47 protein-coding genes and 1 pseudogene (1 of these 48 running past the window's edge) are annotated in these 57,671 nt (G+C 52.4%); 15 read left to right on the top strand and 33 right to left on the bottom strand.

Annotated features, from left to right (window positions below; genetic code table 11):
* Window positions 1-835, bottom strand: the 5' portion of a protein-coding gene (guaA, locus tag ACX93W_RS24555) for a glutamine-hydrolyzing GMP synthase (protein ID WP_459395009.1). Its footprint begins 704 nt before the window's first position; the window shows 835 of its 1,539 coding nt (coding positions 1-835); its start codon is at window positions 833-835; its stop codon lies off the left edge, out of view.
* A 104-nt stretch (window positions 836-939) separates the two neighbouring features.
* Window positions 940-3,024, bottom strand: coding sequence for a methyl-accepting chemotaxis protein (locus ACX93W_RS24550; protein WP_459395008.1), 2,085 nt, complete (start codon window positions 3,022-3,024; stop codon window positions 940-942).
* Between the two features lie 152 nt (window positions 3,025-3,176).
* Between ACX93W_RS24550 and ACX93W_RS24545 the strand changes: the two genes are divergently transcribed.
* Both ACX93W_RS24545 and ACX93W_RS24540 read left to right on the top strand, forming a co-directional pair.
* On the top strand, window positions 3,177-3,308 hold the full coding sequence (locus ACX93W_RS24545) for a hypothetical protein (RefSeq protein WP_459395007.1): 132 nt from the start codon (window positions 3,177-3,179) through the stop codon (window positions 3,306-3,308).
* A gap of 64 nt (window positions 3,309-3,372) precedes the next feature.
* Complete coding sequence (locus ACX93W_RS24540; protein WP_459395006.1) at window positions 3,373-4,005, top strand: NAD(P)-dependent alcohol dehydrogenase; 633 nt, start codon at window positions 3,373-3,375, stop codon at window positions 4,003-4,005.
* Window positions 4,006-4,047: 42 nt separating this feature from the next.
* On the opposite strand, the gene ACX93W_RS24535 is transcribed toward ACX93W_RS24540, so the two are convergent.
* The 4 genes from ACX93W_RS24535 to ACX93W_RS24520 all read right to left on the bottom strand — a co-directional run bounded on the left by ACX93W_RS24535 (window position 4,048) and on the right by ACX93W_RS24520 (window position 11,177).
* On the bottom strand, window positions 4,048-7,233 hold the full coding sequence (locus tag ACX93W_RS24535) for a transglutaminase-like domain-containing protein (RefSeq protein ID WP_459395005.1): 3,186 nt from the start codon (window positions 7,231-7,233) through the stop codon (window positions 4,048-4,050).
* Window positions 7,220-8,623 (bottom strand): DUF58 domain-containing protein, encoded by a 1,404-nt coding sequence (locus ACX93W_RS24530; RefSeq protein ID WP_459395004.1) that lies wholly within the window; start codon window positions 8,621-8,623, stop codon window positions 7,220-7,222. The genes ACX93W_RS24535 and ACX93W_RS24530 overlap by 14 nt, the downstream gene beginning before the upstream one ends.
* Window positions 8,620-9,726: an AAA family ATPase gene (locus ACX93W_RS24525; RefSeq protein WP_459395003.1), complete on the bottom strand. Its 1,107-nt coding sequence runs from the start codon at window positions 9,724-9,726 to the stop codon at window positions 8,620-8,622. Before ACX93W_RS24525 ends, ACX93W_RS24530 begins: the two co-directional genes overlap by 4 nt.
* Before the next feature lie 89 nt (window positions 9,727-9,815).
* Entirely contained in the window at window positions 9,816-11,177 is a 1,362-nt protein-coding gene (locus ACX93W_RS24520) for a polysaccharide deacetylase family protein (RefSeq protein ID WP_459395002.1), read from the bottom strand.
* 197 nt (window positions 11,178-11,374) lie between these two features.
* On the opposite strand from ACX93W_RS24520, the gene ACX93W_RS24515 reads away from it, so the two are divergent.
* Entirely contained in the window at window positions 11,375-11,965 is a 591-nt protein-coding gene (locus ACX93W_RS24515) for a hypothetical protein (protein ID WP_459395001.1), read from the top strand.
* Between the two features lie 195 nt (window positions 11,966-12,160).
* Here ACX93W_RS24515 and bcp read toward each other — a convergent pair whose 3' ends face one another.
* The 4 genes from bcp to ACX93W_RS24495 form a co-directional block, all read right to left on the bottom strand.
* A complete protein-coding gene (gene bcp, locus ACX93W_RS24510) occupies window positions 12,161-12,625 on the bottom strand; it encodes a thioredoxin-dependent thiol peroxidase (protein ID WP_459395000.1) in 465 nt (154 codons plus the stop codon).
* Between the two features lie 96 nt (window positions 12,626-12,721).
* Window positions 12,722-13,513: an ABC transporter permease gene (locus tag ACX93W_RS24505; protein ID WP_459394999.1), complete on the bottom strand. Its 792-nt coding sequence runs from the start codon at window positions 13,511-13,513 to the stop codon at window positions 12,722-12,724.
* Between the two features lie 5 nt (window positions 13,514-13,518).
* Entirely contained in the window at window positions 13,519-14,313 is a 795-nt protein-coding gene (locus ACX93W_RS24500) for an ABC transporter permease (protein ID WP_459394998.1), read from the bottom strand.
* A complete protein-coding gene (locus ACX93W_RS24495) occupies window positions 14,310-15,344 on the bottom strand; it encodes an ABC transporter ATP-binding protein (protein ID WP_459394997.1) in 1,035 nt (344 codons plus the stop codon). The genes ACX93W_RS24500 and ACX93W_RS24495 overlap by 4 nt, the downstream gene beginning before the upstream one ends.
* An 819-nt stretch (window positions 15,345-16,163) precedes the next feature.
* Between ACX93W_RS24495 and ACX93W_RS24490 the strand changes: the two genes are divergently transcribed.
* The 3 genes from ACX93W_RS24490 to ACX93W_RS24480 all read left to right on the top strand — a co-directional run bounded on the left by ACX93W_RS24490 (window position 16,164) and on the right by ACX93W_RS24480 (window position 19,375).
* Window positions 16,164-17,306: an LCP family protein gene (locus ACX93W_RS24490; RefSeq protein WP_459394996.1), complete on the top strand. Its 1,143-nt coding sequence runs from the start codon at window positions 16,164-16,166 to the stop codon at window positions 17,304-17,306.
* Window positions 17,307-17,465: 159 nt separating this feature from the next.
* Window positions 17,466-18,776, top strand: coding sequence for a glutamate-1-semialdehyde 2,1-aminomutase (locus ACX93W_RS24485; RefSeq protein WP_459395037.1), 1,311 nt, complete (start codon window positions 17,466-17,468; stop codon window positions 18,774-18,776).
* Between the two features lie 113 nt (window positions 18,777-18,889).
* Complete coding sequence (locus ACX93W_RS24480; RefSeq protein ID WP_459394995.1) at window positions 18,890-19,375, top strand: GNAT family N-acetyltransferase; 486 nt, start codon at window positions 18,890-18,892, stop codon at window positions 19,373-19,375.
* A 240-nt stretch (window positions 19,376-19,615) separates the two neighbouring features.
* Here the strand turns inward: ACX93W_RS24480 and ACX93W_RS24475 are convergent, their stop codons facing one another.
* From ACX93W_RS24475 to ACX93W_RS24445, 7 genes are all read right to left on the bottom strand, one after another.
* Window positions 19,616-20,851 (bottom strand): PQQ-dependent sugar dehydrogenase, encoded by a 1,236-nt coding sequence (locus ACX93W_RS24475; RefSeq protein ID WP_459394994.1) that lies wholly within the window; start codon window positions 20,849-20,851, stop codon window positions 19,616-19,618.
* A gap of 94 nt (window positions 20,852-20,945) precedes the next feature.
* On the bottom strand, window positions 20,946-21,800 hold the full coding sequence (locus tag ACX93W_RS24470) for an inositol monophosphatase family protein (RefSeq protein WP_459394993.1): 855 nt from the start codon (window positions 21,798-21,800) through the stop codon (window positions 20,946-20,948).
* 191 nt (window positions 21,801-21,991) lie between these two features.
* The gene (locus tag ACX93W_RS24465) at window positions 21,992-22,810 is read right to left on the bottom strand and encodes a sulfite exporter TauE/SafE family protein (protein WP_459394992.1); all 819 of its coding nucleotides are present in this window, start codon (window positions 22,808-22,810) and stop codon (window positions 21,992-21,994) included.
* Between the two features lie 16 nt (window positions 22,811-22,826).
* A complete protein-coding gene (gene uvsE / locus ACX93W_RS24460; RefSeq protein WP_459394991.1) occupies window positions 22,827-23,849 on the bottom strand; it encodes a UV DNA damage repair endonuclease UvsE in 1,023 nt (340 codons plus the stop codon).
* A gap of 3 nt (window positions 23,850-23,852) precedes the next feature.
* Window positions 23,853-24,170, bottom strand: a complete 318-nt coding sequence (locus tag ACX93W_RS24455; protein WP_459394990.1) for a hypothetical protein — start codon at window positions 24,168-24,170, stop codon at window positions 23,853-23,855.
* Between the two features lie 329 nt (window positions 24,171-24,499).
* Window positions 24,500-25,696 (bottom strand): D-alanine--D-alanine ligase family protein, encoded by a 1,197-nt coding sequence (locus tag ACX93W_RS24450; RefSeq protein WP_459394989.1) that lies wholly within the window; start codon window positions 25,694-25,696, stop codon window positions 24,500-24,502.
* Between the two features lie 36 nt (window positions 25,697-25,732).
* Window positions 25,733-27,139 carry an amidase domain-containing protein gene (locus ACX93W_RS24445; protein WP_459394988.1) on the bottom strand — a complete coding sequence of 469 codons (1,407 nt, stop codon included), beginning with the start codon at window positions 27,137-27,139 and terminating at the stop codon, window positions 25,733-25,735.
* A gap of 415 nt (window positions 27,140-27,554) precedes the next feature.
* Between ACX93W_RS24445 and acnA the strand changes: the two genes are divergently transcribed.
* A complete protein-coding gene (acnA, locus tag ACX93W_RS24440) occupies window positions 27,555-30,266 on the top strand; it encodes an aconitate hydratase AcnA (RefSeq protein WP_459394987.1) in 2,712 nt (903 codons plus the stop codon).
* 86 nt (window positions 30,267-30,352) lie between these two features.
* Here the strand turns inward: acnA and ACX93W_RS24435 are convergent, their stop codons facing one another.
* Window positions 30,353-31,096 (bottom strand): IclR family transcriptional regulator, encoded by a 744-nt coding sequence (locus tag ACX93W_RS24435; RefSeq protein ID WP_459394986.1) that lies wholly within the window; start codon window positions 31,094-31,096, stop codon window positions 30,353-30,355.
* A 348-nt stretch (window positions 31,097-31,444) separates the two neighbouring features.
* Here ACX93W_RS24435 and ACX93W_RS24430 point away from each other — a divergent pair, with 348 nt between their 5' ends.
* Window positions 31,445-32,506 carry an alpha/beta hydrolase gene (locus tag ACX93W_RS24430; protein ID WP_459394985.1) on the top strand — a complete coding sequence of 354 codons (1,062 nt, stop codon included), beginning with the start codon at window positions 31,445-31,447 and terminating at the stop codon, window positions 32,504-32,506.
* A gap of 86 nt (window positions 32,507-32,592) precedes the next feature.
* Here ACX93W_RS24430 and ACX93W_RS24425 read toward each other — a convergent pair whose 3' ends face one another.
* The 8 genes from ACX93W_RS24425 to ACX93W_RS24390 all read right to left on the bottom strand — a co-directional run bounded on the left by ACX93W_RS24425 (window position 32,593) and on the right by ACX93W_RS24390 (window position 37,777).
* Window positions 32,593-33,291, bottom strand: coding sequence for a metal-dependent hydrolase (locus ACX93W_RS24425; protein ID WP_459394984.1), 699 nt, complete (start codon window positions 33,289-33,291; stop codon window positions 32,593-32,595).
* A gap of 49 nt (window positions 33,292-33,340) precedes the next feature.
* Complete coding sequence (gene folE / locus ACX93W_RS24420) at window positions 33,341-33,934, bottom strand: GTP cyclohydrolase I FolE (protein ID WP_459394983.1); 594 nt, start codon at window positions 33,932-33,934, stop codon at window positions 33,341-33,343.
* 34 nt (window positions 33,935-33,968) lie between these two features.
* On the bottom strand, window positions 33,969-34,190 hold the full coding sequence (locus tag ACX93W_RS24415) for a YneF family protein (protein WP_459394982.1): 222 nt from the start codon (window positions 34,188-34,190) through the stop codon (window positions 33,969-33,971).
* A 165-nt stretch (window positions 34,191-34,355) separates the two neighbouring features.
* Window positions 34,356-35,522 carry a tRNA epoxyqueuosine(34) reductase QueG gene (queG, locus tag ACX93W_RS24410; protein ID WP_459394981.1) on the bottom strand — a complete coding sequence of 389 codons (1,167 nt, stop codon included), beginning with the start codon at window positions 35,520-35,522 and terminating at the stop codon, window positions 34,356-34,358.
* A gap of 2 nt (window positions 35,523-35,524) precedes the next feature.
* Window positions 35,525-35,959 carry a ribonuclease HI gene (gene rnhA / locus ACX93W_RS24405; protein ID WP_459394980.1) on the bottom strand — a complete coding sequence of 145 codons (435 nt, stop codon included), beginning with the start codon at window positions 35,957-35,959 and terminating at the stop codon, window positions 35,525-35,527.
* A 190-nt stretch (window positions 35,960-36,149) separates the two neighbouring features.
* Window positions 36,150-36,677, bottom strand: a complete 528-nt coding sequence (gene lepB / locus ACX93W_RS24400; RefSeq protein WP_459394979.1) for a signal peptidase I — start codon at window positions 36,675-36,677, stop codon at window positions 36,150-36,152.
* Window positions 36,674-37,237 carry a DUF402 domain-containing protein gene (locus tag ACX93W_RS24395; protein WP_459394978.1) on the bottom strand — a complete coding sequence of 188 codons (564 nt, stop codon included), beginning with the start codon at window positions 37,235-37,237 and terminating at the stop codon, window positions 36,674-36,676. The genes lepB and ACX93W_RS24395 overlap by 4 nt, the downstream gene beginning before the upstream one ends.
* A gap of 117 nt (window positions 37,238-37,354) precedes the next feature.
* Window positions 37,355-37,777, bottom strand: coding sequence for a GNAT family N-acetyltransferase (locus ACX93W_RS24390; RefSeq protein WP_459394977.1), 423 nt, complete (start codon window positions 37,775-37,777; stop codon window positions 37,355-37,357).
* Between the two features lie 352 nt (window positions 37,778-38,129).
* Here ACX93W_RS24390 and ACX93W_RS24385 point away from each other — a divergent pair, with 352 nt between their 5' ends.
* Window positions 38,130-38,741 carry a superoxide dismutase gene (locus ACX93W_RS24385; protein ID WP_459394976.1) on the top strand — a complete coding sequence of 204 codons (612 nt, stop codon included), beginning with the start codon at window positions 38,130-38,132 and terminating at the stop codon, window positions 38,739-38,741.
* 578 nt (window positions 38,742-39,319) lie between these two features.
* A complete protein-coding gene (locus tag ACX93W_RS24380; RefSeq protein ID WP_459394975.1) occupies window positions 39,320-40,519 on the top strand; it encodes a hypothetical protein in 1,200 nt (399 codons plus the stop codon).
* Window positions 40,520-40,626: 107 nt separating this feature from the next.
* On the opposite strand, the gene ACX93W_RS24375 is transcribed toward ACX93W_RS24380, so the two are convergent.
* From ACX93W_RS24375 to galU, 3 genes are all read right to left on the bottom strand, one after another.
* On the bottom strand, window positions 40,627-41,739 hold the full coding sequence (locus ACX93W_RS24375; protein WP_459394974.1) for a S1C family serine protease: 1,113 nt from the start codon (window positions 41,737-41,739) through the stop codon (window positions 40,627-40,629).
* Window positions 41,740-41,751: 12 nt separating this feature from the next.
* Entirely contained in the window at window positions 41,752-43,044 is a 1,293-nt protein-coding gene (locus ACX93W_RS24370) for an FxLYD domain-containing protein (RefSeq protein WP_459394973.1), read from the bottom strand.
* A gap of 256 nt (window positions 43,045-43,300) precedes the next feature.
* On the bottom strand, window positions 43,301-44,188 hold the full coding sequence (galU, locus tag ACX93W_RS24365; RefSeq protein WP_459394972.1) for a UTP--glucose-1-phosphate uridylyltransferase GalU: 888 nt from the start codon (window positions 44,186-44,188) through the stop codon (window positions 43,301-43,303).
* 192 nt (window positions 44,189-44,380) lie between these two features.
* Between galU and trxB the strand changes: the two genes are divergently transcribed.
* Entirely contained in the window at window positions 44,381-45,322 is a 942-nt protein-coding gene (gene trxB, locus ACX93W_RS24360; RefSeq protein ID WP_459394971.1) for a thioredoxin-disulfide reductase, read from the top strand.
* A 262-nt stretch (window positions 45,323-45,584) separates the two neighbouring features.
* Window positions 45,585-47,219 (top strand): annotated as a pseudogene (locus tag ACX93W_RS24355) (glycoside hydrolase family 13 protein); the annotation flags it as partial.
* A gap of 618 nt (window positions 47,220-47,837) precedes the next feature.
* Here the strand turns inward: ACX93W_RS24355 and ACX93W_RS24350 are convergent.
* The 4 genes from ACX93W_RS24350 to ACX93W_RS24335 all read right to left on the bottom strand — a co-directional run bounded on the left by ACX93W_RS24350 (window position 47,838) and on the right by ACX93W_RS24335 (window position 53,194).
* Entirely contained in the window at window positions 47,838-49,613 is a 1,776-nt protein-coding gene (locus ACX93W_RS24350; RefSeq protein ID WP_459394970.1) for an alpha-amylase family glycosyl hydrolase, read from the bottom strand.
* Window positions 49,610-50,446 (bottom strand): sugar ABC transporter permease, encoded by an 837-nt coding sequence (locus ACX93W_RS24345; RefSeq protein WP_459394969.1) that lies wholly within the window; start codon window positions 50,444-50,446, stop codon window positions 49,610-49,612. The genes ACX93W_RS24350 and ACX93W_RS24345 overlap by 4 nt, the downstream gene beginning before the upstream one ends.
* Window positions 50,443-51,756 (bottom strand): carbohydrate ABC transporter permease, encoded by a 1,314-nt coding sequence (locus ACX93W_RS24340; protein ID WP_459394968.1) that lies wholly within the window; start codon window positions 51,754-51,756, stop codon window positions 50,443-50,445. The genes ACX93W_RS24345 and ACX93W_RS24340 overlap by 4 nt, the downstream gene beginning before the upstream one ends.
* Before the next feature lie 124 nt (window positions 51,757-51,880).
* Window positions 51,881-53,194, bottom strand: a complete 1,314-nt coding sequence (locus tag ACX93W_RS24335; RefSeq protein WP_459394967.1) for a sugar ABC transporter substrate-binding protein — start codon at window positions 53,192-53,194, stop codon at window positions 51,881-51,883.
* Between the two features lie 444 nt (window positions 53,195-53,638).
* Here ACX93W_RS24335 and ACX93W_RS24330 point away from each other — a divergent pair, with 444 nt between their 5' ends.
* From ACX93W_RS24330 to ACX93W_RS24320, 3 genes are all read left to right on the top strand, one after another.
* Window positions 53,639-54,661 (top strand): LacI family DNA-binding transcriptional regulator, encoded by a 1,023-nt coding sequence (locus tag ACX93W_RS24330; protein WP_459394966.1) that lies wholly within the window; start codon window positions 53,639-53,641, stop codon window positions 54,659-54,661.
* 11 nt (window positions 54,662-54,672) lie between these two features.
* Window positions 54,673-56,649 (top strand): glycoside hydrolase family 15 protein, encoded by a 1,977-nt coding sequence (locus ACX93W_RS24325; RefSeq protein ID WP_459394965.1) that lies wholly within the window; start codon window positions 54,673-54,675, stop codon window positions 56,647-56,649.
* A 252-nt stretch (window positions 56,650-56,901) separates the two neighbouring features.
* Window positions 56,902-57,336 carry a Dps family protein gene (locus ACX93W_RS24320; RefSeq protein ID WP_459394964.1) on the top strand — a complete coding sequence of 145 codons (435 nt, stop codon included), beginning with the start codon at window positions 56,902-56,904 and terminating at the stop codon, window positions 57,334-57,336.
* Window positions 57,337-57,671: the final 335 nt, after the last annotated feature.

Below are 57,671 nucleotides of genomic sequence, written 5' to 3'. Positions count from 1 at the left end.
CGATTTTGAGCACCTTCATATCGAATTTGCCCACAAACGTGTCCATAACGCTTTCGGCTTCGCCTTTGCGCAGCAAGCCGTGGTCAATAAACATACAAGTCAATTGATCGCCGATCGCTTTATGGAGCAAAATCGCAACCACGGAAGAATCCACGCCGCCGGACAAGGCGCAAAGCACCTTTTTGTCACCAACTTGCGCGCGGATATCCGCAATCGTATCGTCGATAAAAGTTTCCATGGACCAGTTGCCGTCGCAATCGCAAATTTGGTACAGGAAGTTCCGAATCATTTCATTGCCGAATTGGGAGTGACGAACCTCCGGGTGGAACTGAACAGCATAGAAGTTGCGCTCAGGATCGCTCATGCCCGCGATAGGCGCGTGCTCGGTTTTGGCATCGATTTGGAAGCCGGCCGGCGGCTCGATAACCAAATCGCTGTGGCTCATCCATACCGTTTGAACGCGGTCGAGACCATGCGCGATGTGGCTGCCTTCCTGGAATTCCACTTCTGCTTTTCCGTATTCCCGTTTGCCCGCACGCTCAACCTTGCCTTTAAGCTGATGGGACATCATTTGCATGCCGTAGCAAATGCCAAAGATAGGAATACCCAGATCGTAAATGGCCGGGTCGACCAAAGGAGAATTCTCCTCGTACACGCTGGCAGGACCGCCCGAAAACACGATGCCTTTAGGCTGCAGTTCGCGGATGCGCTCTACCGAAGTGTTATATGGCAGCAGCTCGCTGTAAACGCCTAAATCACGAATCCGGCGCGCGATCAGCTGGTTGTATTGCCCTCCAAAATCGAGAACAACGATAATTTCATTTTGCTTCGTCATGACCGAGCCTCCCTCAATTGATGTAGTAATTATATATAAGGCTCTTAAAGGGAGTCAAGGCAAAGAAACAGGGAACCAAACAGGGCCTTATCTCGCACAATGGTTTATTCCACTTTAAAACGCGATGTAAGCTGTTGAAGTCCTTCCGCAAGGCTCGTCAAGTCTGCGGACGAGGATGCAACCTGCTGCATGGAAGCTAGCTGTTCCTCGGAAGCGCCTGCAACGGTTCCGGCATGACCTGTCGTGCTTTTGGCGATGCCGGCAAGCTGATCCACGGCGGCGTTGATTTGCTCCGTCCCCGCCATCAACGCTTGGGAGGAAGCGTATATTTCGTTATTTTGAGCGCTAATGCCCGACAATCCCTGCGTGATCTCTGCAAAAATGGACTCGGCTTCCGCTGCCAGAGATGCGCCTTCGGCCACCTTCCTGCTGCTTGCAGCCATTGCACCGGATGCGTCGGCACTGCCTGCTTGTACTTCTCCTATAAGCACGCCGATGCTTTGAGCGGCTTCTTTGGCGCGTTCGGCCAGCTTTTTCACTTCGTTCGCCACTACGGCAAACCCTTTGCCATGTTGTCCTGCGCGAGCCGCTTCGATGGATGCATTCAAGGATAGTAAGTTGGTCTGGCTGCTGATCTCGGCAATAAAATGAACGATTCCATCAATTTCGCCGGAGCGCTGCTCTAATTGGGCGATTACTTTTAAAGTAGCGGCATTGTCCCGCTCCAGCTCCTTCAGGAATAAGGCCGCTTCCTTCATCTGCGTTCCGCCGTAATTGGCGCGTTCCGTCATTTTGGCCGCTGCCTGCGACGAGTTCAAGGCATGATCTACAATCTCTTCCACCCCGGCGGACATGGCCTCCATGGAGATCGCCGTCTCTTCCGTCGATTGCATCTGCGATTCGGAGCCGGAGGCAACCTCCTGAATGGCATTTACGACGCTTTCCGTCACTTTGCTGCATTCGTCGGAGCTGGCGCTAAGCTGTTGCGAAGCAGAGGCTACTTGAAGAGAGCTTTCCCCGATTTTGGACAATAATTCCCTCAATTTTGAAATCATGATGTTTAGGTTGCCTGCCATCGAGGCAAATTCGTCCCTGCCCGGAATGACCAATTCCATGGTCAAATCGCCGTTCGCCAAGCCTTGGGACAATGCGTTCACTTTTTGCAGATTGCGCGTAATCATGACACTGTACAGCAGAACGGAAAAAATCATTACCGCCAACCCCGCAACGGAGATTACGGAAATCCAAAGAAGCAACGTCTGTAATGGACGAAACAGCTCGCTTTCGGGAACCGTCATCGTTAGCAGCCACCCAAGCTCATCCAGCTTTTGATAAAAAACGCGATAGGTTTCTCCTCCTTCTTTATAGATCGCCATCCCTCTGCTTCTGTCTGTCGCCTCTTGAGCCAAGCCCGCAAGCTCGGGATTGGGCTCGTCCGCCAGCTTCATTTTCATCACTTTGCCGACATCCGGTCCTGCCAGGTAGTTCCCTTGCGCGTCATAAAGAGTCGCCCATCCTTCAGCGCCAACTTCGGTATTTTCTATGTAATGCTGAATCGTAGCCAGGTTCATGTCCCCGGTCACCAAACCCATCAAAACCTGGTTTTCATCAAAAAAAGGAACCGAATAGGTGACCAGCGTCATGTCCATAATGGCATCATAATAAGGAGAAGTGACGCCTGCTTGCGTCTTGTAGTCGCTGTACCAGTTCTGCGAATGGTAATCGTAGGCGTGGTCGTTATATTGTTCGGAGGCAACAAGCTCTCCCCCTTTGCGGTAAACGTAGGCCGAATAATATTTTCTCATCGGATCGTAACGCTGTGATTCAAAAAACACGCCCATGCCCGTAATTTCAGAGTTGCCGGAAATCGTGCGGTGCAGCATAGCTTCGTATTGTTTCTGGGTAAACGATGTGGACTGACCCTCAATCGTGCGGGCCATCACTTCGGGAAGCTTGCCGCTATCATTTAAACGGGCAGCTATTTGGCCCGTGACATCGCTTAGCTGGGAATCCATCCGCTGCTGGATTTGGTCCTGAATGCTGTTTTCAGCGTACAAATAGGAAAAGCCCGTAATGGCAATCAACGTCAGAACCACTGCCGGAAGCAAGGTGGCCAGCGTTTTGGCCCGCACCGTGCGAAATGGAAAAAATGTGAGTTTGCCTGTTTTTTTCAACGATGGTTGCGCCATAAGAAACTCCCCCCATTAGATCTGTGATATGCAATTTGAATGGCCCAACCTCATATTCGTTGGAACACTTGCATCAGAGGAGCCAAACATGTCGCCAGCATACCATCATTTTGTTTTCGTAAATCGTTTATCTTTTATGCGCAGTATTAAAAATGCGTGCAGTCATCGCTGGGCATTCGCTAATGGAGAGTCATCAACGTTCTTTTTCGCTGGAGCTTGCGTTCCGTATCGCGCTCGCCCTTGGCGTTCCGCTTGAGGACGTTTTTTATTTCGAGGAGGAATGAAGATGAAGGCAATCATTTGCATCTAATACGGCTCCCGAATGTTCTGCGGTTGGAGGATGTCGCGATGCCGGAGCCCGGGAATGTCGAAGTTCGCATTCGGTTGGAGGCCTCTACCTCAGGTTCGGCGCATTGCGCCTTCCGTAAGGGAGACTCCTTCATCGTGAAGCTTATCTACGGGTTGAAGAAACCCAAGCAGCCTATTCTGGGCACGGAGCTTGCGGAAGTCATCGACGCCGTCGGCCGCGACGTAAAGCAGTTTCGCGTTGGGGACCGCGTATTCGGTATTAGAGCGGCTACTTCCGGCGCCCACGCCGAATACAAATGCCTGCCGAAATCCAAGCCGCTTGCGGTCATGCCGGACGGCATGTCGTTTGCGGTCATGCCGGACGGCATGTCGTTTGCGGAAGCCGCCGCGATTTGTGACGGCACCGCTACCGCGCTTACCTTTCTGCGCGAAAAAGCCGGGCTGAAGCCCGGCCAAAAGATACTTGTCAATGGCGCCTCGGGAGCTGTTGGACTGTCGGCTGTACAGCTCGCGAAAGCATTCGGAGCCGAAGTAGTAGGCGTATGCAGGGGAGCAAACGCCGGGAAGCTCCGCGCAAATATCGATCGCGAATACGGGCTGGAGCAAGTTCCGGAAGCGCACGCCTACTTGGATACGGAACGCAAGAGAGGGAATGTGGTGATTACGTTTTAATCCTTCCGTTAAACGCATTAAAATACATGAACTCCAATTCCCCTAGTGATCCGCTGCTCTTGCGCTAATTGAAGCAGGACCGGACTTCCTTAGCAGCATCCGGCATGTCCGCTTCAATTCTTGGGGAGATGGCGCGTCGAAAGTATAACCCGGCCTGCCAAAAGCAGCCGTTTCGCTCCACGCACTCAGCCGTCGAAGCTCAATTCGCCGCTCCTGCTCTACAATTGTGGCTTCCAGCGCATGAATCCGCTGCCTGAAGGTCTTGTCATTGCCGCCGTTTTCCAGAAGCGCCATAACAGCGGCTGTTACTTCCGCCATGCAAACGGTCACCCGTTCTGCCGCCGAGGCCGCTTTAACGGCTTTGGCGGCTTTTGCAGCGCGGGTAGTTCTGCGGGCCTTGACGGACAGAATCAAACGGCTTTGCCGTTTGCGGAGGCGACGGCTCGGGACGCCAGCTTCGGCGGCGTATATGTCCGCGACCGAGCGGTACACGTCTTCCGTGAGAGCATGGGACATGCCAGCCCCTACCAAACGAGGCAGACCGTTCTCAAGTGATTGGGACACGCCATCTGCGTCGGTTACGCTGTCGTTAAAGACAAGCTTGCTGCCTGCTCCGGACTCGCTGGCCACTGTGCTTGACAGGCCAGCCGCGCCGGAGCCGCTGGCGCTAAGGCCAGGCTTGCCGCCCGCGTTAGCGTCGCGCTGCGCCGCATAGGCCGCCCCATAGCGGCGCAGCGCCAGCGCCAACCGCAGGCGCAAGCGCACCTGCTTGCGCTGCGCGGCCAACGCGCCTGCGGCGCCAAGCGCCAGCGCGGCAACGCCCGCGGCGACAGCGGTTGCCGCAGGCGCGGCGGCTGCGGCCGCAACGGCGCTGCGCGCCTCTTGCGCGAGCGCGGCTGCCGCTCGCGCCGTAGCATCGGCGACGAGCTTCGCCGTCGCGCCGAACCAATTCGCGAGATGCGCCATGCTCATCTCGCCCCATCCCGCGGCGCCGGGCCCCGCCGCGAGAGCCGCCCCGCCGCCGGGCAAAGCGGCGGCGGCAGCGGTGGCCCCCACGCCGCTCATACCCGGCGTGGGATCAAACGGCACCCAGCCGGCGCCGTGGAAATAAACCTCGACCCACGCATGCGCATCGGAGCTGCGAACCTGGTACGCTTTTCCGCTAGCGGTGGATGCCGTCTCCAGGCCGGCTTGCTGCGGCGAGTAACCTTCCAGCTCTTCGCCCGGCGTAAACCCCTTCACCCAGCGGGCGGGTATTCCCTGCGAGCGCAGCATCACAACCATGGCGCTGGAGAAATGTACGCAATATCCGCTCTTTTGCTGAAAGAGAAAATGATCCACAAAATCGCTCCCTTGCGGAGGGAGCTCACTGTCCGTTTTCGTATAGGCATACGATGTCTCCAGAAAACGCTCCACGGCTTTCACCCGCTCATATTGCGAAGTCAGACCGCCCCCGGCAACCTCCGCCGCCAATGCCTCCACACGCTTCGGCAAGGATTCCGGCAGCTGCAGGTACCTCTCCAGCTCATCCGCATCCATTTCGGTTTCAGCCGTTTCACCCGTCTGGGAAGAGGCAGCCCTCTCGTGCGACCGGCCCCCCCTCTGCGAATCGCTCTCCTCCATTGACGCGCTCCTCGTCGTTTCCCCAAAGGAACCAGCGCTGACACTTTTGCGGTTTTGTTCCGCAAAGGCTTCCTCAATTACTTCAAGCTTTTGACTATCCGCAAAAGGAAGGCGGCTTACAACTGTGTACCTCTCCACCTTTGCTCCTTCCGTCCCCGCATAGATGACGTCAATATCTTCATTCCGCAAAAAACTTCCCAACGACCTTCGAGGGTCCGACGCAACCAATTCCGCGGCTTCCGCTCCTAATCCGGATGCAAACAAAGGCATAAACGCCGCCGGCCGATTCCAAACAACCGTTTGCGCCACCAAAACTCCTTGGTCCTCATTGCGCGAAGTTTCATCATTGCCGGTATAACGAGCCCCACTGTTACCCGAACCTTCTTCGCCGGTGTAATGCACTCCAACGCCACCGTAACCGTCTAAGCTGCTGTGCTGCCCGCCGTCATCCCCGGAATCGGCTCCGCTGCCGTTCTGCACTCCAGCATCCCCCGAATAGACTTCGTTGGTGTAGTGTTCTCCACCTCTCCCCCGCAACGCTTCATCGGTGACAGGATGCAGGCTCAAGGCGCCGGAGACATTGCTCCATCCGCTGCCATCGTAAACCGTTTTGGCTTCGCCGCGCCAATAAGCCCTGATCGGCGAGAAACCAACAAACAGCGGCTCGTCGTTTTCCTGAATGGGTTGGCCCAGCCTGGAATCATCGAAGCCGTAACCGGTCAAAGCGCTCCCCAGACTGCTTGCTTTCGTAGATCGGACCGCAACCGGCGTTGTATGCTCGCCGCCCCAGGCGGATATGGTGCGAGTCAAGCGGCTTCCCACCTCTTTTGTCCAATTCGCCGGCTCCTCGCTATTGTCCCGCCCCGCAGAAACAAGAAGCCCGCAGCCAACTATCGTAATGGTCAAAAACATCGCGCCCGCCAGCCACCGCTTGTCGAGACGTTGAATCCGGTCCCACCCGGCCGCCAGCCAGCCTGCTCCAAGTCTTGATTTTGCGCGAGGCAGCGCCGTAATGGATGCCAGCAGCAGCCCCTCTGCGGTTGACCTGAGCAAAGCTCCCATTACATCCATGCCCAGCCACACATGAAGGGCCACCAGGTAAGCCAATGTGAGAGCTAGCAGGCCTAATGCCGTTTGCCGAAGCCACAGCAGAGCTTGCACAGCAGGCACCAGCATCGCCCAACCGGTCAGCAGCAGCAGCGTTTGAAGCTCCCCGCCCATTGCCCAAACGCCGTTATCCAGCATTTGCCGCACATTATCCGTCAACAAGGCCGGAAGCCCGGCCAGCCAATTCACCACGCTCTGCGCCTCGCCTTTATGCAGCCACGTCAAACATAGAAGGCATAGCAAAGCATTGACGCAGGCCTTCGCCATCACCGGCAAGCCAAACAACCCGACAACAAGAAAACAGCCGATAACGGCCACCAAAGGCCACGGATCATGAAGAAGCGCCCATTGTCCGGCTCCGGTCCAAGGCAACAGCCATTCGATCAAAAGTCCATACAAAAGCAAGCTGGTGACAGCCCTGTATCCCCAGGTGCCTTCCAATGCCAACGGCTCGTCCGCTTCATTGTCGCCATCAATGTCTCTATTACCCTGCCGCATACGCCAACCCCCCAACACCTGTCACCATGACCGCCCGTTCTGCGCGTTTTCCCGGATGAAGCCAATATACCCTCATGCCGCGTCCTTCCAGCCAATCCTGCTGTTTAATCATCTCTGTCGTAATCCCGTTATCGTCTATCGCAAAATAAAGCGTCAACCCGCCTCCATGCTCGGCAAGCATGTCGGCAGCATCCCCCCATCGCAATCGGCTCTCCCAATCCGCGCTGAAGACGGCTAGCCGCTCTCCGGCGCCCAGCTCCGCGCATATTTCCGTCAAAAAAGCACCGCCCTTATCGGCATCCGGCTCCATCCTGGCCATAAGATGGAGCATATCCTCCATCTCCCGGGTTTGCCCGGGCACCAGCTCGCAGCGCCATCGGCTGCTGCATACATGCACGGTTGAAGAGATTAACCCCTCTCTCGCCGCCTTGAGCGCGCTGCCGATGCAGCCGTCGAGCAACAGATCATTCCTTTGGCCATCCCGTTCGGGAATGAAGGCGTCGATTGCAATCCATGCCGCCGAAGGCGTTTCAGGCTGAGCAAGTCTGGTAAACATACCGCGCCCGCGGGCCGCAGCCCGCGCATCCAGATAACGAGGTGAATCCTCAGGCCGGAAAGGCCTGCTGTCGGGGCCAATCCCTGCAGGCATATTGACGCTTTGCCACGCCCATCCTTCCTCTCCGATCTGACGAAGCCTGTGAGCGGAGTATGCCGCTGGTTGACCAGCCCGGTTATCCGAGGCACGGGAATCTTCCTTTTCCGGATCGCCCGTCTCCGCCTCAGCCGGAAGGATCAGCCATTCCTGCTGGCGCGGCACCATGCGCTGAATTGCCGTAAGACCCAGCCAATCGCCTGCGCACAAACGCAAGGGAGCGGATACGTACGTGCCTCGTCCAAGACCCGACACACTATAGGAAAAGGTTATCTGCTTGCGAAATCCCGGAATGAGCAGCGCACGGCATCGGAAACGGCGGTTTGCCCCACCTCCCGCATGATCTCCTCCGTCCTCCACGGCAAGCCAGGTCAAAGGCAAAGGCAAAGCGCGAGTAAGCACCAGTTCCACAACGGTATCCTGACCGGAGGCCACAATAACCGGCTGGTTGCCAATTCCCCTGTAAGCTATAGCGTCATTGCCTGTTCGGTCATTCGGAACTCCGCTCGGAATCCTTTCCCGCGGCGTTCCACTCCGTTCACTAACCTGAATGCCTGCAATCGACAGCACCGGCAGCAATCCGCTCGTCAGCGCCACTGCCAGCAGCAGGGCGCAAACAAACCATTCTACCGCGCCGCCGCGGACCAAGGCTGCCCCAAAGGCTGCGGCAAGGGCAACCAATATGACGGCCCAAGATGCAAAGCGGGTGCCATAGTGAAAAGCTCTGCCGGGCTTCATCTGCGTTTCCTCCCGCCCGAAGACGCTATTGTTTCCGCCGGGAAAGGAACCGAGCCAAGCGCCCGGCGGATCAACGATTCCGCGTCGGGGCTGCCCGCCAGCTCCGCTCCCACGCTGTAGCGACTGCGCAGACTCAAGCGGTGGGCAAGCGCCGCCTCGCCCGTTGACAACAAATCATCCGGAATCGCGTACCCTCTGCCGTCCAGGTAAGCTGCGGCTTGAGCGCACCGAAGCCAATCCCGCAATGCTCTGGGGCTTAAGCCCAGATACACCTCAGGCGAGGAGCGCGTAAACTGGGCAACGTCTACCATGTAGCGCAGCAAGCCTTGATGGACATAGCAATGGCGAACCTCCGCCTGCATTTGCAGCCATTCCTGTACCGCAATTACGGGACGAAGCCGGTCCGGCTCGGCCCGCTTCCCGTCGGCAAATTGCGCCAGCATATCCTGTTCGTCGGAAACGCCGGGATAGCCAATGCAAAGCCGCATCATAAAGCGGTCAAGCTGCGCCTCCGGCAGCTTGCTTGTCCCTTCGAAGCTAAGCGGATTTTGCGTCGCGATCAGCATGAACGGAACCGGCAAACGCCGCGTTTTGCCCTCCACGGTAATTCGCCGCTCCTCCATCGCCTCCAGCAGCGCGGACTGCGTTCGCGGCGACGTCCGGTTTATTTCATCCGCCAAAACGACGTTTGCCATAATAGGGCCAGGCCGGAAAACCAGCTCCTGGCTTCCCGCATTGTAAACAACACTTCCCGTCACGTCTCCGGGCATCATGTCCGAAGTAAATTGAATTCGTTTGAATTCCCCGCCGATACATCTCGCAAAAGCTTGGGCCAGCATCGTTTTGCCCGTGCCAGGCCGATCCTCCAACAGCACATGGCCGCCAGCCAGCAGCGCAGTGAGACACTGCCTGACCACTTCAGGCTTGCCCAGCAACACCTGGCCGACCTTTGCCTGCATCCGCGCCAGCAGCACCTGCGGCTTCTCCGGCCAATGCCTCGACTCTACAGCTCCGCCGCTCTCCAATCCTGCGGTATCGGCCGCACCCATTGTGCCTGCTGCTTCCATGTTTCCTGCGCTATTTAAAAATGTGGGAGATATCATATCAATTTCCGCCTCCTGAAAAATAAATCTATCTATTTTTCAGTCTCCCCACCATTTCAAAAGTTTAGACCTGCTAGATTCCGCCCTTTTTAGCCTGAAATCCAGATATCCCGTCTATCCTTACCCATGTAGTAATCGTTGATCTTCAAATCAAACAGAGCTAAAGTAGCCCGAATCGGCGCCGAACGCTCGCCTTGCGATTGACCGCTCCAGAACAACTCCTTGCCATGCAGTGACGCTTCAATAATGCCGCTGCTCCGGTCCTCGTCGTATCGGCCGCCAAGCCATTCCATAAGCTGCTTTAGCGGAACTTGAATGCTGCCATCCTTTAATTGATAATGCTCGGAGTCCAGCTCCAACGTGTTGTTTCCATAATGAATATAAAGCGAAGGCTGCGATGCAAATCCATTCACCTCGTTATTTATGGAAGTCGCCATTTTGCCCGTTCTCGACTCTGCATAAGCTATAAGCTTTTCCCGATCCAGCTTGTTTGCAGCCCCTCTGCTCCACTTGCTTTTTGGCGCGACCGAAAATTGCATCGGCTTTGTTTCATGATCGATTGGCAGAAATGTATAGCCTAATCCCTTGTAATAGCTAATAATTTGCGGCAGCGCCTGAAGCAGCTCGCCATGCCCGCTGCTGTCATGCAGCAGGACATTCAACGTATCGGCAAGCTTGGAACGTTTCACATTTTCCACAATTTCGTAGGCCGGGACGCCTCTTCTTCTGGAATCACCGCTATCCACATTCCAATCATGCACAATATACCCCGCAGCCTTCATCGCATCAAAATAACTTTGGTCGAAATTTCCGTATGTTCCTCCCGGCGCTCTAACCAGATTGGTTCTTATTCCAGTGGCCTCGTATATGGCATCGTCTGCCTTCATAATTTGGCTGGAAAAACCGCCAAAACTTCCATAAAGCTGTTTATAAACGTGATTAAACGTATGATTTCCTATGCTGTGTCCCTCTTCCACAATTGCCCGCGCGATTTCCGGGTTCCGTTCCACATGCTCGCCCAACACGAAGAACGTAGCTTTAATGTCTTCTTTTTTCAAAATATCCAATACGCCAGGCGTATATTTGCTAGGACCATCGTCAAAGGTCAAATAAACCACTTTGGAGGGGAGCGGTTGGTCCTCGGCTTGCGATGCAGCTCTATTTTTAAAGTCCGACTCGATTGCGGCTGACGTGTCTGCTTCAATGTTGCGTTCTTTGGCCGTGCTGACAACTTGTCCCCTCTGTAACCCCATTGTCGTTAACGTGCTTGCCTCCACGGCATAATCCGGTGAAATAGGCCTTTCGCGATAGGCAAATCCATCCATTTTCGCTCCAACCGCCAATACCGCATTTTCTGCCGAACCGATGCTTCCCGTCAGAACTGTGTTGTATTCAAGCACGCCAAACCATAACAAAACCACACAGACCGCAATTTGGACTATTCGCCGCATAATGCCGCACCCTCTCTATCACATCATTAATGAGAATTGTCTGAATGATAGAGTATATGTCGTCGCTATCTCTCAAATACCAGTTAGACCAAAGAGATTTATGGCATTTATAATGCCTTGCATTAACATTTTCCAATTGTAACCTTTTCATTGCATTAGGCGTCCTAGTATAAAACCTCTCAAAAAGGCGGGATATCATGATAAAAGCATTCGTAACTTCAATTCTATTGGCCTCTTTTATTTTCTTGTCGGCATGCGGGTTAAATGCAACGCCGCCGGTTAAAGCAGACGCCGCTGCGAGAAACCCTGATACAGCTGACGGCTCCTTTTCCCAAACGACGCCAACCAGCAACGCGTCAACCGTTCCGGCACAATCGGAAAAATCGGAAGCAGATTCTGTTGAACCGGATCACCAGAGCTTTGTAGCTGAGCTGGCTTTTGACCTCAACTCCATTGAAGACCAGTTGACCGAAAACGAACGCCCTGCGCTGGAGGTGCTGCAAAACAACCTGAATGCGCTCGTCAATCATGATCATGCTGCTTTCAAATCCGGATTTGTTTCTGAAGAGCTTGCAGAGGCTCTGGATTTTTATTATGGCGATCATCTTCAATACAGATTTACGGAATTGGAGCAATTTGAAAGACACTCCTACATCGAAAACCAGGTTCATTTTACGATTGCCGGAGAACGGCTGGATACAACAACCGATACCATAGAGCAAGAACGGTTAATGTACGCAATCCGTCAGGATGATCAAGGAAAGTGGACGATTTATACAATCGACTAGGTAAACCTCGCTCACTGCACATGTCTTTTAAACCTCAAAAAGGAGCCTTTTTCATCCACTTGAATCATGGATAAAAAGGCTCCTTCGCTATAATTATGGATGCTTCCGCCTTACAGACGCAGCATATGGACTTGCAGTTTGACCTACAGGCCAGATCTACAATTTGGCCTTAAAAGCTAAGCTCGCCGGCTAAAGCTACAATTTGCTCACTGCTTCAAGCACGGCTTCCGCATGCCCCTTCACCTTTACATTGCGCCATTCCTGCACCAACGTGCCTTTGGCGTCAATGAGAAACGTGGAACGGACAATCCCCATGTATTCGCGGCCGTACAGTTTTTTGAGCTGCCAGACTCCGTAAAGCTCGCAAACCTTATGCTCTTCGTCAGCCAGCAGCAAATACGGCAGTTCCTTCTTCTCAATAAAATTGCGATGCGACTTGATGCTGTCCCCGCTTATCCCCAACACGACGGCCCCCATTTTCCGGAATTCGGCATAATGGTCCCTCATGTCGCATGCTTGCACCGTACAGGTCGCCGTCATGTCTTTCGGGTAAAAAAACAAAACCACCGGAGCGCCGCGCAACTCCATCAAGGAAACCGTCTCGCCGTTTGATGCCGGCAGCTTGAATTTGGGCGCTTTTTTCCCAACCTCTATAGCCATTTACTTATTCTCCTCTCCCCTTGCATGCCTGGCAGTAAGCAAGCCTGGCTTTTCTCCCCTCAGCTTTGCTAGCCTCGGCTTTCCAAGCAGGCTCGCCTACGAGCCTGCTCCACGATAACGCTTGACGCCATGATTCCAGAAAGCCAGGCCAAGGCCAAAAACGATCAGCCCCATAACCGGGGTCAGAAGAGCCAGCTGCGACAAATCATCAGCCTTTTTCTCCAGAAAATACGAGGCTGGAATAACGCCGACAAACGCAAACGGCAGCAGCCAGGTCAGCATAAAGCGGATAATTTTGTTATAGATATTGACCGGGTAACGCCCGTAGTTCTGAATATTGTACATCAGCGGCACAATGCCCGTAGGCGCGTCGGAGTAAAAGGATATGGCGCTAAGCGCCGTATACAAACCGGCATAGATCATCGTTGCGCCGATAACCAGCATCAGCAAAATAAACAAATCGCTGATTGCAAACGGCAGCCCCAGCTGGCTCCAGCAAAGCGCCATAATCCCGGCTCCAACCGCCGAACCAATCAGAGATGGCGGATCGACATTTTCGAGCAGCACCTGGAACAAGCTGTGGGCGGGACGCGTCAACACCCGGTCCATCTCGCCTTTCACGATGTAACGTTCGCTGAAATTCCAGATGCCAAAAAACGTGCTGAAAATGCCGTACGGAATCATAAAAAATCCGTAAACAAACACAACCTCTGCTTCCGACCAGCCGCCCAGCGACGGCGTATGCTGAAACACGATCAGAATAAAGATCAGGTTCATGCCCTGAAACAGCAAATCCGAAATCACTTCAATCCAGAAATCGGCCCGGTAAGTGAGCCTTGTTTTGGCGTAGTTCTTGATATATTCCAAAAATAACGATGCATATCTCATTCCCGTTACCCCCCTTGCACGAACAGCCGCTTGCGGGCCGCACGCCAAATCAGCCAAATTGGAATGAGCAAAATAACAAACCACAGCACCTGCAGCCCGAATACGCCTGCCGCTTCCTCAAGCGGCGTTCTTCCCGTAAATACGGAGCTTGGCAAATACGTGATGGCCTGAAACGGCAGCCACTGCATAATGCCCGTCAACCATCCCGGGAAAAACGCAATGGGCACGACAACGCCGGAAAACAGGTCCACCATAACCCGCTTCATGCGCATCATTCCTTCATTATTTTCCACAAAAAACGCAAACAGCCCCGTCAAAATATTAATTTGAGAATTGATCAGGAAGCTGAAAAACAGCATGACGGCATAAATTAGCCATACGGCCGGCTCCTTCGGCAAGGATACCGGGAAAATAAGACAAACGATAAACAGCCCCGGCACCATAAACAGCAGCAGGCGGAACAATCCTTCGCCAAAGCCCTGCATCATTTTGACCAGCAGGTAGGAATAAGGCCGGATCAACTGCACCGCAACGCTGCCGTCGCGGATTTCATTCGCAATTTCACGATCTAGATTGTTAAAATAAAACGCCCGCGCCATCCACGAAACAGCGATATAAGTAGTCATCTGCGGCACAGTAAAACCGGCGAGCGAATCCTGGCTGCCATAGATGGCCTGCCAAAGAAAATAATACGCTCCAATATTAATGGCATAAATGATTATGCCGCTGTAATAATTGACACGGTAGGCCAGCATCATCAAAAAACGGATGCGGATAAAATCAATATACGCGCTGATCATTTGGAAGCAAGCTCCTTCTTGGCTTCCTCCGCATTAGCGGTGCCGGACTGGTAAATGCCGCGCACGATCTCATCCGTATTGGTTTCGATAATTTTGATATCCCGAATCTCCGCTCCTCCCACCACTCTAGCCATGGCATCGGAAAAGCTGACGGAATGAGGCACAAACAATTTGGCGCTGACGTCGTTTTCGACAGTCCACTGGGTATCCAGATCGCTTGTCAGCTCTTGAAGCTTCGATAAAGGCGTCTGCTTGCCGAACTGGAACACGATTTCACGCCCCTTGCTCCACTTCGTTTTTAGCTCGTCCAATCCTCCATCATATATAATGCGTCCGTCATCCAGCATAACCACTCTTGAGCATAACGCTTCAATATCTTGAAGATCATGCGTCGTCAGAAGAATGGTCGTTCCCTCTTCACGGTTCATCTCCATAAGAAAATCGCGAATTTCGGTTTTAACCACAATATCCAGACCAATGGTGGGTTCATCCAAAAACAGGATCTTCGGATTGTGCAGCAGCGAAGCTACGAGCTCGCAACGCATGCGCTGTCCCAGGCTCAGCTTTCGCACGGGACGATTCAACAGTTCTCCCAGTTGAAGGCGTTCCACCAGGTTGTCCAATCGTTTGCGGAAATCCTGCTCAGGCACTCTATACACCTTGCGAAGCAGCCGGAACGATTCGATCACGCCGATATCCCACCAGAGCTGGGAACGTTGACCAAAAACAACGCCAATTTCGTTGACGAATTTTTCGCGGTCGCGGAAAGGCACATAGCCGTTTACCTTGATCTCTCCTGCCGTCGGCACCAGAATGCCGGTCAGCATTTTGATCGTTGTTGATTTCCCCGCTCCATTTTCGCCGATGTATCCGCAAATTTCGCCTTGTGGTATTTGGAACGAAATATCCTTGACCGCTCTGACTTCCCTATATTCCCGTTTGAAAAGATCCTTTAGCGCGCCGGACAATCCCTCACGGTTCTTCTGCACGCGAAAATCTTTTCGCAAATCTTTGACATCAATAGCAAGCATCGTGCTGTGGACAGCTCCTCTCGTTTCGACATTTCCCCGGAAATAATGGAATAACTCCGGCAATCGACAGTATGATATTCCTTTATCGATGGCCCCGATTTCCGGAATTGTCGGAAAAACAAATGGTTTAGGCCGGATGAAAAACGTCACTTTAGATTAGCTTTATGAGAGTTTTCTCATCCGAACGTACATTCCCTTTCAAGTTTACCTACAATACTTTACAATAATCTCGTTCCTTTTTAAAGGGTGTTCGAAATGCCTGCTTTCCATTGCGAAATATGCCTTGCGGCATGGTCAGCGTCGAGTATGAAATTCAGCCGAAATAAGCATATGCTTGCGAAGGATGTTTTCTCCGGAAACATGGCAGGTCCTCGCGTAGCCAAAACTACGCTCCGGTCCTCTATTCAAGCTTCAATTTCAGACGAAATGTCCGTTGCTCACTTAGCCTCCACTAAGCTGCGCTGCTCCATTTTCAGCTTCATTCCATCTTATTAGCACTGAAAACCGAACCTTTTGAACTTGTACTTTAGAGGATGTTCAAAATGCCCGCTTTCCATTAATCAGCTCCGCGTCCATTTCCATTTATTCCATTTTCGAGGCGCTGGAAACCAGAATTTTTGAACTTCCGTTTTTAACAAGGATCCGACTAATTTTTGCAAAACTTGCAACAGGTCTATCTTGAGCTTTATAATTTTATGATATGTAATCATACATCAGTTATCGTCATGCGTAAATGTCTTTGTGAAGTTCCCGCAATGACCTGGCGCCTGCCGATCTGCCGGTATTGACCCACATGCCCGAAAGGAGATTGCACACGCAATGCGTACAAAAAAATTCCGCTGGAAGTGGGTTGTTATTAGCCTGTCCACCGTAGCGGCAGTCATTATTGGCATCACCATTTATTGGGGTGTCGGCGTTTACAGCGCATTGAATGACTTTCAAAAACCACCGGAGGAATCTCGCTTCCAAGAGGTCGAGCCGGAAAAAACAGTCGAAATTCCGAAATGGGAAGGCAAAGAACGAGTCAACATTCTGCTGCTTGGCGGTGATGCCCGCGATGCTGCGGAAGGAGAAGTCGCACGATCCGACTCTCTGCTTGTTGCATCCTTTGACCCCGTAACCAAACAAGCACATTTATTCTCGATTCTTCGGGACACCTATACGGATATTGAAGGGTATGGACGCGGACGCATCAACACGGCCATTACGGTTGGCGGCCCCTCTTTGGCCATGAAATCGGCAGGCGACCTGCTGGGCCTTGAAATTCAATATTATGTCTATACCGATTTTGAAGGCTTCAAGTCGCTGATCGATACAATTGGAGGCATCTGGTTTGATGTCGAAAAGAACATGCGTTACCGCGACAATGCCGACGGCAACCGCTATGACATCAACCTGGAGAAGGGCTACCAGCTTCTTGACGGCGACAAAGCCCTGCAATATGTCAGATTCCGTCATGACGCGATGAGCGACTATACGCGCACAGAGCGTCAACGCAACTTCCTGAAGGCGGTAGCCGACAAGCTGCAAACCGGATGGAACCTGATTCGCATGAAGGAAATTTTGGACAGCGTGTCCCCTTATATTGAAACCAATCTGGCGGTCAGCGATATGTTGAAGCTCGCGCAGCTTGGCGTAGAAAGCCATGTCGGCGGTACCGCCCAGGTTCCTCCAATGGAACTGGTCAAGGAAGAAACCATCGGCGGCGCATCCGTTATCAGCGTAAGGGACGAAGACGCCTTGTTGGGTTACGTGCAAGAAATTCTATCGAAGGATGACACGGTGCCGCCTCCATCCGAGTCGCCTGACGGAACCGCTGGACAAGGTACAACGGATGGAACCAACTCCTCGTCCACTGGAGGCTCTTCCGGCGACAATGGCGTAAACGGTTCATCCGGCACCTCCGGCGGAGGCACTTCCGGAAGCGGCAGTTCCTCTGGCCGCTCGGGCAGCGCCAGCTAATCCAGAACGGCCCCTCCGGGCCAGCAACAGATTAATCCCCTCTTCCCGGCGACGACGGAAGGGGTCGAGAATGATGGTACCTAGCGCCGCTGATTCAGCGGCGCTTGCTCTTTTCTCCAAACCGGCTACATAAGCCCTCAAATAAGGAGTTTTGATATGATGACAAAACAAAGGCCAAACTCTCAAGCGCTGTACGAAGCGGCTCTTCAGCACATTGTCGGAGGAGTAAACAGCCCTTCCAGATCCTATAAAGCCGTTGGCGGCGGAGCCCCCGTTTTTATGAAACGGGCGGAAGGCGCTTATTTCTGGGATGTCGACAACAACCGCTATATTGATTACCTGGCCGCTTACGGCCCAATCATTACCGGCCATGCCCATCCCCACATTACGGAAGCTATCGTCAAAGCTGCCAGGGACGGCGTTTTGTACGGAACGCCTACGGAGCTGGAAATCAAGCTGGCTATGATGCTTAAGGAAGCTATCCCTTCTATGGACAAGGTTCGTTTCGTCAATTCCGGAACGGAGTCCGTTATGACAACGATTCGTGTCGCAAGAGCCTACACCGGCCGCAGCAAAATCATTAAATTTGCCGGCTGCTACCACGGCCACTCCGATCTCGTGCTCGTAGCCGCGGGTTCGGGTCCATCCACGCTTGGCATCCCGGACAGCGCAGGCGTTCCGCCCACGATTGCACAGGAAGTCATCACCGTGCCGTTTAACAACCTGCCTGCCCTGAAGGAAGCCCTGGATCGCTGGGGTCACGAAACCGCTGCGGTAATGGTTGAACCTATTGTCGGAAACTTTGGCATGGTCATGCCGCATGAGGGTTATCTGGAGGGACTATGCAGCCTTGCGCGGGAAGCTGGCGCGCTCGTTATCTACGATGAGGTCATTAGCGCGTTCCGTTTCCATTACGGCTCTGCTCAAACCTATGGCGCTTTCCCCAATCATGAAGCGATTCAGCCCGACTTGACTGCACTGGGCAAAATTATCGGCGGCGGCCTTCCCATCGGGGCATACGGCGGGCGCAAAGAAATTATGGAACAGGTTGCGCCTCTCGGTCCCGCATATCAAGCAGGCACCATGGCCGGCAACCCCGCTTCAATTTCCGCAGGCATTGCGTGCCTGGAGGTACTGCAAGAGGCAGGCGTGTACGACCGGATGGATGCTCTGGCTGCCAGGCTGGGCAACGGCTTGCAGGATGCCGCACGTCAAAACGGCATTCCATTAACCGTCAATCGCATACGCGGTTCATTCTCGGCTCACTTCTGCAATCATCCCGTTACCAATTATGACGAAGCTCAAGACACCGACGGGGAACAATTTGGACGTTTCTTCAAGCTGATGCTGGATCAAGGCATTAACCTTGCTCCATCCAAATACGAGGCCTGGTTCCTGACTACGGCACATACCGAACAGGATATCAATGACACAATAGCAGCGGCGCAATCGGCATTTGCTGGATTGTAAAATTACCACGGCACCACCTGGGATTAACAGCGATGAGAAGAACTTTTACACATCGGCCTCTTTCGCTGAAACCCATTTTTTCAACTTATATCGTTATTGAGGGAGGCGCCATTTTGCTCACTACAAGACTTTCAGAATCCAGGGATTTGCCGGATATGCTGGCGCTCGACAATAAAGTCTGGAATAAGGACAACTCGCCAGCGGACATGTCCAAACAAACCACGCTGGAGCAATTCGCCGAAAACAATCCGCCAGGCACACATATTGTCGCGGAGCTTGATGGAGTTTTTTGCGGCTATGTCGGCATGCGCCCGCCAACGCCGCTTCTATCCAATCGCCATGTGGTTGAGCTAGCCATCGCGGTAGATTCTGCTTTCAGAGGCGCAGGCATCGGACGCGCGCTTTTGGATGCTGCGGGAGAATTTGCGGCAGCCCAAGGCAAGCGAAAGCTCTTTTTGCGCGTATTGTCCAGCAATACAGGCGCTATCGCTTTTTATGAAAAATGCGGTTTTATGCTTCAAGGCAGACTAGTCGAAGAGTTTTTCATTAACGGAAGTTATGTGGACGACCTTCTGATGTATAAGCCGCTGCAGCAATAATAATAGGACAGGGGCTGTCCGAAAAGTCTGTTATGGACAATAATTATTCAGTAAAATCGGTCCCTTCCGGAAAAGGGTGTCTTGGAAGCTCAAACATTTTTGTCCGCTTTATTTCGATCCCATTTTTAGTGGATAAAAGCGGACAAAAAAACTCGCCCTCAAGACACCCTTTCTCCTCCGGTCCTCTCTGCTGAATAATTATTACTTCCGCTTGACTTTTCGGACAGCCCCTTTTCATCTTTAATTCGTATAATTCATGACAATCAGCCTGTCGTCCTCTTGAAGGGGATTGCCGCGCCCGTCTCTGTTGTTAGTAATAAAATAAAGCTTTCCGTCCTTCAAATGCAAATCGCGGATGCGTCCTTCGCCTTCATGCCATTTCTCGATTTCCCCGGTAGATGGCGTATACCGGTAAATGCCCTCTCCGACCAGAGCGGCGATAAGCAATCGCCCTTTTTCGTCAACAATCGTACCAGATGGCGCAATGGCTTCGTCTCCGGTATGGTAGAGCGGCGCCACCATCCCCTTGCGCGTCTGATCGCCGATAAGCTCCGGCCAGCCGTAGTTGGCTCCTGACGTAATCAGATTGATCTCGTCATGCCCGCCGGGTCTGCCGGAGGGGCCATGCTCGCTGCTATACATCGTACCGTCGCTTGTCCATGCCACCCCTTGCGGATTGCGATGTCCGTAGGAATAGATGTAGGAGGACGAAGTCGGGTTATCTGCTGGGATGCTGCCGTCCAGGTTAAGCCGCAATATTTTGCCCGCCAGAGAGCTCTTGTCCTGCGACAGGCTTGTTTGGGTGGCGTCCCCCGTAGTCGCATAAAGAAGCCCGTCAGGGCCAAGCTCCAGTCTGCCGCCGTTATGATAAAGACTGCCCGGAATGCCTTCCAGCAGCGCTTTCTGCTCCACCCATTCGGAGCCTTCAAGCTTCAGCTCGACTATCCGGTTAAGAGTAGTCCCGCCGTTCCTGTACGTATGATAGGCAAAGGCCGTTTTGGTTGAAGCAAAGTCAGGGGATAACACAAAACCGAGAAACCCTCCTTCGGCTTCATGATGTACGGCTTCATCAAGTCGGACGGATAAACGGGTAGTCGCTCCATTTTCCACCTTAACAATACTTCCTTCGCGCTCGCTGATATAAATAATATCGCCGTCAAAAGCAAGAGACCACGGAATATCCAGTCCTTCCGCCGCTATCCTGTAAGGCTCTGCCGCATCGGACGGACTTGCGGCCGGCTCTTGGGAAGCCTCGGCGGATTCGCCGGACACGCTATTTTCCTCTTCCGCCGGCACTCCTCCATTATTGCCCGAAGTCCCCTGAGTTTCCTCTTGCGCAGATGGGGAGGCTGTCCCCAAAGCGCCCTCCTCCGAGGATGTGCCGCTGCAGCCCGCGATCAGCATGGCGAGCACCGTTGCCGCCGCTGTTATCATTGCTGTTTTTCTTGTTTTTTTGAATTTGCCGTTTTGCTTCATGTCATTCACTTCCTTCCGTTTAATAGATTAGATATTGCCAAAAAAAGGCCAAGCCTGATTCTCCCTTCGGCCTGGCCTCCGCTATTCATTTTTATTAATTTGCTGCGCCTGCTTCCGCTAACGCCCGGATAAGACCGTCATGAATGATTCCGTTGCTGGCGGCGACATTGCGCACGCCAAGATGATAAGGCTCGCCTTTTGTATCGGTAACGATTCCGCCGGATTCCTGGATTAACAAGGCGCCCGCAGCCAAATCCCAGCTGTTGAGGCCGATTTCCCAAAAACCGCTCAATCTCCCTGCTGCTACATAGGCCATATGCAGAGCGGCCGAACCCGCAATGCGCAAGTTTCGCGTCTGCGGCGCTATCGCGGAGATGCCCTTCAAATTAAGCGGCAGGGCATAGAGATGATCAGCTGGAAGCCCTGTTGCAATTAGGCTTTCACGCAGACTCTCCTCTCGCGATACCTCCATCCTCTTGCCGTGTACGTAAGCACCCTTTCCTTTTTCCGCTACAAAAAGCTCGTCCTTGATCGGATCGTAGACAACCCCGACAATGACCTCGCCCCGATAAGCCAGCGCGATAGATACGCAGAAAAACGGAAAGCCATGCACAAAATTGGTCGTTCCATCAATTGGATCGACGATCCACAAATATTCCGCGCTGCTGGCGTCAGCCAATGCTTTTGCCGAAGCCTCCGGCCCCGGTTCGACTCCCTCTTCACCCAAGAAGGAATGCTGCGGAAAATGGGTGGCGATCAGTTTGCGGATCAGCCTTTCCGAACCCTTGTCCACCTCGGTAACCAAATCATGAGGCGACTGCTTTATATCAAGGCTGCTATGTTTTCCAAGTTTGGTTCTGATCCATTCCCCCGCCTTGGCAGCGCAGTTGATAGCTACGGCGGTAAAGCTTTTTCCCCCGACAGCGTAGCCGCTTTGTCCTTCGTTCAAATTTCTCACTCCTCGCATGACATACAAATACATGTTCAAAAAAAATCGAATCCAGGCTTTTTGAACAACCCTGCAAAATAACCGTTAACAACATCGTAATGCAATACGGTCTCCCAACGTGACAAGTTTCGCATATTTGATGAACAAGCCCTGTTGTTGTTTTAAGTCCGTGTTCAATAAAGTCTCCGGCTTTACAAGTCCGCAAATCCGTCGTAGATCATTTTGGCCGCCAATGCCAAAAGCGTCGCCCTAAGCAGCCACAGCAATCCTTTTCCGCTCATGCGAACCGCAATTGCCGCTCCTATTACGCCGCCAAGCCAGGCGCCGGGCGCAAGCGCAAGCACAAGCAGCCAATTCACCTCGGAGAGCGCGGCATGCATGCCGCTTCCCACAATGGACGACAGAAAAATAACGAACATTGAGGTAGCCGCGGCAACATGGGGCGGGAAGCGAAACAGAAGCACCATAACCGGCACAAACAACGAGCCGCCTCCAATGCCGAAAAGCCCCGAAATAAGGCCTACGCCAGCGCCGATGCCAAGCAGAGGCAGCAGACCATAGCTGTAGGTGTGGAGCTGGCCGCTGGAATCGGTAATTGCCCTCTGGATGGGCCACTTCTTCGCAAACGGTTTCATTCGGTCCCGCGCAATAAGCAATCCGGCCATAAACAGCATAAAAAATCCAAACGCCAGATTAAAGCTTCCTGCATTCAGTTTTCCCGTTATTGCCGCTCCAGCCAAAGCCGCAGGGCCGCTGGCGGCAAACAGCAGCAGCCCGCTGCGGAAATCGACGATGCCGCGTTTTGCGTAGGATAACGTAGAAGCCAGAGCGGTTACGATCAATACGGTAAGGGATACGCCCACCGCTGTGGCATGATCCAGCTCCTGCCCGATCAGAGCGGGCGCAACAAGCAGCAAAGCGGGGACGATAATAACGCCTCCGCCCAAACCTACGATACTGCCGAATACGGCGGCAACCAAACCAAGCAGAACCAGCAGCAGCCATTCCATGATGTCATCTCACCTTTCAGTACGGAGCAATTTCCACCGCGCCGCCGTCCAGCACTCGTACGCCTTCCCCTCTTGCCTCAAACTCCCTCATTTGATCCATTAGCTTTAACAAAGCCCCATCCTTTGCTTTGGCTTCCAGCATGCAATCCAAATAATTGCATGTGCCGGCAGCGCGCCTCAGGAAATGAAGCAGCGGTTCGGCTTCCACATCATCCGCATGTCCTCTTGGATCAGTCAGACTTTTGGGACTGGAAACATGAATTTTTGGCGGAAGCCCCTTTTCTTCTTGGATACCTAGACGTTTTCTCTCGAGTTCCCAAGTAAGCTGGATGCGCGGCCAATACTCCTGAACCAGCTCGTCCCATCCGATCTCCCCCGGATTAACGGCATAATGATGAATATCCAGCACCATCGGAATCCCTACCGCAACAGCTGCGGCTAACGTTTCTCCGACATTAAAGGTTTTATCGTCATTTTCCAGCGTTACGCGGTTTCTGATGTCAGGCTCCAGCTCGCCGAACTGAGCGATAAAGCGTTGACCTGCAGAAAGCTTGTCCCCGTATGCGCCGCCCATATGAATATTGCATTTGCTTTCTTCGTTAAGCCCCATTGCCTCCAGCATCCGGACATGGTGCACAAGATCCTTGATCGAATTGGCAAGCACCTCTGGCCGGGGCGTGCTGAAGACGCAGAAATGGTCGGGATGAAAGGAAGTCCGCATGCCTTGTTGCTTTGCATAATCTCCAACGGCACGAAACGAAGGCCCCAATATTCCGTATGGCGACCAATCATCAAGCGCCGCATGAGTCGCCAGCGGGACTAGCTTGGACGAAAAGCGATACATCCCGATATCATGCCTCTGGCAATGCTTCAATATGCGAAGCGTGCTGTTCAGATTGTCCTCCGCGATCGCCTCCAGCCTTCGGATGGCGAGTTCTCTATTTTCCTGCTTGCCGAACGTGGCGTAGGTCATGGTGCGGGATGGCGTTATGCCTTCAAGCAGCGTTGTCATTGCAACAAATCCAAATCTGACAATCATGGATCAGGACCGTTCTCCAAAAAACATCTCATGGGCAAGCGATGTTTGAACCGACGCTTCTTGTTCGGTCAGCTTGCGCACCAGTTCCATCTCTACCTGGGTTACCTCTTCGCCCTGAAAATTGATTTCCGCGATGGAAGCCAATATTTTGACGATAGCGATTGCTTGGTTGTCCGGCGTATAGGCAATTACCTTCTGGCCCGTAGGGTATACGCGAAACCCCTTCTTGACCATTTTCCCCTTGCCGTATTCCAGCAATTCGTAAAGCTCCTGCTCCGACTTGAATTTGCATACGGAATTAAATTCAGTTCCAAATCCCATTTTGATTCCTCGCTTTCGGTTCTGTACAAGTTGAACAAAAAAGCTTCAGCGAAAAGGCCGCCGTGTGAAAAGTTCTTCCGATCGCTGTTGTTCCCAGATTTCCTGAATAATAGGTGTCAATGGTGAAATCCGGGAACAAAGGCGAACGCTTCAATCGTTCTGAAAGAACGTTACTTCGTAAGCATATGCTTTTCTCCAGAACCATTCACACTTTGGCCAGTCGCCAGTTTTTAATTTGTTCAACTTGTCCATCATTTTATTTTACAGGCGGGCCGCTCTCCCTTATCGGTCAAGCGGCCATCCGGTTATGCGTCTGTTTGCCGCTTCCGTCAATTTGCAGGCTTGGAATCGCCGGTAAAGTCGATTCCTTGCTTGGCCGCATGACGATCAACCGCCAGTTGAATCAGCGTGTCCAGCAGTTCGTTATAAGGCAAGCCGCTTTCTCTCCAGAGCAGCGGGTACATGCTGAAAGGCGTAAATCCGGGCAGCGTGTTTACCTCATTGATAAAGACGGCGCCATCTTCCTTGCGCAAGAAAAAGTCCACGCGGGACAAGCCGGAGCCATCAATCGCCTGGAAAGCCCGTACCGCAAGCTCCCTGATTTCTTCCGCGGTTTCCAATGGCAAATCGGCCGGAATCATCATGCTTGATTTGCCGTCGATATATTTTGCTTTGTAGTCGTAAAATTCATTAGAAGGCAAAATTTCACCCGGAACAGACGCCTTGGCTTCGTCATTGCCCAATACGCTGACTTCGATTTCGCGCGCATCCACAAACTCCTCCACGATGACCTTGCGGTCGAAGCGGAAAGCGTAGTCTACGGCGGCAATCAGCTCTTCCCGGTTGCGGGCTTTGGATACGCCGACGCTTGAACCCAGATTGGCCGGCTTGATAAAGCACGGATACCCAAGCGAAACCTCGCATTCCATAACAAAAAACGCGGAATCCTTCACCCACTGCGTCCGGTTAAAATAGCGGAAGACGCATTGCGGCAGACCCTCCTGGGCAAAAATTTTCTTCATCATTATCTTGTCCATCCCTACGGCAGAGGCCAAAACGCCTGCCCCGACATAAGGAACGTTGGCCATCTCGAATAGCCCCTGAATCGTTCCGTCTTCGCCAAATGTGCCGTGCAGCAGGGGGAACATTACATCGATGACACCTTGCTCCCGGTCAGCGCTAACGGCAGTTTCCCCGCTGATCTGGGCGACCGCGGCATTTTGCCCCTTCGCGTTTAGCTGATCGCCTGAGCTTTGACTTTGATCCAATGCATCAAAAAGAGGTGCCAAATAAGCGCCGGAGGTTAGCGGATCATCCCCTCCAAAACGCAGGCTCTCTACGCTTGCCGGCGGAGATAGCAGCAAACTTCCGGATTTCCATTCGCCCTGCTTTGTAATATAAAAAGGTTTGATTTCGTATTTGCTGTAATCAAATTGATTCATGACGGCATAAGCCGTCTGAAGAGATACCTCGTGCTCCCCGGATTTCCCCCCGTAAACAAGACCTATTCTTTTTTTGCTCCCCATGGCATATCCTCCGGTACGATAATAATGTTATATAGCCTACAACAGGTCTGGAATGTGGAAGAAACGGTATTTCGTTCCGCTGGTCCAGGCATAGGAATCGCGGTAATCCCAATATCGGTGCCTGCTCGGCACGGTATTGGCGTTTACCAGCGGCTGTCCTGCGGAATCAAAAGCCGTTACGATCGTTGTATGCTGAAACCTGCCTTCGCCGTTCCAGTCGTAGGCGATAACGTCGCCTAGCTGCAGTTCATCCGCCGAAGATACGGTCACCGCTCTCAAGCCGCTTTTGCGGGCTGCGGAAAGGTACGCCGCCATTGCATTTGCCACGGCCCAGCTATAGCTCCAGTTCTCCCGGCTGCCGGCACGTCCTTTGTACCACCATCCGGTTTCCCTTCTACCAGTATAGTTCATCGGGGCATTGCCTGCAAAGATGCACTGGGAGACGTAATTGGTACAATTGACGTCAAAAAGCTCAAAAGAAGGGTTGCCTTCGTTCCACCATCTGTCCGCATATGCGGCAGCCAGCTCTCTGCGGTAAGGAATGCCGCCTTTCCAGCGTTTGAAACCAGGCATCAGTTCATAGTTTAAAAAAGGAGCGGAACCTGACAAAATATCTTCGCCTTCCTCGGGGAGCAAAGAATCGGCGTCATGCTGGCTCTGGGGCTGTGCGGTTATTCCATATCTCGGACGGCGCTCCGATACGACGGGCTCCACCTGAAGCACCCCCCAATCTTGTCCGTCCCGCCTCAGCCAAAGACGCTCCGTCTCCTGTCTTTCCTCCATGTAATACATGCCTTTTTGCTCCATTTTCCGCTTAACGTGAAGTCTGACCAGCACCGATACCTCTCCCGCGGATTCATTGATCCGAATCAATTCTGCTTTGGTTTCGCTGCCAGCGGGTATAGCGCCTCTCAGCAAATCCCGCTCGCGCAGCCGATCGGTCCGCTGGCGCAATCGTTCGCCGTGCAGAGAATCTGCGACATATTGACTTAAATCCAGAGCGTTCTGTTCGCTTTCCGTGCGGTTGAACAAACGGACGTAACGCTGAAGCGAGGACCGCCACTCTGCGCCATCGCCGGATGAAGGCTTTCTAGGCAGCGACGAGCTTTGCAGCACGGAGCTGAGCTTGGGACGTTCCTTGGTCCGAACCTTTCCAGTCAAGAGGTTCTCCTCCTGCTTCCCGCTTTGTTCCTCTTGCGGTTGAATTTTGACGCCTTTTTGAATCGCTGCAGTCTTGCTTTCTTCCACAAAATCCTCTTCAACTTTTACGCTCCGCGCTCCTGTCGCCTGTCGTTTGCCTGCGGCGCTTGTACGGCCAACTCCTCGGTTCTTTCTGCCCCCGCTCGCAGCCGGCCGCGCGCTGGCAGACTGGCCCGGCCGGGATGGCGGCGGGACATTGCGCGAACGAAGCGTAGCATAATGGCGTCCTTCTTTTTTGGGCATCGGTATCCCCTCCGGTCATCGTTCATTAGAAATAGGCAGCAATAACTGCTTCATTATATGAGCGTCACTTACAATTCATGTGGGATCAGCCTGAACGATTTGAGAGGCTTGTTCAAAAAGCCTTATTAATACCGAAACCAAACCTTTTGAACAAGTACTTAAAGGAAGAACGGGCAGACTAATCGAAAACCTGTATAAGGGCTTTTGAGGTGATGTTTTGCATCCGATACGTTAGCCGTTATTTGCGTTAATGCTATCGAAACCGCTTTTGAAATCGTTTTAAAAAAGGGTGGAATTGGACTTTACGATGCAAGGCAATGAAGCTATACTATAGATATACGGTTTTTGAAATTGCGTTTCACCTAATGAAACTAGATTGTTTTCTTGGCTTACTTTATTGTAAAGGAGTTTGACAATGGCTAAACAAAATCAGTATTCCGTACGCACAACTTTGGAATCAGGCGGCAAATCGTACGCCTACTACCGGCTGTCAGGACTTGAGGAGCAAGGCATTGGCGACATTTCCAGATTGCCCTTCTCTATCAAGGTTTTGCTTGAAGCCGCCGTTCGTCAATTCGATGGACGCGCAATCACCGCCGAACATGTGAAACAGCTTGCCAACTGGGCCAACGGCCGCGAAGACAAGGAGATTCCATTTATTCCTGCCCGTATCGTATTGCAGGACTTTACAGGCGTTCCTGTTGTCGTTGACCTTGCAGCCATGCGCGACACCGTAAAAAAAGCCGGAGGAGACCCTAAGCAGATCAATCCGCTTGTTCCCGTCGACCTTGTTATCGACCACTCCGTCATGGTTGACGCCTTCGGCAGCCCCGAGGCTCTTGAGTACAATACAAAAGTAGAGTTTGAGCGCAATGAAGAGCGTTACCGTTTCCTTCGCTGGGCGCAAACCGCATTTGACAACTTCCGTGCAGTTCCTCCGGGAACAGGTATCGTCCACCAGGTTAACCTGGAATACCTGGCTTCCGTGGCAGCCACCAAAACAGTGGACGGCGAAACGGTTGTTTATCCTGACTCGCTCGTAGGCACAGACTCCCATACCACGATGATTAACGGTCTTGGCGTTGTGGGCTGGGGCGTCGGCGGCATCGAGGCGGAAGCAGGCATGCTGGGCCAGCCGCTGTACTTTGTCATGCCTGAAGTTATCGGCTTCAAGCTTACAGGCAGCCTGGCTGAAGGCTCCACAGCTACTGACCTTGCATTGACTGTTACTCAAATTCTCCGCAAAAAAGGCGTTGTCGGCAAATTCGTCGAGTTTTTTGGACCCGGCCTCTCCAACATCAGCCTTGCGGACCGTGCAACTGTTGCCAACATGGCGCCTGAGTACGGCGCAACAATCGGCTTTTTCCCGGTTGACGGCGAAACCATTGACTTCTTGCGCCAAACCGGCCGCGAGGAAGATCAAATCGCGCTCGTTGAAGCTTATTACAAAGCCCAAGACATGTTCCGTACAGATGCAACGCCGGACCCTGTATTCAGCGATGTGCTGGAGCTGGACCTGTCCACAATCGTTCCATCGCTTGCAGGACCAAAGCGTCCGCAAGACCGCGTAGAGCTGACTTCCATGAAAGAAGCGTTCAACGATATCATCCGCACGCCGATCGACAAAGGCGGCTACGGGCTCTCTGATGAAAAAATCGCCCAAACCATACCTGTTGCGCATGAGGACGGACGCCAATCCAAAATGGGTACCGGCGCCGTTGTTATCGCGGCAATCACCAGCTGTACCAACACTTCCAACCCAAGCGTTATGCTGGGCGCCGGACTTGTTGCCAAAAAAGCCGTCGAGCGCGGCCTGACCAAGCCAGCTTATGTAAAAAGCTCCTTGACTCCAGGTTCCCTCGTCGTTACGGAATATTTGAAAAAAGCAGGTTTGCTTGAATCCCTGGAAAGCCTGGGCTTCCACGTTGCAGGTTATGGCTGCGCCACCTGTATCGGCAACTCCGGTCCGCTTCCAGACGAAGTAAGCAAAGTCATTGCCGACAACGATATGACTGTTGCAGCCGTATTGTCCGGCAACCGGAACTTTGAAGGACGCGTTCATGCGCAGGTTAAAGCCAACTATCTGGCGTCTCCGCCTCTCGTTGTCGCGTACGCCATCGCTGGAACGGTTAACATTGATCTGACCTCCGACCCGATCGGCTATGACCAGGACGGCCAAGCCGTATACCTCAAGGACATCTGGCCAACTAACGAGGAAATTAAGCAAGCGGTATCCGCTTCCCTTAACCCTGAAATGTTTAACGATAAATACGGCAACGTATTTACGCAAAACGAACGTTGGAACGCAATCGACGTACCGGAAGGCGAAAGCTACGAGTGGGATAACAAATCAACTTATATCCAAAACCCGCCGTTCTTTGAAAACCTGGGTTCGGAGCTTGACGATATTGCCAACATCCCTTCCGCAAGCGTACTTGCTCTGATGGGCGATTCCGTTACTACCGACCATATTTCTCCTGCGGGCAACATTACGGTGAATAGCCCGGGCGGCAAATATTTGATCGACAACGGCGTTGATCGCAAGGATTTCAACTCCTACGGCTCCCGCCGCGGCAACCATGAAGTCATGATGCGCGGAACGTTCGCCAACATCCGGATCCGCAACCAGGTTGCTCCTGGAACAGAAGGCGGCGTAACGACTTATCTGCCGACTGGCGAAGTGATGTCCATCTACGACGCCTCAATGAAATATCAAGCCGAAGGCAAAAACCTGGTTGTCATCGCCGGTAAAGAATACGGTACGGGCAGCTCCCGCGACTGGGCGGCCAAAGGCACTTACCTGCTTGGCGTCAAAGCCGTTATTGCAGAGAGCTTCGAGCGTATCCACCGCTCCAACCTTGTCGGCATGGGCGTGCTGCCTCTGCAGTTCCAGGATGGCCACGGCTGGAAAACGCTTGGCATTACAGGTACTGAAACCTTTGACATTACCGGTCTTTCGAACGATATTAAACCGGGCGAAACCGTAACTGTCAAAGCAACTCGCACAGACGGAAGCAGCTTCGAGTTTTCCGCGCTGGTACGTCTCGACTCCCTGGTTGACGTCGACTACTACCGCAACGGAGGCATTCTGCAAACCGTATTGCGCCAAATGATTGCCAATATGTAAGGTCATTATTCAGTTGATAAAAGGACTTCGGAGCGCGCGGCATCAAGCGCGAGCCGAAGTCCTTTTTGCCGATTGAGTCCGTCCCGCTAACGCGTCATCGTGCTCATCACTTTTGCGGCTTCTATCATAACGGGAGCATATTGCTCCATTTTGTCCAGCGTAAGCCGGCTAGCCGGTCCAGACACGGACAAAGCCGCTGCAAGGCCGCCTGCACGGTCGAAAATCGGTGAAGAAATAGCGGCAGCTCCCGTCTCCCGTTCCTCAAAGCTGGTGGCGTATCCTTTTTCCATCGTATCCTGCAGTTGGCTGCGGTATAGCTCCATATCCATGCCTAGCGGCCATTGCAGCGAGTGGATAATGCTCTCCTGCACCAAGCTGTCGGCATAAGCTACAAGCACCTTGCTGGAAGCCCCCGCGTAGAGCGGCAGCCTCACGCCTACCGGCGCAACCCGTCTGACGGGATGGTTGCTCTGCACCGCCTGTATGCGGATACGCTCCGATCCGTCCCTGACGTAAATGCTGACGGTTTCGCCCAGTTGATCGCGCAGCCTGACCATTTCCGGCAGCCAAATTGTCGCCTGATCATCGGTTCGGGACAGATTGGCCGACAGCTCCCACACTTTAAGACCAAGGTGATAACGCTCCGTGTTTTTGTCCCGCTCGATAAACCCCTTTTCCTCCAGGGTAGCCAGCATCCTGTGCACCGTGCTTTTATGAAGCCCTGCGCGCTCGGCGATCTCCGTCATGGCCCAATCTGTTTTTTCCGTAAAACAAAGCAAAATATCAAGCGCCCGATCCACGGCGCGAACAGTCGATTTGCCCTCTTCCACCTACAGCACCTCCGCTGCCTCGGCCGGATAACAATTCCATCCAGCAGGCAGATGTTATATAAAAGTTTCACCAAACGAAACCGTATTCCAAAATGAGTGAAATCCATTCTCAATTAGTATACATGATAGAAGTCTTTTCCGTAAAGCATCCATTTATATTACGTTAAGATTACAAGCTATTACATACCAATAACATTGAACAAATTGGAATTGACGCAAGCCCGGAACGCCTCTACCATTAAGAGATAAGAGATTTCGGCTGAATGCCATATTCGACGTTGCCCATGCCGCCAGGCATGCCGCGTAATGGAAAGCGGACTTTTTGAACTACCTCTAAAGGGGGACATCATGAGTATTATGTTGCATAATCATACAGCTTTACCGCTTGATAACGGGCTTCCCGCCCCCTCAAGCTTGCAGCCGCCATTATCCCATTCAATGCCGCCGCTGCCCTACCGGAGCCGCCGCAAGCATATGGCTGCCGCTTCTCTGGCTTCGCTCCTGGCGATGTGCCTGATTGCCGTTCTTATCTTTCACGGATATGTGGCCTGGATGCTGGCCTATCCATATGTTGCTCCGTTAAAATCGAATCCCAAGCAAGAGCTGGGATTAGCTTACGAGGATGTTGTCTTTCCTAGCAAAAGCGGCGAAACAACTGTCAGCGGCTGGTTTATACCCGCAGACGCTCCTCCGGGAAGCGATGAATCCGCTGTTGCAACACGTACAGTCGTTTTTAGCCATGGCTACGGAGCCAATCGGGAGGAAACCTGGGTTCCGATGTACGACTTGGCCGAGCTGATGCATGATCTTGATTATAATGTATTGATGTTTGACTACGGCTATGCCTCAACAGCCTATAAAGCGCCGGCAACCGGCGGCCGGGAGGAATCCCAGCAGCTCCTTGCAGCAGTGGATTACGCCGCATCCAGAGGCGCGGAGGATATCGTGGTTTGGGGATTTTCAATGGGAGCCGGCACCGCCCTTCAAAGTGCCTTGGAGACGGACAAAATTGATGCCATGATTCTAGACAGCTTGTTCGTGCCCAGCCCGGAGGCTTTATTCGACAACTTGAACCAGTTTGTCCCGCTGCCTCGCTTCCCTTCGTTGCCATTGATACAGTCCATGATTCCTCTATGGACGGGAAGCAGCTTTGGCTCGCTGCCTGTTGGCCAGGTGGAATCTCATGCTTATGATATTCCAATCTTTATCATACACGGAACCAGCGACAGCAAAGCTCCTTACAACGTGGCGGAAGCCATTGCCGCCAATCAGAGGAACGGCTTGTCGCGCTCCTGGATCGTCCAAAACGGACAACATGAGATGTTGTTCCGAATGGGTTCTATGGAATATATTCAGCGCACCGCGCTATTCCTGAGCCAGGTAAACGCTCAACTGCATGACAACAACTAGGGTGTTTCATAACTCGCTCAAGGCGTCTTTCAACGCCATACAAAAACAGGCTGTCCGCAAAAGCGGCAGCCTGTTTTCTGTTATAATCAGTTTTCGTCAATTTCAAAAAATTCGCCCGGTGCCAGCGCCATGCCTTCAATGCCAAGCTCTCCCAGCCTGCGGACAAAATCCTCCGCGTCCTGACGGATCGGTTGAAACGTATTGTAGTGAACCGGGACTACCAGCTTCGCCCGATACCATTGAGCGGCCTGAAGCGCCTCCTCCGGTCCCATTGTGAAATGGTCGCCAATCGGGATAAACGCTACATCAATCGACTCCTGCTCTCCGATCAGCTTCATATCGCTGAACAGCGCGGTGTCGCCTGCATGCAAAATGGTCAACCCTCCGGCTCGAATGATATAACCGCCGGCTATGCCGCCATAAAGAATGGTTTGCGACTCCTCGTCTATAATCCCCGAAGTATGCACCGCCGACACCAGCTTGGCCTTGGCAAAGCCCAAATCCACCGTGCCGCCAAGGTTCATGGGAATACTTTTTGCACCCTTCCACGACATATAGGTCGCGAGCTCAAAGTTTGCAACGACTGGCGCATTGTTGGCCTTGGCAATCGGGGCTGCGTCCAGAATATGATCCTGGTGCGCATGCGTCAGAAGCACCGCCTGAACCTTGATATCCTCGGGCTTCGTAACAGCTAGTTCATTGCCGCTAAGAAACGGGTCAATAATAAGCGAGTTGTCATTTACAGTGAGTTGTACGGCTGAATGTCCATGATAAGTGATCAACATAATCGGAACTCCTCCTCACTAAGAGTTGAATAGAGTTAAATCCGCTCACCTATTGCTTCAGCAAAGCCAAAAATTCGGAGCGCAACGCCGCGCTTGTCCGAAATTCACCCCGGAGCGCCGAGGTTATGGTTTTGCTGCCTGGCTTCTTCACACCTCTGGCGCACATGCAGAGATGTTCGCCTTCCACAACGACCATGACGCCATGGGGCTTTAGTTCCTCATCCAGAATATCCGCGATTTGCGAAGTAATCCGCTCCTGCACCTGCAGCCGTCGCGTTACCGCCTCTACCAGTCTTGCCAGCTTGCTCAATCCCGCTATTTTGCCGCTTGGAATATAGCCAATATGGGCTTTTCCGAAAAAAGGAGCCATATGATGCTCGCACTGGCTGTAATAAACAATGTCTCTAACGATAACAAGCTCTTCATGCTGTTCATCGAAGGTAACGCCAAGCACTTCGCGGGGATCCACGCTGTATCCGGCAAAGATCTCCTCATACATGCGTGTAACGCGGGCCGGCGTTTCAAGAAGCCCTTCCCGTTCTACATCTTCCCCGATCAGCTTTAAAATCTCCTTGACATGGTAATGTATCTGTTCCCGGTTATCCGCTACATTGGAGTTTACATAGTCTTTTGCTCCGGCCACTGCTGTCGCCCCCCTTCACACTGTTCCGTCGATATTACTTGCGAGGAAATTTTTGGTTTTTCATCATATTTTGAGCGCGAGTCATTTGCTGCTTGTTCAGGTTATAGCCCATTTGCTTTGCCATCTGTTGAAGCATCTCCGGGTTGTTCTGCATATTCTCAAGTTGCTTCCGCAGGTAATAAACGCCTCCGAAAAAGCCTCCCACTCCGCCAACAATCAATGTGACGATAGGAATTACAAAATTATACCATTCCATCCAGTCCACCGAGCCCCTTCTATCCTTAAAAATTCACCAGCAAATTGTGTTCTGCGTCATTGTATCATAGCATGTCATAATGGAAATTCGCAATCGCGAACCGGCTTTTTTACTGCATATTTACAGCAATGGAACAGGAGCCGCCAACTCTCCTCTTCCCCGCCGCTATTGCGGCTCCAGGACATTTTCCTCCTGCGCCGTTTCCATGCTTTGCAGAGCTTCAGAAATCGCCTGCAGCGCTATATCATCCTGCTCCTTCTCCCATGCTTCACGCAAGGCTGCGACGGCTTCCGGGCCGCCAATTCTGCCCATGGACCAGGCAGCCGTTCCCCGCAGCACAGGGCGAGGATCATCCTTCAGCACCTTAATGAGATGAGGAATAGCGGAGGCGTCCTTGAAATTGCCAAGCGCAATGACCGCATTCCGCTGAATCGGCTTTCTGCCGCGCCATGCGGAGGACGTTCGGCCGTACGCTTCCTTGAACTGCCGATTGCCCATTTCAAGCAAAGGCACCAGCAGCGGTTTTGCCAGCTCGTTATCAGGCTGCAGCTCCGGCTGATGCGTCCAGTTTTTTCCTTTATTTACCGGACAAACGACCTGGCAGGTGTCGCATCCGTACAGCCGGTTGCCAATTTTGCGCATAAACTCGTCAGACACCATATCCTTCGATTGGGTCACAAATGAAATGCAGCGTTTGGCGTCTAATTGTCCCGGACCTACCAATGCGCCGGTCGGACAAGCGTCTATACATTTGGTACAGCTCCCGCAGCCCTCCGTAACGGGAATATCCGGTGGAAGCGGCAGGTTGGTAATCATCTCGCCAAGATAAATCCATGAGCCTAGCTTAGGGGAAATGATGGCGCAGTTTTTGCCGCTCCAGCCGATACCGGCCCTCTCCGCAACAGCTCTGTCGGATAACGCGCCCGTATCCACCATGCTCTCCACCCTGGTGTCCGGCACCCGTTGCTTAAGCCAGCTCTCCAGCTTGGCCAATCGGTCGCGCAGCACATGATGGTAATCCTCACCCCATGCGGAGCGCGCCATAATCCCCCTCCGTTCACCGGGTTCGGATTTCGGAGGGTCGGTCAGCTTGGAGGGATATGCAATGGCAATCGCAATGATGCTTTGCGGATCGTCGAACAGCAAGGCAGGGTTCGTGCGGCGGTCCAGATCCGGCTCCTCAAAGCCGGATTCCCGGCCAAGCTCGCGATGCCGCATCAACCGCTGCTTCAGCGTAACAAAAGGATCGGCAGACGCAACTCCGATATCGTCGATTCCCAGCGCTGATGCTGCAGCCTTCATCTCTTCCTTAAGCTTGCTCCAGTCCATCATCGCTACAGCTCTCTGATTGCCTGCCGCGCCAATTCATCGCAGCGGTTGTTCCATTCATTGTCGCTATGGCCCTTCACCTTGATGTATTCCACCTTGTGCTTGCCCATCAGCGCCCATAAAGCTTTCCACAGATCCTGGTTTTCAACGGGATCTTTTTTGCTGTTTTTCCAGCCGTTGCGCAGCCAGCCATGAATCCAGCCTTTCTGAAAACAGTTCACCACATAAGCGGAATCGCTGTATACCTGAACGCTGCAAGGCTCTTTAAGCAGTTCAAGCCCCTTTATAACAGCCTGAATTTCCATCCGGTTGTTGGTCGTATCCCGCTCCGCTCCGTAAATCTCCTTTTTATGCGGACCAAAAAACAATACCGCACCCCATCCGCCCGGTCCCGGGTTGCCGGAACAAGCGCCGTCGGTATAAATCATGACCTCTTTCATTAACAGGCCTCCTTTTAAGTTCATGTTCAAAAAGTCAGTATCGAGAAGAAGGGATGGAGCCAGAAACCGAGCTTAGTGGAAGCTACGCTAGTTTCGGCTGAATGCCATATTCGATGCTGATTATGCCGCCAGGCATACCTCGTAATGGAAAGCGGACTTTTTGAAAGACTCTTAAGGCTGTAACACTAGTTTACAGCGACCGTACTTGCTTGTACGGCCATAAAATAAAATCAGCACGGCCCTGAATCATATCCTCAGGCACGGCCCCGAAAGAGCGGCTGTCAAGACTGGCGAGTTCATGCCGGTTGTCGCCCATGACAAAATAATGGCCCTCCGAAATCACTTGCGGCCCAAGGCTGTTCCCTTCGATAGGCACATCCGTATAAGGCTCGTCCACAAGCTCGCCATTGCGGTACAAGCGATGATCCTTAATTTCGATCACATCGCCCGGCAAACCGACAACACGCTTCACCAGCAGCTTTTTTTTCTCGCCCATCCACCCGGGCTCTTCCAGAATGACGACTTCCCCCACTTTGGGACTGCCGGTCAAATAGACAAATTTGTTGACAAAAAGCCACTCCTCCTCCGTTAATGTAGGTTCCATGGAGTGGCCATCAACCGTAGACAAATTAAATACAAAATAATGCAGGATCAAAACAATGACTAAAGCAATAGCCAGCGTTTTGAGCCAATCCCATAGCTCTGCCGCAAATTTCATAGTTCCAGTTCCTCCTCGCCGCACGTTTCCAGCCATTCCCGATAATACCGCTGGGCTGTTTCATCATGGAACGGCTGCTGCCCCTTCTCCATGCGGCCCAGCAAGGCATGCAGACCTTGCCTCACCTTGTTCTGGACATGCTGCGGGTAATGGTAAAGCTGCTTGTGCTGCTCATATTCATCCTGGTCCACAACGTGACGGCTGCCGTCGCTTGTGCGAATAACGTCCAGGTCATAGTCGATGTAAGTGAGTACCCCGTCGTATCGGTAAGGGGGCGAAGCTACGTTGCAGTAATAACGAACTCCGCTGTTTTCCAGCAGGGCGACCACATTAAACCACTCGCCCGGCAAAAAAAACGACACGGCCGGCACTCTGCTAATCCATTGCTTGCCGTCGGATTCCTCAATTGGCGTTTGGCGGTTAATGAGCACGATGACGGATTCCTCGCGGTGCTGTTCCGTTAACGCTTCGCGAGGAACGACCCAATTTTGCCGCCAAAGCCTGTGAATATGACCATTGTGTTTAAAACTTTTGATCACACACGGTTCATAGTGATTCATGATGCTCGCGCTCCTCAAATTCCTTATCATAATAAGAAAAGCATATCTCGCCGCCAATTGCAATGGCAGGGGAAATATGCCCTCCGATGGTAAACATGTCTAAATCTCTATCCGGTTTTACCCTGTTACGATACTAAGCTTCTGAAACGAACGGAAAAAGTCGCTTGCCGCGTATCCCATGGATTCGTAAAGCGGCAATACCGGTTCGTTATGCTCGTCCGCAGTAATAAGTATTTTGCTCACGTTCCGCTGTTCAAATCGCACGCGCAATGCGGCGACCAGCGCTTTGCCGACTCCGTTACGCTGATGCTCCGGAGAAACAGCTATACGATAATAATAGCCCTTGTTGTTATCGATTGTGCCGATAATCATGCCTACAATCTCTGACTCCTTGACAGCGACTAGCACCAAATCGCTATCCCATGACAATTGACGCGCAAAAGCTTCCATTGTTTGCTCATAACATTCCTCGGTCAATACTTCCTCAAGCAATGCTGTGAGCGGTTTGTAATCGGACAACTGGAAGGAACGGACGTTCATTCAATTAACACCTTCTACCATGTCATAGTCTAGTACCTGTCTATCATACGACGAAATTCCGCGAAATCCTACTAAAATCTTTAGAAAAATGATAGAAATCGCCCGTTTTCTTCTGAAAGCGCTTAATATTAAGCGCTTTCAACATTATTCGATCCATCATTTGTCATTAGTGGTCTTGAAAGGATGGTTCCAAGTGACTAGTAAGGGATACAAAAGCTTCTATTTGTTGAAAATAATATCACCGGGAAAAGGATGCTTTACCGACTTTTTAAACATCAATGTTGATTTATTCTGTCGGATTTGGGATAATGGACATGATCAATCCACAACAAATTTTGGGAGGTTTTTTATAATGGCACATCAATTGCCCGCATTGCCTTATGCACACAATGCTCTTGAACCGCACATCGACGCTACGACAATGGAAATTCACCATGGCCGTCACCACAATACTTACGTTACCAATTTGAATGCTGCCCTGGAATCCGCTCCTGAGCTGCAAAACAAATCGCTGGGCGAACTGATCGGCGATTTGAACAGCGTTCCTGAATCCATCCGCACTGCTGTCCGCAACAATGGCGGCGGCCACGCTAACCATAGCCTGTTCTGGGAAACAATTGGACCAAACGCTGGCGGCGCTCCTACTGGCGCTTTGGCAGCAGCCATCGACAGCGAACTGGGCGGCTTTGAAGCTTTCAAAGCTGAATTCGCAAAAGCTGCTACTACTCGCTTCGGCAGTGGCTGGGCATTCCTTTCCGTTGCTAACGGCAAACTGAAAGTATACAGCCTGCCTAACCAAGACAGCCCTATCTTCGAAGGCGAAACTCCGGTTCTTGGCCTGGACGTATGGGAGCACGCTTACTACCTGAACTACCAAAACAAACGTCCTGATTACATTGCAGCTTTCTGGAACGTTGTGAACTGGGAAGAAGTTGGCAAACGTTACGAAGCAGCTGTAAAATAAGGTAATCAAACATAAGATTTGCAGAACCTCCGGGGCGCCCTAGCGGCGTACCGGAGGTTTTTTGTTGATCCCAGGCGAGGAAAACCAGGCTTTTTGATTAAGGACTTTTAATGTTTGGCTTCCCTTGTTTCAAATGCTGTTGCCCTGGTTTATATATGAGCAAGCAGATAAACGTCGCCATCCGGCCGGGAAATGGCCGGATATCTGCAAACCATTTGAAAGAGGTGTAAGTCGCTATGAGCACAACGAATACTTCTTATCGTACAGGTGATTATGTCCAGCAGTCCGGAGATTATATTTGCGAAGCAGGCCGCCGAATAACGTTCAAAGAAGGGGACAAATTACCTTATTGTCCAGTGACCGGCCTCGACACCAACTGGTATTACGCAGAATAAAACGATAATCCTTACAGGAGCAAAACAGCCTGCCCGTCTGCTATCGACGGCAGGTTGTTTTGTTTTCTTATTAAGGACGCTGCATCCCTCCAATCCAAACTCCCGCACACGACTTTGAAGAAGCCTGCATAGGATACAGCAGGATAAACGCCTAATTTGTTATGAGAATGATTGGAGGCCCGTATGAGCGATTATGTAAATGATCAGTCCTTATGGAATGATGCAGCTCTGAATGAGACGGATCAAAATATCAGACTTGCCAATACATCGGATTGCAGCTGCAGCGGCGAAAGAGCCATACTCCCTCTCCCCGGAGGAATTGGAGGCATCGGCTTGTTCCCTCCAGGCCCGGGTCCGTGGGGACCCGGACCTTGGGGACCTGGACCTTGGGGACCCGGACCTTGGGGACCTGGACCTTGGGGGCCTGGACCTTGGGGGCCTGGACCTTGGGGGCCTGGACCTTGGGGGCCTGGACCTTGGGGAGGGCCCGGGCATGGCCCTGGACCTTGGGGAGGACCCGGGCATGGGCCCGGACCTTGGGGAGGACCCGGGCATGGGCCCGGACCTTGGGGAGGACCCGGACATGGCCCCGGACCTTGGGGAGGACCCGGGCATGGCCCTGGACCTTGGGGAGGGCCCGGACATGGCCATGGACCTTGGGGGCCCGGACACGGGCCCGGAGGACCTGGGCATGGCCCTGGCGGCGGACATGGGCACGGCCGCATTGAAGACGAGATACAGGAAGATGGAGATGAAGGGCTGGACTATCCTTTCACCGAAATCTCGGACTCCCGTCCTCAGCAAGGTTCAGGACACGGCGGCTCCGGACATGGACACGGATCTGGACACGGCGGCGGTTCCGGACATGGACACGGATCTGGACACGGCGGCGGTCCCGGACATGGACACGGACCTGGACATGGCGGCGGTCCCGGACATGGACACGGGCCTGGACATGGCGGCGGTCCCGGACATGGACACGGGCCATACCATCCGCCTCATCCACCCTATTATCCTAGCCCATGGTTTGTGCCCGGTCCCGGGCCAATTCCGATTCCCGTTCCGGTGCCTCTGCCCGTTCCCGGACCGCCTATTCAGCAGGGCTTTGTTACGGTCGTCATAAACGGGGGAGCGTCTTTTCCTAACGTAACAACGGGGTACACCGTGCCTTACCGCCCCGGCATGTCGGTTGGAAGCGCTCTGGCAAGCTCCGGCGCCATCGGATTCGGACCAGCAGGCCAAATCATAACGATCGGCGGCATCCCGATTGGCGGAAACATCAGCTACCAGGTGAAGCTTAATGGCAGGCCAATTCCCGTAACCTTGCTTGGCACGCCTGTACAGATGGGTGATACGGTCACGGTTGATTTGCTAGTCATTTAAAAAAACAGGCTGTCCAATAAGTCCAAAAAATAAAGGTTAGAAGGGAACGGGGACTGCCCCCTTTTTCCTCTAACCTTTTTGCATATCTATTATAGAATAGCTCTGTATTAATTACGGATCGCCTTGCCTTTTCCGCTCATTAGCTTAAGCTGGTCATTTTCGTAACCGATTTTATACGTTACCTGGTATTTGCTCAGCATGTATTGACCGTTTTTACGCTCATCGACCGAAATAATGGCCGTGACCGTCGCTTCGTCCGTTCCTGCATTGGTGTAGAGATCGTCGATGACGACATTGCGGGTAGTCAGGTAGCCTTCGCGGAATTTGACATAGCTTGTGCCTTCCTTCCAGTTGCCCCCCAATAACGAATACGCATAAACATAATCGTGATTGTTCAAGCTGTCATAGAAATGCCGGACCAAATAATCCGCCATTTGATCCAACGACGTGTCGTTATGCTTCTCATCGCTTTCGTCTGTAAGCGAAATGCCCGGCAGCATGCTCATTGGCTCCATCGACCAGCCCTCCGCCATTGCCAGCACATTGCCAATCGGGATGCTAAAGCCGATGCCGCCTTCCTCCAAGCCCGCTGAATTAATGCCCACTACGGAGCCGCTTTTTAAATCGACCAGGGGCCCGCCGCTGTTGCCCGGCGCTATCGCCGCGGAAATCTGGTATAAATCCTTATATTCATAAGGCTCGATATTAAAGCTCCGGCCAACGCCGCTGATCATGCCCGTTGTAGCCGTATTTTGAAAGCCGAGCGGACTTCCGACGGCAAGCACATCATCGCCTACCTCCGCCCGTTCATATCGAACCAACGGTAAAGGCTCAATATCCGCCAGTTCCTTCACCCTTACAACCGCAACATCCGTATCCGTGCTGATGCCGATGACCTCGCCTTCCAGTTCCCGCGCATCCGATGTTTTAACGCGCACATGCCTTACGCCCGCAACCACATGCGCATTCGTTATCAAATCGCCCTTCAGGTTGTACAGAAACCCGGAGCCTTGCATCCCCGTATCCGCCTCGATCATCACAACCAGCTTCTGGGTTTCAAAAATAACATCCTTTAACGATTTCTTGACTTCGCCAACGGCAAGCAGCGGCTGCCCTGTCAATTGGCGCGGCACTTCCTGACGCACGGCATACACCGAAGCTGCTCCCGCTCCCACAATCAGGGCGAAAGACAGAAGTCCTATCCATATTCTTTTGGCCATTGCCGCACCTCCCTAATCCAGATACCATGTCACATGATCGATAACGACTTCCGTTTCCTCCGAATGAACACCGTAAACCGTTGCGGTAAAAGTCATCTCTTCACCCGGCTCAACGTAGTTCGGAGTCGCCGAGGTATTGCCGCGGGCAAGAACTTCGCCTTCAGGCGATACGATGGAATAATCCAGCATAACGGAATAGATCGGCCGAGTTGCCGCATTTCGCAAAACGCCAACGATCGTCAAATCCCCAAATTCATCCAGCGTCTGGTCTGTCGATTCAACTTTGACGGCCTCCGTCTGATTAATGAGGTCCTCCGCCGCCGCCTCCTGCATCGCCTGCTCAATTCGGATCTGCTCGGCTTTTTCGTATTTGGCTTGCTCCTGGTGAATGCGCTGCTGCAGCGCAAGCAATTCCGAATCATCCTTAACCCATATTAAAGCACGGTTCGCTTCGGCAAGCGCTCCGGTAAAGTTTTTGCGATTCATCAGCGTCTCCGCATTCCTCGTGGCCAGGCTGCGAATGCCTCCTATAATTTCTTCCCGCAGGGCAGCCGCCTCCTCGCCGATCAAGCCATTGACGACATTCAACATTTCGCCATGCTCTTTAATAGACGACAAATCATCTACCCGATCGCTCAAGCTGAGCAAGGTTGCCTCCATGCTGAGATCATCCAGTTTTCCCTTGAGACGGTCATAGACCGGTTCCTTGTGGCCTCCAAGCTCGCCCTTCAACTGATCTAGTCCGGATTGTGCCTGGGAAAAATCCCCCTTCTCCAGCAATCCGCTCAAATCATGCGACAGGCGCTCCAGCTTCATGACGTGCTCAATAACGGCTTCATCCGCCGTAAGCGGGGCAAATTCGGGGCGGATAGCCATCCCCTCCGCCAGCAAAGAAAGAGCTTGCTGGTATTCCCCGGCAAGTGCCGCGGCTTTGGCTTCCGATTGAAGGCGAAGCACGTTTTCGTTTCTATCTGTTTCATATTGATAGGTCCAATAGACCAAAATAAGCATAGCCGAAGCCGAAATGAGCAAACCGCCAGCCAACAGCCAATTAATCGCGGTTTTGCGATTCGCCATTTTTTCGCCGGCAACTGTCTGGACCCCCGATAAATTCTCAAGCGCGCCCTCAAAACGCTCCGGAACTGCTTCGGAAGCAGATTCAAGCGCCGCAGCCTCTTCATCGCCGTTTTGCGGCCAGAAAGCAGATTTTTCCTCCGTCACATTAATGTAATGAAGCCTTCTCCCGCATTGGCTGCAAAATCTGGCGTCATCGGGAAAGCTTCGTATGCAATGATGACAATACAATGACCCCATCTCCCGCCTTGATTCTCTTATCTATTCTATATCAAGAAGTAAATAATCTCCATTTCAAAATAGTGGGATAAACACTTCTTTTATTTACGAATTTAACAACAGATGGTGTCAATTAAGATATACCCCCTACAATCATTAACCCAAACAATGCCGGCTGAATCCTTATCGGGCTTGCAAAAAAAATGCCGCAGCCAAGCACGGATGTGCAAAGCGTCGGCATCTGTTGCTGCTTTATATGAAACCCCGATTATTGCTGCAAAGTCGGCAATCCCAACCGCTCGTAAAGATAGCTGCGCACCTGCGCGGACAGATCTTCGCGCTCCAGCGCAAAATCGATGGTCGCCTGGACAAAACCAAGCTTGTCGCCAACATCATGCCTGCGGCCATCAAAACGCATGGCGGTTAGCGAATCCTGACGATTCAGCTCCTGCAGGCTGTCCGTCAACTGAATTTCGCCGCCTTTGCCCGGCTGCGCCTTCTCCAGCAAATCAAAAATGGCCGGGCTGAGCACATAACGTCCCACTACGGCATAATTGGAAGGCGCCTGACCCGGAGCCGGCTTTTCCACAATGTCGTTAACACGCGCTATCGCCTTGCCTTGCTCGATATCGACAATCCCGTATTTATGAGTCTGATCCCAAGGAACCTCCATAACCGCAACGACGGAGGAGTTTTCCGCCTGGTAAACATCCATCATTTGCTTAAGACAAGGAGGGTTGGAGGTCAAAATATCGTCCCCTAACAGCACCGCAAAAGGTTCGTTGCCGATGAATCTCCGAGCGCATAATACGGCATGGCCGAGGCCAAGCGGCTCCTTCTGCCTGACGTAATAAATATCGGCGAGCTGCGAGATGTCCCGTACAACCTTCAGCATCTCTTCGTTATGGCGCGCTTCCAATTCCGCTTCCAGCTCTACGGATTTGTCAAAATGATCCTCTATCGCGCGTTTGTGCCTGCCGCTAATGATGACGATGCTTTCGATTCCGGACTGAACGGCCTCTTCCACGATATACTGAATCGCGGGTTTATCGATCAGCGGGAGCATCTCCTTCGGCTGTGCTTTGGTTGCCGGCAAAAAACGCGTCCCCAGGCCGCCGGCAGGTATGATTGCTTTCCGAATAACATTATTCTTCACTTACACTTGCTCCCTTCATGAACGGCTTTCATCCTGCATACATCATACCCTTTTTTCCAATTTCATGCTATCTAAAAGACCAAGATGAATGTTAGATGAACTGTATTGACACCCATTACAGTTTGTACTAACGTAAGGGCATAAGGTTTGCGGAAGCAACATCACAGTATATTCCCGAAGGAGGAGCTTTAGATGCACAAAACGATTATTATTGGTACGGGACCCGCGGGACTAACCGCTGCTATCTATCTGGCAAGAGCTAATCTGGAGCCGCTTGTTATTGAAGGCTGGCAACCTGGCGGCCAGTTGACGACCACGACCGAGGTCGAAAACTTTCCCGGTTTTCCGGAGGGCATTCTGGGCAGCGAGCTAATGTCCAATATGCGCAAACAAGCGCAACGCTTTGGGGCTGAATTCAAGACCGGCTCCGTCAGCAGCATCGACTTCAGCAAACGTCCCTATACGCTTCAAGTGGAAGGGATCGGACAACTTCAGGCGGAGTCGGTCATCATTTCTACCGGCGCGTCTGCCAAATATCTTGGCCTTCCCGGCGAGCAAGACAATATCGGACGCGGCGTAAGCACTTGCGCGACCTGCGACGGCTTTTTCTTCCGGGGCAAACGAATTCTGGTTGTCGGCGGCGGAGATTCCGCAATGGAGGAAGCCGGCTTCCTGACGCGTTTTGCATCCGAAGTTACGCTGGTTCACCGCCGCGAGGAACTGCGCGCCTCCAAAATCATGCAGGATCGCGCTCGCGCCAACGAAAAAATTTCGTGGAGCCTGAACGTGACTCCGCTTGAAATGGTGGCAGGCGAAACAGGCATGAAAGGCATGCTGGTTCGAGACAATGCCACAGGCGAAGAAAAATTGCTGGAAGCGGAAGGCGTTTTTGTCGCAATCGGCCATACGCCCAACACCGGCTTTCTTGGCGGGCAGGTTACAACCGACGAGCAAGGTTATATCGTTGTGGAGCCAGGCACGGCCCGCACGAATATTCCCGGAGTGTTCGCCTGCGGCGACGTTCAGGACAAAAACTACCGCCAGGCTATTACGGCGGCGGGCAGCGGCTGCATGGCGGCGCTGGACTGCGAGCGTTACCTGGAAGAGCTGGCTCACGAAGCCGCTCACGCCTAAGTCCATCAACCAACGAAAAAACCTCTATGGAGCTTATCTCCTATTTGGCAAAAAAAATATGGTGCGGATAGCAACATTCATGTATAATAATGGTTGTTGAGAGTTCAAAATATAAAGGCACTGCTACCGCAACCTCTGTTCCTATACGCTTCGCGAGAGCGGCGCTAAACAGGTTAGAGAAAGGTACAACCTCGGTAATTAACCGGCGGTTGTGCCTTTTTTCGCGTTATCCACACTTTTTTTTGAATGGGAGAGATGTGTAATGTTGCTTGAAGCCGTTTATCACCGTCCGAAACAAAACTGGGCCTACGCCTACGATCATCAAAGCATTCATCTCAGAATTCGCACCAAACGCGGGGACGCCCAAGCCGTGGAAGTCATTGCCGGAGATAAGTACGCCTGGAACGAAACGGTCATCGCCGTCCCCATGACGCTGCTTGCCTCCGACGCCATGTATGACTATTGGGAAACATCCGTTGTGCCTCCCTTCCGGCGCTTGCGCTACGCGTTTAAACTGATAGGAGCGGAAGCATCGCTGATCATGACGGAGAGAGGATTCGTGACGGAGCTGCCGGAAAACCCGTTAAGCTTCTTCGATTATCCCTTCATTAATCCTGCGGATGTATTTCAGCCGCCCTCCTGGGTTAAAGACGCGGTATTTTATCAAATTTTCCCGGAACGCTTCGCTAACGGCGATCCTTCCCTGAATCCCGAAGACGTGCAGCCGTGGGGCGGCAAACCGACGCCGGGCAATTTTTTTGGCGGCGATCTTCAAGGCGTCATCGACCATCTCGATTATTTATCCGAGCTTGGCATTAATGCCATTTATTTTACCCCGTTGTTCGAAGCAACAACCAACCATAAATACGATACCGAAGATTATATGAAGGTCGACCGCCATTTTGGCACTAATGAAAAGCTGAAAGAATTGGTCGAGCTGTGTCATGCACGCGGCATTCGCGTGTTGCTTGACGCCGTGTTTAACCATTCCGGGCGCACCTTCGCTCCGTTCGTGGACGCCCAGCTTAATGGTCGCGACTCCAAATGCGCCGACTGGTTCCATGTCCGCGAATGGCCGCTTGAGATAGTTGACGGCGTGCCAACCTATGAAACGTTTGCTTTTGAGCCGCTTATGCCTAAGCTAAATACCGAAAATCCCCAAGTAAAGGCGTATTTGCTGGAAGCGGCCCGCTATTGGATAGAGGAGATCGGGATCGACGGTTGGCGTCTCGACGTTGCAAACGAGGTGGATCATCAATTCTGGCGGGAATTTCGGACAGTGGTCAAAACGGTTAATCCCGACGCCTACATCCTGGGTGAAATCTGGCATGATTCCATCATGTGGCTGCAAGGCGATCAGTTCGACGCCGTAATGAATTATCCTTTCACGAATGCCGCGCTTGATTTTTTTGCCTATGAGAAGCAAGACGCCGCCCGCTTCGCGGAAGCGATCGGGGCTTTGACCGCGGCTTACCCTCGCCAAGTGACGGAAGCCGCATTTAATCTGCTGGGAAGCCACGATACGGCGAGATTGCTCACTCTTTGCGGAAACAAAACGGAAAGAATGAAGCTCGCGGCGTTGTTCCAGCTTACCTTTCCCGGCGTGCCGTGCATTTACTACGGGGATGAAATCGGCATCGACGGCGGCCACGATCCCGATTGCCGCAAATGCATGGAGTGGGAACCCGCCAAGCAGGACGCCGAGTTATTGACGTTCTTCCGCGAGGCCATCGCGCTTCGCAAAGCACAGCCGGCGCTCAGGTCCTCCGGCCTCGAGTTCATTTATGCAGGAACGGAGCTAAGCGATGGCGGCGCTTTGGCCTATGCGCGCTCAGGCGGAGGCGAGCTGCTTCTGATTGCGCTTAACGCTCGCCCCGAGCAAACCGCGATTGAACTTGACGTTTGCACCATTACTGATGGCAAAAGCTTTGGAAATGCCGAAACGATTATCCCTTTCCGTGGCTTTTCGTCGGGAACGGACAACGCTTCCAATATTGAGGCAGCAACTTATGACGGGGAAACTGCAAATCCAGAGGCAGAGCTGGAGGACTTAGGTGGACATGGCGCAACCGGCGAAGCGTTGACTAACGCGTTGTACGGCAATGCTGTATCTGATGGATCAACACCTGCGGCCTTAGGCAGCAATGCTGCAATTGCGGCCAGCGAGGAACAACTCGCCGAAGCGGAGGCTTCCGCTTTGCCCGAGACTTCGTCCTCCTGGACTGTGCTTTTCTCCGGCAGCCCTGAATTGCCGGTTGAACGCAAGGTAAACAGCGATGAAAACGGGCGGCTGAAGCTGGTTTTGGACGGGTATGAATTCGTTGTCCTGAAGCTTAATTGAAATGATATGCACTTGCGGAGACCAGGCAGTCGTATGTCCTCTCGCTTCGCAAACAGATGATTGCCAGAAGTGCCCTGCGGGATCGCGGGGCCTCCCCGGTACTCTTTAAAATAAAAAGGACGCTTGGAGCAAGGCGGCACATCAGCCGCGATTCCTCCAAGCGTCCTTTATCATTTATTTCAAAATAACCGTACTGTACGGAGGCAGCGTCAATATCCTTTCCTTCAGCAACGCTTCGGAAGCCGTGCTGTGCGCCAGCACTCTAAATTCCCCATAAATCGGAGACGGCGCCAATGCTGCCTTTTGCTCCTTGCCCGACAGATTATGGACAACCAGCACTCGTTCATTGCGGGATACGCGAACATATGCGCTTAAAGCCTCGCCAAGCGTTTCATCTGAATCACCGCTTAATGCCTCATTCGGCGCATCACTGAGGTCTCTATTGACCACGGCCAGCTCGTACTCTCCAATTGCTCCGTCACTCAAAGCCGGCTCCGAGTTGCGCCAGCCGATCAGCATGCGGTAATGCTCCAGGAGCGAGCCTGCCGCCCCTTCCTGCCACTCCACCGATACCGCTCCGGCCTCGCGATTGTGGCGCGAAGCAAGCCAACTGCTCTGCCCCTCCCCGCCAGCAGGATCGGCGTACCATAACATCGGCTCGCGTATATATTCATCCGGCTTGACGCCTTTCATTCCTATTTCCTCGCCATAATACAGATAAGGCGTCCCAGGAAGCGTCAACAGCAGCGCCGCCGCCATTTTTGCATGATCAGCATTCCCGTTCAGCACGCTCATCACTCTGTTTTGATCATGGTTGCTCAGAAACGGGGCATCCAGAAAACGGCCGCCCGACGACTGCTCATAGGCCCCATGTACCCGCCCAAGCGAAAAAGCAAGGTCGGGATCGCTTTCGTTTCTTGCCGCGCTAAGCAGCTTGCCCGCCAGATCAAAGTGGAAAGCGGAATCCAGCGCCTGATCGAAGTAAGGAGCAATAACGGAAGCGGAATCCCATACCTCCCCGATCAAATAAGCTTGGGGATTAACCTTGTTTAGCCCTTGGCGGAACTCCTGCCACCATGCCTGGTTTGCCCCCTGCACCTCAGGCGAACCCGCCGTCGATTTGAAATCGCCGAAAATATGTTTGGCTGCATCCAGACGAAAACCGTCCAGGCCTTGCTCCAGCCAATATTGTCCGATTTCAATCATTTCTTTTCGGACAGCCGGCTCGTCAAAATTCAAATCCGGCATGCCGCCCCAAAAGATGCCCAAATACCGACCGTCGCCATAGCTATGCCACGGATTGCCGTCAACCGCTCCGTCCGCAGGAACCTTGTCTTCCGCTGATGCAAACGTATACCAGCTTCGATACGGGCTGGCTTTATCCGCAAGCGCCTCCTTGAACCAGGGATGCTCGCTGCTGGAATGGTTGACGACCAAATCCATAATGACGGAAATATCCCGCTTTTTGGACTCCGCAAGCAGATACTGCAAATCCTCCAGCGTTCCGTAGTCCGGATTGATGGCGTAATAATCGGTTGTATCATATCCGTGATAACTCGGCGATGCCAGGATTGGCATTAGCCAGATGCCGCCGACGCCAAGCTCCTGCAAATAATCCAGCTTGGCGGCAACGCCCCGCAAATCGCCGATGCCATCCCCGTCGCTGTCATAAAACGATCGGACGAATATCTCATAAAAAACGACGGAAGGTTGTTCGTCTACGTCATATGGAGGAGTCCCGACAGTTTCCGCTCCAGCGGAATCGGAGCCGCCGCCACCTGCTTCTACAGCAGCACCTCCCGGCTCCGTCACGTTAATCGGATCGCCCGGCTCGGCGGTTCCCCCGGATGAGTAGCCGTCCGAGGTTGAACAAGCTCCCAGCAGCAGAACCAGACTAATTACGCATAGAACCTGCGCCAAACAACGCCCGAGCTTCCGCCACGAGCTCATCCCTTGGACGCCCCCGCCGTAAGTCCCTGCACAAGAAAACGCTGCAGGATCAGGAACAGGATCGTGATCGGAATCGCGATAATAACGCAACCCGCCGCAAACATCGTAAAGTTGCTGTTTTGCATGGAGCTGATCAATTCGTACATGCCCACGGCCACTGTCATGTTTTCCTTGGACCGCAGCACAAGCCGCGCAAAAATAAAGTCGCCCCATACCCCAGTGAAGGAAGTTAACGCCACATACGTCAGAATGGGTCTGGACAACGGCAGCATGATTCGCACAAAAACCTGCAGATGGCTTGCCCCGTCAATCCGGGCCGCTTCGTCGAGACTGCGCGGAATCGTATCGTAATAGCCTTTTACAATAAAACCGCCCAACGCAGCCCCCGCTGAATAAACCAGAATCATCGCGGCGTGCGTATCCAGCAAATTGACCTGAAGCAAAATAATATAGATTGCGATCATGCTCATAAAGCTTGGAAACATGCCCAATATCAGCATGACGGTCAGCATGCTTTTGCGCCCCTTAAATCGGAATCGGGACAAAGCATACATACTCAATGTCACCAGCGCAACGGAAAACACCATCGTAAAACAGGCGATTTTGAGCGTGTTCATGTACCAGACGCCAAACGTGTATTGGGTACTGGTGAACAGCTCAACGTAGTGCTCAAGCGTCCATTCACTGGGCCAAAAATGTTTGCTATACAGCGATCCGCCGGGACGGAACGAGGAGACAACCACCCATAATGCCGGATATAGCGCGCATACCGCCAAAATCACAAGCGTCAGGTAGCTGAATGCCAGTCGAACAGCGCTGTTTCTCTTTTTCATGACAGCATATCCTCCTCTTTGTACGATTTGGATCGGCGGAAGCTCCAGATGGAAATGCCGGCGATCATAATAAAGATCAGGATGCCGATCGCAGCCGACATATTGTATTTGTTGTTGACCAGCGTCAGATTAAACAGCCACGTAACGAGCAAATCGGTGGAGCCTGCAAATTGATATTCGCCTTTTGCCGGTCCGCCGCCCGTCATCAAATAAATGACGTTGAAATTATTGATGTTGCCCGCAAATTGCATAATGAGAATTGGCGCCGTTGCAAATAAAATATACGGCATCGTAATAATCCGGAATTGCTGCCGGCCGTTAGCGCCGTCCACTTCCGCCGCTTCATACAAATCGCGCGGAATCGCCGTCAGCACTCCCATCACGAGCAGCATGCTGACCGGAATGCCGATCCACATATTTACCAGAACAAGCGTAACCTTCGCCCAGAACGGATCGGTCAGCCACGGCAGGCCGTCAAGGCCGAAGTAGGCAAAATATTGATTGATCGGGCCAAACTTGGCGTTAAAAATATTGCGCAAAATAAGCAGCGATATGAGCTGCGGGATGGCATACGGAATAATAAACAGGGTGCGCCACAATTTTTTGAAGCGGATGCCCTTGGATTCCACCAGCAAAGCAACGAGGATACCCCCGAAATAGCAGGTGACCGTCGCCAGAATCGCCCAGATGATCGTCCAGACCAACACCCCGTAAAACGTCTTGCTCCACGATTTCATCTGAAGCAGATCAATAAAGGATTGAAAGCCGACCCAATCCACCAGCTTGGCGGGCGGTATATGGTTAGGCGCCGAATAGTTCGTAAACGCCAGCATAATCGAAAAGAGAATGGGCATGATTGTAAAAAACAACACGCCAAGCACCGGAATAAACAGCAGGAAATACGGAAAATGATTAACCGTCACATTCCTCCACGACTCGGCAAAGTTAGGAACCCTTTTCCCTTCGTCGCGCTTTTTGCCGTTTTGATAGGCATCGTAAATATTAGAAGCATAAATGATGGCAAACACGATAAATACAAGCACGACGATAATGCCGCCCAGCATCAAAAAGATGGAATGATCGCCCTTGACAAGCTGGGTCGCCTTGCCCACCTTCACAAATTTTTGCGTGGTTTCCCCTAACGTGACAAGTCCCCACAATGCCCCGCCGATACGCGGAATCAAATAATAAAGGCCAAGACCTTGAACCAACATAAAAATAATGCCCTTCAACCATTGCCGGTTGTACATTTGCCCTAGCCCTTGCAGCACAATCGACAGGATAGCCGCAGTTACGCGATGCCGTTTCATATTAGGCCGGCTCCTCTCCCCAAAATCAAATAATAGAGGTTGTTAAAAACAGTCATCAATTGGCAAGTTTCCCCGCTAACAGCGGGGAAACGCCAATGAAGTATAATCAATGCCCTATGGAGCGTTAGTTGGCTCCGATACTGTCCTTGATTTGGGAAACGGCATTGTCCAACGCCGTTTTGGCATCCTTGCCGTCATTCCAGATTTCAGAAATCGCAGATGTGATAGGGTTCCATACGCTGCCCATTTCCGGAATGGAAGGCATCGGCGTCGAGTTGACGAACTGGGCCAGGAAGCCTTTTGTCACCTCGTCATTGGATACCGCCGGATCATCGGCAGCTTCTTTGTTAGCCGGTATCAAGCTGTTTTGCTCGAAGTTTTTCATTTGCGCTTCCTTGGTGGACAGGAACCGCGCCAGCAATTGCGCCGCTTGCGGATATTTGGAATTGGCGTTGACATAATAAGCCTGCACGCCGGAGAAGGAGGTCATAGGATTGCCGGCAACCATCGGAAGCGGAGCGACGCCAAAGTTTAATCCTGCCGCCTTGTAGTCGGCAATCGCCCATGGCCCGTTAACATCCAGCGCCAGGGAACCTTCCAGGAACAATCCCTTTTTAATATCAAAGTCGATATCGCCCGTGTTCATGGGAAGCAGCTTTTGCTTGATCTCCTGCAGGAACTTCGCGCCTGCCACAGCGCCATCGTTGTTCAGGCCGATATCTTCGCTGTTCGTATTATCGTCGCCGAACATGTACCCGCCCTGGGAAGCAAGGAAGGCAAAGTTGTAATAAAACTGCTGCAGCTCCCATGCAAATGCGTATTTATGTTGGGATGGATCATTAAAGGTTTCGGCAAAAGCAAACACGTCGTCGAACGTGGCGGGCGCTTCCGCAATAAGATCTTTGTTATAGATCAGAGCATAGGTTTCAACCGAACGGGGATAGCCGTACAGGATGCCATCATACGAGACGGCTTTGATTGCGTTGTCTACATTTTCCGCTATTGCTTCGTCCTCAAACACGGTGTTGGGCAAAAGCAAACCTGCCGTTGCCGCGTTGCCGAGATGATCATGAGGAAACAGAAGAACATCGGCGGCAAGGCCCGCTGGACCGTCCGTCATCAGTTTGTTAACCTGATCCGTGTTGCCCACCTCTTCAAATTTGACCGGAACTCCGTATTCCGCTTCAAAGGCTTTGCCCATTTCCTCCAAAAAGGCCTTTTGGTTGTTGGCATCCCAAATCACAAGGCTGGCGCCAGGCTCAGGAGCAAATTCTTCTTCCTCGGTTCCTGCTCCTTCATTGCCGGGAGACTCCGTATTGCCGCTTTCGCTGCTAGCCGATGGACTAGCGTTGCCGCTGTTTCCTCCATTGCCGCCCCCGCTGCATGCACTAACCACCAACAAAACCGATGCCGCCATCATAACCATCCATTTTCTCATTGCTTGATCCCCTTCCCGTAATTGAATAATCTTTACCTCACATAACGCCAAACGCTTGCAAAACAGCACTTTCTGAACTGAACAAACGTTTGCTCAAAATCAGAAAAACAGTCACTTTTTAAGTCTGAGATCCCCCGAACTTTGTGTAATCAATGTTGTTTTCGAACTTGTAAGCGCTGTATTTCTGTAATCACTATACATCAGGCTAGGCACTTTGTTAAAACGTTTGCACAAACTGTTTTTCATCATTCATGCAGGTTTTTCAGGAATTATCTTTCATTTACTCCTAAATTCTCAGTTTTTCGTCATTTGTGTCTTGGGAGGGAAAAGCGATATACTTACTATCAAACAGCGTTTGGGGTGGCTCGGAGCATAGACATTTCTATCCGCCAAGCGCAGCGCTACGCTACATTAAGCTACTGGCAATGGGGGCTTCGCACGATTATGATAACGATTAAAGATATCGCCAAAGCGGCAAATGTATCGCCTTCCACCGTTTCACGGGTTGTATCGGGGCATACGCGCATCAGCAAAGCAACCAGCGACAAGGTCAAACGGATTATGGAGGAAATGGGCTACCATCCCAATGCGATGGCCAAAAGCCTGGTATCCAAAACGACCAACACGCTCGCCATTCTGCTCCCGCGCCCGGCGGAGGAGCTGTTCCAGGACTTTTTCTTTGGCGAGCTGCTGCGCGGCATTCTGGCGCAGTCATCCAAAGCAGGCTATGACATGCTGCTAACCGCGGCGACATCGCCGCAGGATGAAAACGATACGATTTCCCGGCTTGTATTCGGCCGCCGGGTAGACGGAATTATATTGTTGTCCGCCCGAATAAACGATCCCTTGATCGCCATGCTGGATTCGCATCAGTTTCCTACTGTTTTGATCGGACGCGACGAGCAAAGCTCCACGATTTTGACCGTGGACAACAACAATGAACAGGTCGCATTCGACGCGACCCAACATCTCATCCAGCAAGGACATGAACGAATCGGCTTTGTCAGCGGCCCGCCCGACCTGACCGTATCGCGGGACCGGATGACCGGTTACCGGCGCGCAATGGAAGAAGCCGGTTTGCGCATCCGAAGCGAATGGATCGTTGAAGGCGATTTCCTGCAGCATAGCGGCTATCGCGCCATGTCTTCAATCATGGAACTGCCGGAGCGGCCTAGCGGCCTGGTCGTCATCGACGATGTTGTCGCCTTCGGGGTTCTTCGCGGCTTGAACGAGCTGGGCTACCGCGTGCCCGAGGATATAAGCCTCGTCAGCTTTAACAATATCGCCTTGTCGGAGCTAGCTACGCCGCCGATCAGCTCCGTCGATATCGGTACTTACCAGCTTGGCTATACCGCATCCCAGCAGTTGATTCGCCTGATACAGGGCGAGCATGTTTTCCAGAGGCGGACGCTTATCCCCCACCGGCTTATCGTCAGAGAATCGTCTATCCGCCATTACCACAAATAGGAGCTGACAAGATGTCCAATGCCAACAAGCCTTATTTGATCGATGCCATTATCGGCAACTCTTCTCTTCTCGCTTCGCTTGGGCGAAGCGGCAGATTGCACAGAATGTGGTGGCCCCATATTGACATGCCGCAGCATATCGACGCCATGCGAACCGGCATCTGTTATGACGATGGCCGCATTTCCTGGTTCGACGACGAGGAAAGCGGCTGGCTGCACAGCTGCGCCTACACAGAACGGAGCAATTCACTTTCCATCTCGGCAAGCCACGATGAAGAAGCTCTAGCCATCGACAGTCTGCATTTTGCCGTACCCGACCAAAACCTGCTAGTCCGTCAATACATCATTACAAACCGGGGAGAAACCCCCGCTTCCTTTCACTTTGTCGTGCACTCCTCCTTTCTGATTAGCGAAAATATACTCTATAACACAACCATGTTTCACGAAAACGACGATGCATTGATCCATTTCCGGCACCGTTATTTTTTTGCGGTCTCAAGTGCAAACGTATGCAGTAAATTTCAGGCAGGGCTTCCATGGAAAGAAATCGATGCCGGAACGCTAGATAAGCTAAGCGGGAATGTCATCGATATGCGCGGCGACGGAGCTTTGGCTTGGCAAATTGATGAATTGGAGCCCGGCGCGTCCGTGACCATACCGATCTTTATCGCTGCAGGCCATAGCGAGCTTGAAGCATTGGAAACACTGAGGGTGGCAAAAGACAAGCCGTCAGAACAGTGGGCTGCCCAAACCGACAAGTATTGGCGAGGATATGTGGAGGCAGCTGCGCCTTGTCCGCTCCCCGAGGAAAAAATCCGCACCCTGTACGAGCGTTCCCTGTTGATGTTCAAGCTGATGTCGGATAGCGGTAGCGGCAGTATTATCGCCGCTCCGGAATTCGACGAGCATTTCAGCCGCTGCGGCGGGTATGCCTTTTGTTGGGGAAGAGATGCCGCCTTTATTACGTCCGCGCTGGATCGGGCCGGGCTTTACGGGTTGTCGGAGTCATTCTATGAATGGACGCTGAGGGCCCAGTCGCCGGACGGTTCATGGCAGCAGCGCCATTATCACGATGGCTCGCTGGCTCCTTCCTGGGGCCTGCAAATTGATGAAGGAGCATCGATTCTGTGGGGCATGCATCAACATTATCTGGTTAAGCGGGACGGGAATTTTGCCAGAAAAGTATGGCCTGCCGTGGAGCGAGGCGCTACCTTTCTTGAGGCGTTTCTTGATCAGGACAGCGGCCTCCCGCGCCCCAGCATCGATTTGTGGGAGGAACGCGAAGCCTCCCATACTTACTCCTCCGCCGCCGTTTATGGCGGTCTGACGGCGGCAGCAGACTTTGCCCAACTCGCTGGAGAAAGCGCAAAGGCGGAACGATGGAGAACTGCGGCCGGCGGGGTGGCAAAAGCGATTGAAGAAAAATGCTGGAACGAAAAAAGCAGAAGCTACTATCGCGGCCTGCATCTGACTGTTAACCAAAGCCGCTATGAAGAAGCCTTGGCTGACGGAAAAGCTGGCTGCGTCCAACCGCTGGACAAAGGCTACATCCGCCATATTTTGGAGTATGACGATATGCCGGATATAAGCCTGCTGGGCATCTCCGTGCCCTTTGGAGCCGTCCCACCGGACAGCATTAGAATGCGCAGCACGGCTGACGCGCTGGAGGCGGCATTGACCGTGCCCGGCGTAGGAGGCATCAAGCGATATGGCGACGATCATTATATCGGGGGCAACCCCTGGATCTTAACGACCCTGTGGCTGGCGCAATACCGCATTGCCTCGGGAGAACCGGAAAAGGCGCGCGCATGGCTGAATTGGGCCATCGACCACGCTACGGAAAGCGGATTGCTGCCTGAGCAAATCGACAAGGACACAGGCGAAACCGCCTGGGTTGTCCCTCTCACTTGGTCGCATGCCATGTTTGTATCGACGGTTCATTTGTTGGCTGAAGCGGAAGCTTTGCAGGCTGCCGCCGTGTTACCCTGACATCTCATCTCAAGAGAACTTGACAAATGATTATTAATTTATAATAATTATAAATAAGGATTTAGTATAAATTTATTCAACGTACCATTTGCCCACTCTCTTGCTGATACTTTTTTGTTCAAGTGATACAGTCATTGAGCCGCAGACAGCAAAAGTAGTTGCGTGGCAACAAAATTCACTGATTCATCATCATCCGGCATGTTTAAATAAAGACATAACGGAGCAAACCAATAGTAGAAAGGATGATTTTGCATGACTATTCAACAACACCTCAACCGTCAAATCGCCAACTGGAGTATCCTGTACATTAAACTGCACAACTACCACTGGTATGTGAAAGGCTCGCAGTTTTTTACGCTGCACGAAAAATTCCAGGAGTTCTACGAGGAAGCGGCTCTCCATGTCGATGAAATCGCAGAGCGCCTGCTGGCTGTAAAAGGCCAGCCGCTTGCCAAAATGAGCGACTACCTGGAGGCGTCCAGCATCAAGGAAGCCAGCGGCAATGAAACCGCGGTCGAAATGGTAGATCAACTGATTCACGATTTCTCCGTCATCATAGAAGAATTGAAAGCGGGCATGGCAGCCGCACAGGAAGCCGGCGATGAAACAACTGCCGACATGCTCCTTGCTATTCATACTTCGCTTGAAAAACATGTATGGATGCTTAGCGCCTTTAACGGAAGATAATGAAGATATCCAGCAGCACAAACCCAAAACGACCGCTCTTCGGGGCTGTCCCAAAAGCCGATCCGCGTATCTGATTCAATTAAAAACGCTAATGGACATCCGTGTCCGTTAGCGCTTATTTTTTAACTTTTTGCGTTTGTAACGGACATGGATGTCCGTTACAGTGAAAATTATCCAATAATTACCCATTTTGGGGCTCTAACGGACAAGGATGTCTAAGCTTGCCCCACAATGTTTCCGGAAATTTACAGTAAGAAGCGATACGTATCCAATACGTTGCGAAACACTTGAAGGCCCCTCCACAACACTTTGACCCCGGGGGCTCCATCGCTCTT

The organism is Paenibacillus sp. CAU 1782, assembly GCF_054551715.1.
This window is presented reverse-complemented; position numbering and strand designations above follow the sequence as displayed.

Coding starts and splice junctions, on each gene's coding strand:
- ACX93W_RS24550 (WP_459395008.1), bottom strand. CDS start 3,024: ATGGCGCAACCATCGTTGAAAAAAACAGGCAAACTCACATTTTTTCCA.
- ACX93W_RS24545 (WP_459395007.1), top strand. CDS start 3,177: ATGCGTGCAGTCATCGCTGGGCATTCGCTAATGGAGAGTCATCAACGT.
- ACX93W_RS24540 (WP_459395006.1), top strand. CDS start 3,373: ATGCCGGAGCCCGGGAATGTCGAAGTTCGCATTCGGTTGGAGGCCTCT.
- ACX93W_RS24535 (WP_459395005.1), bottom strand. CDS start 7,233: ATGCGGCAGGGTAATAGAGACATTGATGGCGACAATGAAGCGGACGAG.
- ACX93W_RS24530 (WP_459395004.1), bottom strand. CDS start 8,623: ATGAAGCCCGGCAGAGCTTTTCACTATGGCACCCGCTTTGCATCTTGG.
- ACX93W_RS24525 (WP_459395003.1), bottom strand. CDS start 9,726: ATGATATCTCCCACATTTTTAAATAGCGCAGGAAACATGGAAGCAGCA.
- ACX93W_RS24520 (WP_459395002.1), bottom strand. CDS start 11,177: ATGCGGCGAATAGTCCAAATTGCGGTCTGTGTGGTTTTGTTATGGTTT.
- ACX93W_RS24515 (WP_459395001.1), top strand. CDS start 11,375: ATGATAAAAGCATTCGTAACTTCAATTCTATTGGCCTCTTTTATTTTC.
- bcp (WP_459395000.1), bottom strand. CDS start 12,625: ATGGCTATAGAGGTTGGGAAAAAAGCGCCCAAATTCAAGCTGCCGGCA.
- ACX93W_RS24505 (WP_459394999.1), bottom strand. CDS start 13,513: ATGAGATATGCATCGTTATTTTTGGAATATATCAAGAACTACGCCAAA.
- ACX93W_RS24500 (WP_459394998.1), bottom strand. CDS start 14,313: ATGATCAGCGCGTATATTGATTTTATCCGCATCCGTTTTTTGATGATG.
- ACX93W_RS24495 (WP_459394997.1), bottom strand. CDS start 15,344: ATGCTTGCTATTGATGTCAAAGATTTGCGAAAAGATTTTCGCGTGCAG.
- ACX93W_RS24490 (WP_459394996.1), top strand. CDS start 16,164: ATGCGTACAAAAAAATTCCGCTGGAAGTGGGTTGTTATTAGCCTGTCC.
- ACX93W_RS24485 (WP_459395037.1), top strand. CDS start 17,466: ATGACAAAACAAAGGCCAAACTCTCAAGCGCTGTACGAAGCGGCTCTT.
- ACX93W_RS24475 (WP_459394994.1), bottom strand. CDS start 20,851: ATGAAGCAAAACGGCAAATTCAAAAAAACAAGAAAAACAGCAATGATA.
- ACX93W_RS24465 (WP_459394992.1), bottom strand. CDS start 22,810: ATGGAATGGCTGCTGCTGGTTCTGCTTGGTTTGGTTGCCGCCGTATTC.
- uvsE (WP_459394991.1), bottom strand. CDS start 23,849: ATGATTGTCAGATTTGGATTTGTTGCAATGACAACGCTGCTTGAAGGC.
- ACX93W_RS24455 (WP_459394990.1), bottom strand. CDS start 24,170: ATGGGATTTGGAACTGAATTTAATTCCGTATGCAAATTCAAGTCGGAG.
- ACX93W_RS24450 (WP_459394989.1), bottom strand. CDS start 25,696: ATGGGGAGCAAAAAAAGAATAGGTCTTGTTTACGGGGGGAAATCCGGG.
- ACX93W_RS24445 (WP_459394988.1), bottom strand. CDS start 27,139: ATGCCCAAAAAAGAAGGACGCCATTATGCTACGCTTCGTTCGCGCAAT.
- acnA (WP_459394987.1), top strand. CDS start 27,555: ATGGCTAAACAAAATCAGTATTCCGTACGCACAACTTTGGAATCAGGC.
- ACX93W_RS24430 (WP_459394985.1), top strand. CDS start 31,445: ATGAGTATTATGTTGCATAATCATACAGCTTTACCGCTTGATAACGGG.
- ACX93W_RS24425 (WP_459394984.1), bottom strand. CDS start 33,291: ATGTTGATCACTTATCATGGACATTCAGCCGTACAACTCACTGTAAAT.
- ACX93W_RS24415 (WP_459394982.1), bottom strand. CDS start 34,190: ATGGAATGGTATAATTTTGTAATTCCTATCGTCACATTGATTGTTGGC.
- queG (WP_459394981.1), bottom strand. CDS start 35,522: ATGATGGACTGGAGCAAGCTTAAGGAAGAGATGAAGGCTGCAGCATCA.
- rnhA (WP_459394980.1), bottom strand. CDS start 35,959: ATGAAAGAGGTCATGATTTATACCGACGGCGCTTGTTCCGGCAACCCG.
- lepB (WP_459394979.1), bottom strand. CDS start 36,677: ATGAAATTTGCGGCAGAGCTATGGGATTGGCTCAAAACGCTGGCTATT.
- ACX93W_RS24395 (WP_459394978.1), bottom strand. CDS start 37,237: ATGAATCACTATGAACCGTGTGTGATCAAAAGTTTTAAACACAATGGT.
- ACX93W_RS24390 (WP_459394977.1), bottom strand. CDS start 37,777: ATGAACGTCCGTTCCTTCCAGTTGTCCGATTACAAACCGCTCACAGCA.
- ACX93W_RS24385 (WP_459394976.1), top strand. CDS start 38,130: ATGGCACATCAATTGCCCGCATTGCCTTATGCACACAATGCTCTTGAA.
- ACX93W_RS24380 (WP_459394975.1), top strand. CDS start 39,320: ATGAGCGATTATGTAAATGATCAGTCCTTATGGAATGATGCAGCTCTG.
- ACX93W_RS24375 (WP_459394974.1), bottom strand. CDS start 41,739: ATGGCCAAAAGAATATGGATAGGACTTCTGTCTTTCGCCCTGATTGTG.
- trxB (WP_459394971.1), top strand. CDS start 44,381: ATGCACAAAACGATTATTATTGGTACGGGACCCGCGGGACTAACCGCT.
- ACX93W_RS24350 (WP_459394970.1), bottom strand. CDS start 49,613: ATGAGCTCGTGGCGGAAGCTCGGGCGTTGTTTGGCGCAGGTTCTATGC.
- ACX93W_RS24345 (WP_459394969.1), bottom strand. CDS start 50,446: ATGAAAAAGAGAAACAGCGCTGTTCGACTGGCATTCAGCTACCTGACG.
- ACX93W_RS24340 (WP_459394968.1), bottom strand. CDS start 51,756: ATGAAACGGCATCGCGTAACTGCGGCTATCCTGTCGATTGTGCTGCAA.
- ACX93W_RS24335 (WP_459394967.1), bottom strand. CDS start 53,194: ATGAGAAAATGGATGGTTATGATGGCGGCATCGGTTTTGTTGGTGGTT.
- ACX93W_RS24330 (WP_459394966.1), top strand. CDS start 53,639: ATGATAACGATTAAAGATATCGCCAAAGCGGCAAATGTATCGCCTTCC.
- ACX93W_RS24325 (WP_459394965.1), top strand. CDS start 54,673: ATGTCCAATGCCAACAAGCCTTATTTGATCGATGCCATTATCGGCAAC.
- ACX93W_RS24320 (WP_459394964.1), top strand. CDS start 56,902: ATGACTATTCAACAACACCTCAACCGTCAAATCGCCAACTGGAGTATC.